59 protein-coding genes, 1 tRNA gene and 2 pseudogenes are annotated in these 55,699 nt (G+C 45.1%); 34 read left to right on the top strand and 28 right to left on the bottom strand.

The features are described 5' to 3' along the window. Positions 1-48 precede the first annotated feature (48 nt). The gene (locus QUB13_RS15990; protein ID WP_194071087.1) at positions 49-453 is read right to left on the bottom strand and encodes an STAS domain-containing protein; all 405 of its coding nucleotides are present in this window, start codon (positions 451-453) and stop codon (positions 49-51) included. A 210-nt stretch (positions 454-663) separates the two neighbouring features. On the opposite strand from QUB13_RS15990, the gene QUB13_RS15985 reads away from it, so the two are divergent. The 3 genes from QUB13_RS15985 to guaA all read left to right on the top strand — a co-directional run bounded on the left by QUB13_RS15985 (position 664) and on the right by guaA (position 4,198). Beyond that, positions 664-867 (top strand): hypothetical protein, encoded by a 204-nt coding sequence (locus QUB13_RS15985; protein ID WP_333382379.1) that lies wholly within the window; start codon positions 664-666, stop codon positions 865-867. A gap of 95 nt (positions 868-962) precedes the next feature. Next, the gene (cbiD, locus tag QUB13_RS15980; protein WP_373535967.1) at positions 963-2,249 is read left to right on the top strand and encodes a cobalt-precorrin-5B (C(1))-methyltransferase CbiD; all 1,287 of its coding nucleotides are present in this window, start codon (positions 963-965) and stop codon (positions 2,247-2,249) included. A gap of 335 nt (positions 2,250-2,584) precedes the next feature. Continuing rightward, the gene (gene guaA / locus QUB13_RS15975; RefSeq protein ID WP_333197560.1) at positions 2,585-4,198 is read left to right on the top strand and encodes a glutamine-hydrolyzing GMP synthase; all 1,614 of its coding nucleotides are present in this window, start codon (positions 2,585-2,587) and stop codon (positions 4,196-4,198) included. Positions 4,199-4,294: 96 nt separating this feature from the next. Here the strand turns inward: guaA and QUB13_RS15970 are convergent, their stop codons facing one another. Both QUB13_RS15970 and QUB13_RS15965 read right to left on the bottom strand, forming a co-directional pair. Then, entirely contained in the window at positions 4,295-4,828 is a 534-nt protein-coding gene (locus tag QUB13_RS15970; RefSeq protein ID WP_333382377.1) for a DUF2726 domain-containing protein, read from the bottom strand. A 21-nt stretch (positions 4,829-4,849) separates the two neighbouring features. After that, positions 4,850-5,122: a hypothetical protein gene (locus QUB13_RS15965; RefSeq protein WP_333382375.1), complete on the bottom strand. Its 273-nt coding sequence runs from the start codon at positions 5,120-5,122 to the stop codon at positions 4,850-4,852. A 361-nt stretch (positions 5,123-5,483) separates the two neighbouring features. Here QUB13_RS15965 and QUB13_RS15960 point away from each other — a divergent pair, with 361 nt between their 5' ends. The 3 genes from QUB13_RS15960 (at position 5,484) to QUB13_RS15950 (ending at position 9,775) form a co-directional block, all read left to right on the top strand. After that, complete coding sequence (locus QUB13_RS15960) at positions 5,484-9,359, top strand: NACHT domain-containing protein (RefSeq protein WP_333382373.1); 3,876 nt, start codon at positions 5,484-5,486, stop codon at positions 9,357-9,359. Further along, positions 9,329-9,469 (top strand): hypothetical protein, encoded by a 141-nt coding sequence (locus tag QUB13_RS15955; RefSeq protein ID WP_333382371.1) that lies wholly within the window; start codon positions 9,329-9,331, stop codon positions 9,467-9,469. The genes QUB13_RS15960 and QUB13_RS15955 overlap by 31 nt, the downstream gene beginning before the upstream one ends. A 108-nt stretch (positions 9,470-9,577) precedes the next feature. Beyond that, positions 9,578-9,775: a hypothetical protein gene (locus tag QUB13_RS15950; RefSeq protein ID WP_333382369.1), complete on the top strand. Its 198-nt coding sequence runs from the start codon at positions 9,578-9,580 to the stop codon at positions 9,773-9,775. 119 nt (positions 9,776-9,894) lie between these two features. Here QUB13_RS15950 and QUB13_RS15945 read toward each other — a convergent pair whose 3' ends face one another. After that, entirely contained in the window at positions 9,895-10,848 is a 954-nt protein-coding gene (locus tag QUB13_RS15945; protein ID WP_333382367.1) for a cation diffusion facilitator family transporter, read from the bottom strand. Between the two features lie 241 nt (positions 10,849-11,089). Here QUB13_RS15945 and QUB13_RS15940 point away from each other — a divergent pair, with 241 nt between their 5' ends. Continuing rightward, positions 11,090-11,437 (top strand): hypothetical protein, encoded by a 348-nt coding sequence (locus QUB13_RS15940; RefSeq protein WP_193974387.1) that lies wholly within the window; start codon positions 11,090-11,092, stop codon positions 11,435-11,437. Positions 11,438-11,522: 85 nt separating this feature from the next. Here QUB13_RS15940 and QUB13_RS15935 read toward each other — a convergent pair whose 3' ends face one another. The 4 genes from QUB13_RS15935 to mtnA form a co-directional block, all read right to left on the bottom strand. Beyond that, positions 11,523-11,669: a hypothetical protein gene (locus QUB13_RS15935; RefSeq protein ID WP_333118681.1), complete on the bottom strand. Its 147-nt coding sequence runs from the start codon at positions 11,667-11,669 to the stop codon at positions 11,523-11,525. 162 nt (positions 11,670-11,831) lie between these two features. Further along, complete coding sequence (locus QUB13_RS15930; protein WP_333382364.1) at positions 11,832-12,674, bottom strand: sulfurtransferase; 843 nt, start codon at positions 12,672-12,674, stop codon at positions 11,832-11,834. A 14-nt stretch (positions 12,675-12,688) separates the two neighbouring features. Further along, positions 12,689-13,336 carry a type IV pilin-like G/H family protein gene (locus QUB13_RS15925; RefSeq protein ID WP_333382362.1) on the bottom strand — a complete coding sequence of 216 codons (648 nt, stop codon included), beginning with the start codon at positions 13,334-13,336 and terminating at the stop codon, positions 12,689-12,691. A gap of 4 nt (positions 13,337-13,340) precedes the next feature. After that, entirely contained in the window at positions 13,341-14,402 is a 1,062-nt protein-coding gene (gene mtnA, locus QUB13_RS15920) for an S-methyl-5-thioribose-1-phosphate isomerase (protein ID WP_333382360.1), read from the bottom strand. Between the two features lie 38 nt (positions 14,403-14,440). On the opposite strand from mtnA, the gene QUB13_RS15915 reads away from it, so the two are divergent. Next, positions 14,441-14,584 carry a hypothetical protein gene (locus tag QUB13_RS15915; RefSeq protein ID WP_333382358.1) on the top strand — a complete coding sequence of 48 codons (144 nt, stop codon included), beginning with the start codon at positions 14,441-14,443 and terminating at the stop codon, positions 14,582-14,584. 346 nt (positions 14,585-14,930) lie between these two features. Beyond that, the gene (locus tag QUB13_RS15910; RefSeq protein WP_333382356.1) at positions 14,931-19,787 is read left to right on the top strand and encodes a DUF4347 domain-containing protein; all 4,857 of its coding nucleotides are present in this window, start codon (positions 14,931-14,933) and stop codon (positions 19,785-19,787) included. Positions 19,788-19,926: 139 nt separating this feature from the next. On the opposite strand, the gene QUB13_RS15905 is transcribed toward QUB13_RS15910, so the two are convergent. From QUB13_RS15905 to QUB13_RS15880, 6 genes are all read right to left on the bottom strand, one after another. After that, positions 19,927-20,514 carry a TIGR04376 family protein gene (locus QUB13_RS15905; protein WP_333382354.1) on the bottom strand — a complete coding sequence of 196 codons (588 nt, stop codon included), beginning with the start codon at positions 20,512-20,514 and terminating at the stop codon, positions 19,927-19,929. A gap of 430 nt (positions 20,515-20,944) precedes the next feature. Continuing rightward, complete coding sequence (locus tag QUB13_RS15900) at positions 20,945-22,174, bottom strand: hypothetical protein (protein WP_333087259.1); 1,230 nt, start codon at positions 22,172-22,174, stop codon at positions 20,945-20,947. A 446-nt stretch (positions 22,175-22,620) separates the two neighbouring features. After that, positions 22,621-23,178 carry a hypothetical protein gene (locus tag QUB13_RS15895; protein ID WP_333382352.1) on the bottom strand — a complete coding sequence of 186 codons (558 nt, stop codon included), beginning with the start codon at positions 23,176-23,178 and terminating at the stop codon, positions 22,621-22,623. Continuing rightward, positions 23,165-24,283 carry an AAA family ATPase gene (locus QUB13_RS15890; protein ID WP_333382350.1) on the bottom strand — a complete coding sequence of 373 codons (1,119 nt, stop codon included), beginning with the start codon at positions 24,281-24,283 and terminating at the stop codon, positions 23,165-23,167. Before QUB13_RS15890 ends, QUB13_RS15895 begins: the two co-directional genes overlap by 14 nt. Positions 24,284-24,360: 77 nt before the next feature. Further along, positions 24,361-26,283, bottom strand: coding sequence for an ABC-F family ATP-binding cassette domain-containing protein (locus QUB13_RS15885; protein WP_333382347.1), 1,923 nt, complete (start codon positions 26,281-26,283; stop codon positions 24,361-24,363). A 145-nt stretch (positions 26,284-26,428) separates the two neighbouring features. After that, positions 26,429-26,578 (bottom strand): hypothetical protein, encoded by a 150-nt coding sequence (locus QUB13_RS15880; protein ID WP_194009615.1) that lies wholly within the window; start codon positions 26,576-26,578, stop codon positions 26,429-26,431. Between the two features lie 4 nt (positions 26,579-26,582). On the opposite strand from QUB13_RS15880, the gene QUB13_RS15875 reads away from it, so the two are divergent. The 9 genes and pseudogenes from QUB13_RS15875 to QUB13_RS30475 all read left to right on the top strand — a co-directional run. After that, positions 26,583-27,290 carry a hypothetical protein gene (locus QUB13_RS15875; RefSeq protein WP_333382345.1) on the top strand — a complete coding sequence of 236 codons (708 nt, stop codon included), beginning with the start codon at positions 26,583-26,585 and terminating at the stop codon, positions 27,288-27,290. A 124-nt stretch (positions 27,291-27,414) separates the two neighbouring features. Then, positions 27,415-27,669 carry a hypothetical protein gene (locus QUB13_RS15870; protein ID WP_333382344.1) on the top strand — a complete coding sequence of 85 codons (255 nt, stop codon included), beginning with the start codon at positions 27,415-27,417 and terminating at the stop codon, positions 27,667-27,669. A 63-nt stretch (positions 27,670-27,732) separates the two neighbouring features. Continuing rightward, entirely contained in the window at positions 27,733-28,290 is a 558-nt protein-coding gene (locus QUB13_RS15865; protein WP_333382342.1) for a DUF262 domain-containing protein, read from the top strand. A gap of 60 nt (positions 28,291-28,350) precedes the next feature. Then, on the top strand, positions 28,351-29,055 hold the full coding sequence (locus QUB13_RS15860) for an MAE_28990/MAE_18760 family HEPN-like nuclease (RefSeq protein WP_333382340.1): 705 nt from the start codon (positions 28,351-28,353) through the stop codon (positions 29,053-29,055). 106 nt (positions 29,056-29,161) lie between these two features. Beyond that, entirely contained in the window at positions 29,162-29,416 is a 255-nt protein-coding gene (locus QUB13_RS15855) for a hypothetical protein (protein WP_333382338.1), read from the top strand. Next, positions 29,409-29,765: a type II toxin-antitoxin system RelE family toxin gene (locus QUB13_RS15850; RefSeq protein WP_333382336.1), complete on the top strand. Its 357-nt coding sequence runs from the start codon at positions 29,409-29,411 to the stop codon at positions 29,763-29,765. Before QUB13_RS15855 ends, QUB13_RS15850 begins: the two co-directional genes overlap by 8 nt. A 26-nt stretch (positions 29,766-29,791) precedes the next feature. After that, positions 29,792-29,926 (top strand): hypothetical protein, encoded by a 135-nt coding sequence (locus tag QUB13_RS15845; RefSeq protein WP_333382334.1) that lies wholly within the window; start codon positions 29,792-29,794, stop codon positions 29,924-29,926. A gap of 71 nt (positions 29,927-29,997) precedes the next feature. Then, on the top strand, positions 29,998-30,687 hold the full coding sequence (locus QUB13_RS15840; protein WP_333382332.1) for a TMEM175 family protein: 690 nt from the start codon (positions 29,998-30,000) through the stop codon (positions 30,685-30,687). A 78-nt stretch (positions 30,688-30,765) separates the two neighbouring features. Beyond that, positions 30,766-30,933, top strand: a pseudogene (locus QUB13_RS30475) (nucleotidyltransferase family protein); the annotation flags it as partial. Between the two features lie 24 nt (positions 30,934-30,957). Here QUB13_RS30475 and QUB13_RS15835 read toward each other — a convergent pair. Further along, the gene (locus QUB13_RS15835) at positions 30,958-31,149 is read right to left on the bottom strand and encodes a hypothetical protein (protein WP_333382330.1); all 192 of its coding nucleotides are present in this window, start codon (positions 31,147-31,149) and stop codon (positions 30,958-30,960) included. On the opposite strand from QUB13_RS15835, the gene QUB13_RS15830 reads away from it, so the two are divergent. The 9 genes from QUB13_RS15830 to QUB13_RS15790 all read left to right on the top strand — a co-directional run bounded on the left by QUB13_RS15830 (position 31,057) and on the right by QUB13_RS15790 (position 37,612). Further along, positions 31,057-31,647: a Uma2 family endonuclease gene (locus tag QUB13_RS15830; RefSeq protein WP_333382441.1), complete on the top strand. Its 591-nt coding sequence runs from the start codon at positions 31,057-31,059 to the stop codon at positions 31,645-31,647. The two genes, QUB13_RS15835 and QUB13_RS15830, sit on opposite strands and share 93 nt — an antisense overlap. A gap of 186 nt (positions 31,648-31,833) precedes the next feature. Next, a complete protein-coding gene (locus QUB13_RS15825; RefSeq protein ID WP_333382328.1) occupies positions 31,834-32,169 on the top strand; it encodes an NADH-quinone oxidoreductase subunit K in 336 nt (111 codons plus the stop codon). 9 nt (positions 32,170-32,178) lie between these two features. Beyond that, the gene (locus QUB13_RS15820; protein WP_333382326.1) at positions 32,179-33,606 is read left to right on the top strand and encodes a cation:proton antiporter; all 1,428 of its coding nucleotides are present in this window, start codon (positions 32,179-32,181) and stop codon (positions 33,604-33,606) included. Further along, positions 33,603-33,989 (top strand): Na+/H+ antiporter subunit E, encoded by a 387-nt coding sequence (locus QUB13_RS15815; RefSeq protein WP_333382324.1) that lies wholly within the window; start codon positions 33,603-33,605, stop codon positions 33,987-33,989. The genes QUB13_RS15820 and QUB13_RS15815 overlap by 4 nt, the downstream gene beginning before the upstream one ends. Next, positions 33,986-34,237, top strand: coding sequence for a hypothetical protein (locus tag QUB13_RS15810; protein WP_333382322.1), 252 nt, complete (start codon positions 33,986-33,988; stop codon positions 34,235-34,237). Before QUB13_RS15815 ends, QUB13_RS15810 begins: the two co-directional genes overlap by 4 nt. Beyond that, complete coding sequence (locus QUB13_RS15805) at positions 34,234-34,536, top strand: monovalent cation/H(+) antiporter subunit G (RefSeq protein WP_333382320.1); 303 nt, start codon at positions 34,234-34,236, stop codon at positions 34,534-34,536. The genes QUB13_RS15810 and QUB13_RS15805 overlap by 4 nt, the downstream gene beginning before the upstream one ends. Then, positions 34,533-35,147, top strand: a complete 615-nt coding sequence (locus tag QUB13_RS15800; RefSeq protein ID WP_333382318.1) for a DUF4040 domain-containing protein — start codon at positions 34,533-34,535, stop codon at positions 35,145-35,147. The genes QUB13_RS15805 and QUB13_RS15800 overlap by 4 nt, the downstream gene beginning before the upstream one ends. Further along, positions 35,144-35,806, top strand: a complete 663-nt coding sequence (locus QUB13_RS15795; RefSeq protein WP_333382316.1) for a Na(+)/H(+) antiporter subunit B — start codon at positions 35,144-35,146, stop codon at positions 35,804-35,806. Before QUB13_RS15800 ends, QUB13_RS15795 begins: the two co-directional genes overlap by 4 nt. 351 nt (positions 35,807-36,157) lie before the next feature. After that, positions 36,158-37,612: a cation:proton antiporter gene (locus tag QUB13_RS15790; protein WP_333382314.1), complete on the top strand. Its 1,455-nt coding sequence runs from the start codon at positions 36,158-36,160 to the stop codon at positions 37,610-37,612. A gap of 344 nt (positions 37,613-37,956) precedes the next feature. On the opposite strand, the gene QUB13_RS15785 is transcribed toward QUB13_RS15790, so the two are convergent. Beyond that, a complete protein-coding gene (locus tag QUB13_RS15785) occupies positions 37,957-38,727 on the bottom strand; it encodes a TerC family protein (protein ID WP_333382312.1) in 771 nt (256 codons plus the stop codon). A gap of 83 nt (positions 38,728-38,810) precedes the next feature. Continuing rightward, on the bottom strand, positions 38,811-39,038 hold the full coding sequence (locus QUB13_RS15780) for a hypothetical protein (protein ID WP_333087237.1): 228 nt from the start codon (positions 39,036-39,038) through the stop codon (positions 38,811-38,813). Positions 39,039-39,175: 137 nt separating this feature from the next. On the opposite strand from QUB13_RS15780, the gene psaM reads away from it, so the two are divergent. Further along, complete coding sequence (psaM, locus tag QUB13_RS15775; protein ID WP_015174804.1) at positions 39,176-39,271, top strand: photosystem I reaction center subunit XII; 96 nt, start codon at positions 39,176-39,178, stop codon at positions 39,269-39,271. Positions 39,272-39,549: 278 nt separating this feature from the next. Further along, complete coding sequence (locus tag QUB13_RS15770) at positions 39,550-39,966, top strand: hypothetical protein (protein WP_333382310.1); 417 nt, start codon at positions 39,550-39,552, stop codon at positions 39,964-39,966. 198 nt (positions 39,967-40,164) lie between these two features. Here QUB13_RS15770 and ctpA read toward each other — a convergent pair whose 3' ends face one another. Beyond that, positions 40,165-41,415 (bottom strand): carboxyl-terminal processing protease CtpA, encoded by a 1,251-nt coding sequence (ctpA, locus tag QUB13_RS15765; RefSeq protein ID WP_333382308.1) that lies wholly within the window; start codon positions 41,413-41,415, stop codon positions 40,165-40,167. Positions 41,416-42,018: 603 nt separating this feature from the next. On the opposite strand from ctpA, the gene petB reads away from it, so the two are divergent. Further along, positions 42,019-42,687 carry a cytochrome b6 gene (gene petB, locus QUB13_RS15760; protein WP_194013049.1) on the top strand — a complete coding sequence of 223 codons (669 nt, stop codon included), beginning with the start codon at positions 42,019-42,021 and terminating at the stop codon, positions 42,685-42,687. A 171-nt stretch (positions 42,688-42,858) separates the two neighbouring features. Beyond that, positions 42,859-43,341: a cytochrome b6-f complex subunit IV gene (petD, locus tag QUB13_RS15755; protein ID WP_194071084.1), complete on the top strand. Its 483-nt coding sequence runs from the start codon at positions 42,859-42,861 to the stop codon at positions 43,339-43,341. A 713-nt stretch (positions 43,342-44,054) separates the two neighbouring features. Here petD and QUB13_RS15750 read toward each other — a convergent pair. From QUB13_RS15750 to QUB13_RS15735, 4 genes are all read right to left on the bottom strand, one after another. Beyond that, a tRNA-Pro gene (locus QUB13_RS15750) sits at positions 44,055-44,128 on the bottom strand. Between the two features lie 37 nt (positions 44,129-44,165). Then, entirely contained in the window at positions 44,166-44,534 is a 369-nt protein-coding gene (locus QUB13_RS15745; RefSeq protein ID WP_333118150.1) for a DUF1818 family protein, read from the bottom strand. Positions 44,535-44,665: 131 nt separating this feature from the next. After that, on the bottom strand, positions 44,666-45,313 hold the full coding sequence (locus QUB13_RS15740; protein WP_333382306.1) for a hypothetical protein: 648 nt from the start codon (positions 45,311-45,313) through the stop codon (positions 44,666-44,668). A gap of 293 nt (positions 45,314-45,606) precedes the next feature. Continuing rightward, on the bottom strand, positions 45,607-45,837 hold the full coding sequence (locus QUB13_RS15735; protein ID WP_333087232.1) for a DNA-directed RNA polymerase subunit omega: 231 nt from the start codon (positions 45,835-45,837) through the stop codon (positions 45,607-45,609). A gap of 205 nt (positions 45,838-46,042) precedes the next feature. On the opposite strand from QUB13_RS15735, the pseudogene QUB13_RS30470 reads away from it, so the two are divergent. From QUB13_RS30470 to QUB13_RS15715, 3 genes and pseudogenes are all read left to right on the top strand, one after another. Beyond that, positions 46,043-47,172: pseudogene (locus QUB13_RS30470) on the top strand (RNA-guided endonuclease InsQ/TnpB family protein). 76 nt (positions 47,173-47,248) lie between these two features. Further along, positions 47,249-47,941 carry a GDSL-type esterase/lipase family protein gene (locus QUB13_RS15720; RefSeq protein ID WP_333382303.1) on the top strand — a complete coding sequence of 231 codons (693 nt, stop codon included), beginning with the start codon at positions 47,249-47,251 and terminating at the stop codon, positions 47,939-47,941. 419 nt (positions 47,942-48,360) lie between these two features. Beyond that, positions 48,361-49,611 (top strand): S-layer homology domain-containing protein, encoded by a 1,251-nt coding sequence (locus QUB13_RS15715; protein WP_333382301.1) that lies wholly within the window; start codon positions 48,361-48,363, stop codon positions 49,609-49,611. A 214-nt stretch (positions 49,612-49,825) separates the two neighbouring features. Here QUB13_RS15715 and QUB13_RS15710 read toward each other — a convergent pair whose 3' ends face one another. From QUB13_RS15710 to QUB13_RS15685, 6 genes are all read right to left on the bottom strand, one after another. Further along, positions 49,826-50,335: a pentapeptide repeat-containing protein gene (locus QUB13_RS15710; protein ID WP_333382299.1), complete on the bottom strand. Its 510-nt coding sequence runs from the start codon at positions 50,333-50,335 to the stop codon at positions 49,826-49,828. Between the two features lie 192 nt (positions 50,336-50,527). Then, entirely contained in the window at positions 50,528-51,877 is a 1,350-nt protein-coding gene (locus QUB13_RS15705; protein ID WP_333382297.1) for an LCP family protein, read from the bottom strand. Between the two features lie 14 nt (positions 51,878-51,891). Continuing rightward, positions 51,892-52,239 (bottom strand): DUF6717 family protein, encoded by a 348-nt coding sequence (locus QUB13_RS15700; protein ID WP_333382295.1) that lies wholly within the window; start codon positions 52,237-52,239, stop codon positions 51,892-51,894. A gap of 136 nt (positions 52,240-52,375) precedes the next feature. Beyond that, positions 52,376-53,596: an aminotransferase class V-fold PLP-dependent enzyme gene (locus tag QUB13_RS15695; RefSeq protein WP_333382292.1), complete on the bottom strand. Its 1,221-nt coding sequence runs from the start codon at positions 53,594-53,596 to the stop codon at positions 52,376-52,378. A gap of 234 nt (positions 53,597-53,830) precedes the next feature. Continuing rightward, the gene (locus tag QUB13_RS15690; protein WP_333382290.1) at positions 53,831-54,436 is read right to left on the bottom strand and encodes a molybdenum cofactor guanylyltransferase; all 606 of its coding nucleotides are present in this window, start codon (positions 54,434-54,436) and stop codon (positions 53,831-53,833) included. A gap of 95 nt (positions 54,437-54,531) precedes the next feature. Further along, on the bottom strand, positions 54,532-55,596 hold the full coding sequence (locus QUB13_RS15685) for an anthranilate phosphoribosyltransferase family protein (protein WP_333382288.1): 1,065 nt from the start codon (positions 55,594-55,596) through the stop codon (positions 54,532-54,534). Positions 55,597-55,699 lie beyond the last annotated feature (103 nt).

The raw sequence follows: 55,699 nt of genomic DNA, 5'->3' as shown, positions 1-55,699 counted from the left end.
ATTTAAAAACCTAGGTTTTAGGGCTTAACAAGGAAGCTATCGCAGCATTTAGCCCGCCAAAAATTGCTCGAATTCCCGATCGAATAAATCGCCCCAAGGGCCAAAACAAATTTCGCGCGAACTCATCCACTCGGCTCTCAAATCTCTAGAGCTAGCTAAATCCATAGCATGAAAGACGATCGACTTGCCGAGTATAGCAGCTAACTCCAATCCTCGGGCGAGGGCGGCAATTCCCTCTGGCGCGACAGCATCCACTTGCTGCAGATCCACGACAACTCTCAGGGTGGCCGTTTCCAAAGCTTGCTCCAAATTAATTTGGAAATCTAGGACAGAGATGCCGCCGAGACAGCCCTTGAGTTGCAAAATAATGGTGTTGCATGGGGTGGTTCGGTGAGCTAGTTGAGAGGTTGAATCCGAAACAAATGGAGGCGTGAGGTTAGTAGCGGTCTTCATATTTCTTCCCCCTGCGAGACCGCAACCATAACTCTACTCAATACGGGGTAAATCGGGGGAAAAAGGATGCAAGGTGTGTGGAAGATAGCTATAACCATCTGGTTTTAAAAATTTGTTTACAGTATTTGTACTTAATTCCTGGAATTTGTTTGTTACTCTTGGACGCGCTGGCGATTTGGCCCGCGAGGGATAGCTTCGCCGCGGCTGCGGGTGTTTTGTGAACATCTGCGGGCCAGTAAGGCTTCGGAGTCGGTGGTGGGCGATTCTGGAAGGGGGATAGTTATCCTACTCTTCACCGAACCCTTGCGGGGAACGGGAAGGCGAGAGCGAACGATCGCCCGTTCTTCTCAAAAAGTCTTGCTGGCTTCAAGGCAACTGGTAGGACACAATTATTACTTGACAAAAATTACCTGAACTGCATCTCGTAGTAAACTCTAAAAATAAGCTTAAATGTTTGAGGGCGATCGCTGCTAGTAGGTGATGTCGATCGCCGGCAAATTTACGGATCTATGCACTCCATCGTGACACAAACTCAACCTTTATCCGGGTATACACTGCCAGTATTCGCCTGTGCAGCAGCACTGGCAGCTTTGCGGTGCTTACGTGGAGGTATTCAGTATGTAGATACTGTATCAGTAGATTTACTGGAACCGCAAGTAACTGCAGAAATTCCGATCGAACAAGCATCTGTACTCAAAACTGATACTGCTCTAGGCGTGACTCGCTCCGAGCCGGGAGACAACCTAGATTTGACTCGCAATACCCCCGTTTGGGCAATGGTGGAATTGCACAGAGGGGAGGGGGAGAGGGAGAGAGGGAGAGGGGGAGAGGGGGAGAATGGGGGAGAGAGGGGGAGAGAGGGAGAGGGGGAGAATGGGGGAGAGAGGGGGAGAGAGGGAGAGGGGGAGAATGGGGGAGAGAGGAGGAGAGAGGGAGAGGGGGAGAATGGAGGAGAGGGAGAGCAGATTGTGATTGTTGGGGGTGAGGGAATTGGACATCACAAAGCAGGTGGAGGAGCGGCAATCTATGATTATGCGATGCGGCTGCTGCGATCGAATCTGAGCAGAGAACTCGCACGGGGAGAAAAAATTACTGTCACCCTGATTTTGCCTTCAGGGCGCAAACTGGCGGCCCGTACTTCTAACGCAGCTTTCGGTGTCGTAGAAGGACTTTCGCTGCTGGGTACAACGGGCATTTCTCAACCGCTGAGCGCCCCCGGACAGTTGGAAGTTTATCGCGAACAACTGCAACAAAAAGCCGAACTGTTTGACACTTTAGTTTTCTGCATTGGCGAAAATGGCTTGGATTTGGCGCGACAACTGGGGATCGATCCGCAGCGGCTGGTGAAAACTGCTAACTGGCTGGGCCCGCTGCTGGTAGAGGCAGGATTTCAGGGCGTGCGATCGATTTTGCTGTTTGGCTATCACGGTAAATTGATGAAATTGGCGGCGGGGATTTTTCACACTCACCACCACCTCGCCGATGGGCGCAGGGAAATTCTCACAGCTTACTGTGCTAAAGCTGGAATGCCCGCCGATGCCTGTTCCGCGATTTTTTCAGCAGCGACGGCCGAAGAGGCTCTCGGGCAACTGCGGGCTTTGGATGGGGCAACTGGTAGCAATTGGGTCGATCGAATTTACGGTGAGATTAGCCGAGAAATAGACTTGCGATCGGCGGATTGCATTTTTACTCACACTAACCAGCGTATTCCCGTGGGATCGGTGATGTTTGGGCGCGATCGCAAAATTATTGTTAAAAGTGACATAGGAGATACATTTTTGACACAAATTTGTTAATGTAGTGTGAATATCCCGTAATTCTTTGTAAAAGATAGCTCAGGGATAATATTTAACAAGTAATAATTCTCAGTCCCTAGACCTTGATTATACTGGGTTGCGTCCTGAATAAATTTCTGATGCAATAGTTTAATTAATTAGGGTAAGGCTCGAAGTAAATATATGCTTGTCGCAGACCCTATTAATTGACTGACATCGCTGACAGCAATCTAGTATAAATCTTATTTATTCCTAGCGACTAAGGGTAGCTCGCTTCCATCAATTTTGGACTCAAGCAGCGACCAATACCTCCGCTACATTCTGCCCAACTAGCAATTAGCAATTACGCAATCACCGTGACTACTCAAATAGAAACTGACTCTGACCTCACAAACTCTTCTCTGGGGCAAATAGACCGCCAAATGATCGTGATTCTCGACTTCGGTTCGCAATATTCCGAACTGATTGCTCGCCGCATTCGCGAAACTCAAGTATATTCAGAAGTTATTTCTTACCGCACTACTGCAGAACAGTTAAAAGCGATCGCACCTAAAGGAATTATTCTGTCAGGAGGGCCGAGTTCTGTATACGATGAAAGAGCTCCTCAATGCGATCCGGAAATTTGGAATTTGGGAATCCCAGTGCTGGGTGTTTGCTACGGGATGCAGTTGATGGTAAAGCAACTCGGCGGGACAGTTGAGCGGGCTAAGTTGGCGGAATACGGCAAAGCATCGCTATTTATTGACGATCCTACGGATTTGCTGACAAATGTCGAGGAGGGCAGCACGATGTGGATGAGCCACGGAGACTCCTGTAGCGAGTTGCCGTCGGGTTTTGAGATCCTCGCTCACACGGACAATACTCCGTCTGCTGCTGTGGCTAACCACGAGAAAAGTTTGTACGGCGTTCAGTTTCACCCAGAAGTGGTTCACTCGATCGGCGGACAAGCTTTGATTCGCAATTTTGTTTACCATATTTGCGAGTGCGAACCGACTTGGACGACGGCTACTTTTGTTGAGGAAACTATTCGCGAAATTCGTGCCAGGGTGGGAGATCAACGAGTTTTGTTGGCTCTATCCGGTGGGGTTGATTCTTCGACTTTGGCTTTCTTGCTGCACCAGGCGATCGGCGACCAACTTACTTGTATGTTTATCGACCAAGGGTTTATGCGGAAGCAGGAACCGGAACGGTTGGTGAAATTATTTCAAGAGCAATTCCACATTCCGGTGCAGTACGTTCAAGCTCGCAGTCGCTTTTTGGCTAAGCTTGAAGGTGTTACCGATCCTGAAGTAAAACGCAAGCGGATCGGTCACGAATTTATCAGTGTATTTGAAGAAGAATCGAAGCGTCTGGGCCCTTTTGATTACCTAGCCCAAGGTACTCTTTACCCGGATGTGATTGAATCTGCTGACACGAATGTAGACCCGAAAAGCGGCGAACGAGTTGCTGTTAAAATTAAAAGTCACCACAATGTGGGCGGGTTGCCTAAAGATTTGTGCTTTAAGTTGATCGAACCGCTACGAAAGTTGTTCAAGGATGAGGTGCGAAAAGTCGGCCGGTCGATCGGGCTACCGGAAGAAATCGTGAACCGACAACCTTTCCCGGGCCCGGGATTGGCGATTCGGATTATAGGAGAAGTTACCGCAGAGAGACTAAATATTTTGCGAGATGCTGACTTCATAGTTCGCCAAGAAATTAACCGCCACGGATTGTACGGCGAACTTTGGCAAGCTTTTGCAGTTTTGCTACCGATTCGCAGTGTTGGGGTGATGGGCGATCAGCGCACCTATGCTTACCCGATCGTTCTACGATTTATCACAAGTGAAGACGGGATGACGGCTGATTGGGCGCGGGTTCCTTACGATTTGTTGGAACTGATCTCGAATCGGATTGTGAATGAGGTTAAGGGGGTGAACCGGGTGGTTTACGATATTACTTCTAAGCCGCCTGGTACGATCGAGTGGGAGTAATACCATTGTCGATTATTGATTTTCGATTTTGATAGATGCCGTCTGTAAGTCCTGTGTTAATTACAGGACTTACACATAAAATTTATAGTCTAAGAGTCAACTGTCAACTGTCAACTGTGTTGAATAGTGTTGCAAAAATGCTTCCAGTTCTGTCCGTCCTTGTTGGGTAATTGAGTTGTAGAAGACTTCTTTTTGTCCATTGGGAGTGTAGAAACGATAGAAGCGTCGATCTCGATCGATTTGTCGCAGGTATACTAAGGGAACGCCAACAGATGCAAGGAGTCGGGCTTTTTTGCGATCGCGCTCCTGCACCTCTGGGCGATCGTGCCAATGAGATTGACATTCTATCACCAGTTGGGCTTTGCGACTAGCACAATAACCGCGTTCCATCAAGGCGATATCGACTCTGGAACTCACCCAAAATTTCCAAAGTTCAATGGGAAGACGGGTGAAAGTTTCTGGACGAGAACAGATGATTTCTAGGGGAACTTGGGGACAGTAACGGAAGCGATCGCCTAAAATCATCTCTAGAATATCGATAGCGATCGTTTCTAACTCGTTGATGATTTCTCCGCTTTGGAATTGGGGAAATGAAGACAAAGAATTGTCATAGTCAAGGGCGTATAGCATTAGTTTTATCTCCGATTAGGGTTAGTGGGAATTAAGGGGGTTGTAGACGACTGTCCAAGCGTTTGCACCCAGAGCGGTGGCAGTCCAAGCGCCCTTCTGGTAAGGTTTGCCTTCTTTCCGAGCGCGGTAGAGAGTTGTGGTGGATACCTCCAGCAGTTGTGCGGCTCTATGGGTTGTGCAGGATTGCTCTATTACAGTTGGTTGGGATTGGAGTTTTACCCTTCTCTTTTTGTTAAGGAAGTTGAGGGGAGTGGGTGGCTCGTCTGGGAAAAGGCTGAGTTGGAAGGCTGTCATAAGCTGAACCTTTGAGTGTTAATGATTCAAGCCTATTGGAGTCAACTGGATTTCTCCAGAGCAAAACGGTTCAGAAAAAAGTGAACTGATCTGAACTGGTCAAGAAACTTGATGCTGACTATGCTAGGGATAGTTTTGATTGAGATTTTGCGCCTGTGCTGTTGTCCCGGCGTGGACTCAAGTCCACGGCTCATAGCGAAAGTCCACTCAAGTGGACTGAAGAGCGCTTTTTAGGGTCAGCATTTAGTCCTCTTTTAGAGGACTTTCGCTATGAGCCAGGGGTTTAAACCCCTGGCGGGCTATGCAACTGATGCAAAATTCTCAATTTCATCCACTCTAGTTGTTAGGAAGGAGTCAAGCTATGGCATCTGGAAGGATTCGGATTGATGGCGCTGGTTTGGATCAAATTCGTCTACGGATGGCTGAATTGGAGAAGCCGCTAAATCCAGATAAACGAGGTTGGTCTGAAGAAGACCTTGCAGGACAAGCTCGTGTGGGTGACAGCACTGTTCAACGCTTTCTCAAGGGTAATCAATGCAATCGCAATCAAGTCATCTTAATTCTTCAAGCATTAGGATTTGAACCCATAAAATTTATTGCCGAACATGACTCCAACTTGCAGAATTGCGATCGAGATCCGCAGCCAAACATTACCATTGATTGGCAGCGAGTTTGCCAAGAAATGTTAAATGAACAGCAAGAGGAGCAACGCTTCAGACGGAGAGCGACAGAAATGGGATTTGAAATCAATGTTTTTGTACCGCTAGGTTTAATCGAACGGAAACAGCAGCAGCGTCGCAGTGGTAATGTGCCTATGGAACTGTTGCATCAATTAGAACCGGAAGTCGTTACCCGAATTTACGAACATGATGAATTCATGACTGACGTTATTGAACAAAACCCTACTGGAAAAAATAAACATATTGCTATTGTCGGCGAACCAGGAGCAGGAAAGACAACGCTGTTAGATAAAATCGCCACTCACATTCAGGAAAATAATCAAGATTTGCCGATTTGCATTGCGCTGGCAAGTTTGCAAGGAAAGACACTGAAAGACTATATCCTTCAGGAATGGTTGCCGGAAGCTATGGCTCTGGTTTATCCTGATATTGATGTAGAGAAGTCTCACAAAACATCTCTACAAAAACGCTTGCGTCACGGTGGGGTGTGGCTGTTACTCGATGGTGTTGATGAAATGGCTGTAGGGGCGAACAGTTGTTTGTCCTTAGAAGAAATCCGAAACCAGCTTACTGATTGGTTGGGTAATGTGCGAGTTGTTTTGACCTGTCGAACCAATGTTTGGGATGCCAGTCTCAAGAATCCCCTCACAGGTTTTGATACTTACAAAACTCAGGAGTTTAAACCAGAGCAAGTAGATAATTTTATTCAGCAGTGGTTTGCTGAAGCAAAAAATATTCAACGGGGACAGGAGTTACAGAAAAAGCTGCAAGAACCGCAAAAAGAACGCATCCGCCAACTCGTAAAAAATCCGCTTCGCTTATCTCTACTGTGTCAAATATTCAGCAAAAATAAGCAAGTCGAATTACCAGAAACTAAAGCAGAACTATATCAACACTTTGTCCGCTATTTCTATGAGTGGAAACCATCCCAAACGGTTATTGATTGGGCGACTCAACCAGGTTTGCGAGAAGAATTACATCAAGCCCTCGGTCGTTTGTCTATAGCAGGATTGGATAGCGATGCTAGATTTCGGTTGCCACTGAGTTTAATTCAGCAAGAAATGGGCGATAGGCTGTTTAAATTAGCCTGGGATCTCGGTTGGCTGAATTTGGTAGATCGAGAATCTGCAACAGATGAACCTGTTTACGCATTCTTTCATCCTACATTCCAGGAATATTTTGCATCTTTAGTAATGGATAATTATCAATCTTTCATGGAGCGCTATCGAATCTTTGAAACCCAATGGCTAGAAGTAGCTATATTATGGTTAGAAAGTTTTCAAATTTCAGCAGTGCTAAAGAAAGAATTGATCGACACAATAACGAATCTTAAGGAAGACAAATGGAAAAATCTGTATCGGCTTAAGCTTCTACCATTAAATATAGTTTACTCGTGTCAATCTGGCGACATACATTTTATTAGTGAATCGGTGGATTTGGTTTGCTTGGATGATAATCCACAAATACAACAATACAAATTAATGTTTCCTGGTTATGAGGAATTCATCATAGAATCGTTAAAATATTACGCTCCCAAAGAAGCCTGTGATATTATAAGTCAAGTCGTCATAAATAATACTGATTTAGAGCTATACGAACTATCTCTATATAGGCTTTTGGAAGTTTTATTTAAAATCAACCCGGAGCATGAATGCTTAAAAGTATTAATCCCTAAATTATTAAAAGATGATAATGAGGGACGTGCCATAGAAGTGGCAAAAATAGCTTTAAAAAATGATAATTTCAAGCAAATTGCCGTTGATTTTTTAGTTAATGCTTTATTGAACGAAGATGAGCAATACGAAAGACAAAATTTTGATGTCGTTAAGATTTTAATGGATTCTCAGATTTTGGACAAAGTGGTTATTGGTAAGTTAACATCATTTTTAAATAGTCAAGATTCTATGATTCAATCGCTAGCTATTTCAGATTTAGACGAACTAAGCCTAAATCATAACGCTTTAGTCAACAATCAAGAAGTATTGGATGCTTTGATTGATTTCATAAGTCAAAATCGAAACAATCCAATAAGTATTATTCCTGCTATTGATATAGTCAAGAGACTTGATATTGATATTTCCAAAGTCAACAGAGCAATCATTGATTTGTTATATGCCTCACAATATCCAGTGCTTATTATGTCTTTGTTTGACTATTTAGAAGCACAAGGTTTTATTGGAGAAATTATTAATAAATTAATCCAATTAATTGCAAATGAAGAAGACACATATGAATCTATAGCTTATGCTCAAATGTTAGTAATGAGAAGCTTGAGCTATCCAAAAATTTTCGAGAAGCCGTCAATCATTAAAAAATTGATTTGTTTGGTAGAAGTAAAAATCGACTTTTACTATGTTTTAATACAAATTTTTTCTCAAACTACAACAATGTATGAGCGTTTTAAAATAGTAGGCTACCAAAGTAGCAAAGACAAGACATTCATTGATTTTATAAGTTTATCGATAGAAAACTATCTGAATAAAAATATAACCGAGGAGTTAAATTCAACCACAAGTAACGATACAGAAAATGTGGAAAATTATTTCATGGAGAAGCAATATGTTGAATTTGTTTCACTAATTAGCGATCCCGAAAATTTAAACCTTACAAACTTGAGGCAAAATCATTTTACTGGAAAATTATATATAGGCGATGAAATTGCGATAGCCAAAATAAAACAAACTAATTTTGAAGTTATCGATAAAATAATTGAAATCCTCAAAATAAATAAAGACCACATATTACGCCATATTTGCATCGAGATATTAGTTAACATTGAAACATTGTCACAACAATCTATTGCTGATAAATTAGTAAACTTAACCGTCAATTTAAAAGACAGTCAAATTCAAGGTTTTCTTGCCGGAGAATTAAAACAAATTACTCACAAAGCACAACTGCAAAGGCTAGTTTTTGGTATAAAGGATTATGTAGAAGATGCAGTGGCTAAGTCGGACTATAATTTACATATAATTGCTTATTCAGTGCTGTGGCATTGTGCTAATCACTTGAGTTATACGGAATTTTCTGACGCTTGTTGTGTTCAACCATCCTTTACTGACTTAGAGGCATTTGAAAACATCTCTATTGCTAACTCTTCTACTCCTCAACTCCTCCTCAACAAAGTTGAGCAATCTTCAGTTCTTCAGTCTGCGGTTTCCCATAATGAAGAACTCAATCAAGCAGTACAACTGATTTGTATTGATGGTAGGGAATTTCACCCTCCAGATAATCCTGCCACTGATATCTATATCCAAATGGTAGAGCAAGGTTGTCCAAAACGACAAGAAGGAACACCCACAACTATGCCACTGCTCAAAGCCTATTGGCGACTGAATTTGAGGAACCTAGAAAAACGAGTTGCTTTGGTGTTCTACAACTCTAAAATCGATCGCGAATTCAGCGAACCTTTTTTAACTGCACTGAGTGCTTTTGGAGGCACGATCGCAATCATCACCGATCGACCATGCGACAATGTAAAACGCATTTCTCCTAACCATCCGAATCTCATCGATGCAGTTTTGAAATGGCTGCATCGATCGATTTTGGAGGCTTGAATTTTGATTTTGCCAGAAGGCGATCGCTTTTTCACCAACTCAGGCCCGATCGCACTCACACCCCCAAATCCAACTCGATCGAAACATTTCTTCATCTTTCTCTGAATTAAGAGAATCGTCCGCTAAAACAGAGTAGGAGAATTTCCGCTACGATCGAGAGTAGATAGGCTAGCACCAGATAAAATAAAGTAAAAATTCCATCCGCACTACCCGTTGAGATGGCTGCGAGCTCTCGGTTCAAAAGTGGAGATTTTGCTACCTTGGCATTTGCGGGGGGAAATAGCTACAGAAATTCAAAATACTTGGAATTTATACAAATAGAAAGACAGAAATCGACGACAGCCGATCGATCTATTGTGGAAAACTTGCCGATTCCTGTGGAAAACCCCCCTTTTCCTGTGGAAAACTGCTACTAAATTAAGTGCGATGGCTTTAATTCCCTTGATAGCATTTAAAAAATTGGAGGAATTACGATCGCCAAAACCCCTCCTTCATCCCTCGCACTTCTTCCTTCTATCCCTTAAATCCCTTACACTCATCTGTTACCGAAGTTCCTATTTACTTCTTCCTTCTGTTCGGAATCGTAGCTAATTCGATCGGACTCGTAAGCCGGAGGCTCGACGTGAATTAAGATGCGTACAGGGCTGAAACGTTCTTCCAAACGGGCTTCTACTTCTTCTGTAATCTGGTGAGCAGTTTCTACATCAGCCGCATTCACAATCATGTGCATATCAATAAACACTTGACGCCCGATCGCACCGCGAGAGGCGATCGAGTGACAGTTGACAACACCCGGTACATCCATTGCGATCGCGTGGATCGCTTCCGGGGCGATCGCCATTTCATCCACCAACCAAGGCAGATTTTCCCTTAAAACTTTCCAACCGCTGCTAAATACCAAAACAGCCACAGGAAAAGACAAAAACACGTCTAGGGATTGCAATTGAGGTATATTCCAAACCTGCCCTTGCCAAACACCAATCAACCCAGCAATTACCATAATTGTCACCCAAACATCGCTCATCGTGTGCTGAGCGTCAGCCACCAAAATCGCGCTACCGAGACGCTTCCCAATCCTGCGCTCGTAAAAAGTGACAAAAATATTAATCCCCAGTACAATCAGCAATATCCACAGTTCATTTGGGGATATTTTGACAACTGTGCCACCTTTGAGCAACCTTTCAACAGCGCCGCTGAGAATTTCAAAACAGGCAATTCCCAGAAAAACAGCTATTCCCAGAGCTCCGAGAGCGTCAAATTTCTGGTGTCCGTAGGGATGATCGCGATCGGGCTGCGGATTGGCATAATGATTAGTTACCAATCCTAAAATATTATTAGCGCTGTCCGTGACGCTGTGCAAAGCATCTGCCAGCAAACTGAGGGAACCAGTCAGCCATCCCACGGCTGCTTTAATTGCCATCACCAGCAAATTTAGCAATAAGGTAATTATTAAAACCTTGCGGATTTCGGAACGGTTATCGGCAACCATAAAATCTCCTCGATCGGCCATCAAGTGTTATTGCTTCTAGTTTAAAGCCGATCGAGCGATCGCAAATTAAAAGTATTGTAGAATCTAGGTTGCGGTTAGATTTACATTCATTAATTTTGCCCAGCTTCTTGAGACAAATTGTAATTAATAGCATTCTTGCAGTCCAATTTAGCTGGCAGGTACTTCTTTTGGGTTACTATATCTTTTATCATTAACAATTGTATGTTAAATTTCATTGCCCATGTCTCTTTCTCCCCTGACACTGAATTTAATTGAAGGTTCTGTTTCCTTTAGCTTTTCCCCGCAAGCCGCGCGGGATTTGCAAAGCGAGATTGCAGCTTTGATGGACAGCTTAAAAGCCGTAGCAGCCAAAACCGCTGGCGCTAAAGCTTCTCCCCAAAAACCGATGGAATATCGGTATGCGGGGGATGTATTTTTGGAGGTTTTTTGCAACCCGAATATCTGGCCAACTCCTTTTGCTGCGAAAGTGCTGATTACGGTTAGGGACGATCGCGTGCGCGTCACCACCGAAGCCGAACTCAGCCGCCTGCGCGACGATCTCGCTCAGTATATCGAACAAGTCGGTTGAGATGCTGCAACGTGAAACCCGCCGGTTTGTCAAGGTTAAATGCCCGATAAATTAGCCGGTTTTGTCACAGCGAAAATAGGGTAAGTCAGTTGTAGGGTGCAGGAGTTAGTTGAGAAACTCCAAGCTGACGCACCGGGATCATCTGGTGTTTTGCATTATATAGTGCGATCGTCCCCGCGAGCGTATTGTACAACTTGCGATCGCGATCGGGGGAGCATCTGTGTGCAAGCATTTATAGTGCGATCGTCCCCGCGAGCGGATTCTACTCGCTCGGAGGGACGATCGCACTATAATAAATAAAAAATGCTTGTTGTAAAACTGAGATGCTCCCTACCACTGAAATTCTAAAGTGCGTCAGCTATCGTTATTTCAACTATAAATTAAAAGCTCCAAACTAACGCGCCCTAGGTTTTTTTTCCAAAGGATAGCTATCCGCCGGCGCAGCCGACCATTCCCACATTGAACCTGCATAATTCTTAGCATTAAATCCCAAATTTGTCAAGACACAAGTTAACCATGCAGACCTAATTCCCCCAGTACAATAACTCACAATTTCAGTTGACTGCGAAACTCCTTTCTGCTGCAACATAGCGACAATTTCCTGGCGTTCCAGCAGTTTTCCCTGTTTGTCCATTAACTTTTTGTAGTAGAGATGCACCGCACCGGGAATGTGACCGCCCCTGGTTTCTCCGTAAGGCGTTTTACCTGCATATTCTCGCGGTTCCCTCGCATCAATCACTGCTAAATGATCGTTGCCTAAAATAGCTTTTAAATCATCCCGATTAATTTCCCAATTCGAGCGGCGAGATACAATAAAATCTCCTGGCTGCGATGGATGATTTGTGAGGTTTGTGCGATCGATTCCAGCTTTAACAAAAGCTCGATATCCTCCATCGACAAACACAGCTTTTTCGTGTCCCAAAGTTCGCAGCATCCAAACAATCCGCCCGTCTTCGCCCCAGCCTTTCGCGGAATCCGCAATGACAATGACTGGTTGGTCTTGACAAATTCCCAATGCTTGCAATTTTTCTGTTAAAACTGCATCATCTTCGAGAATTTTACCTTGCTGCGGAAAGTCGGAACAGGCAAATTGCTGCCAAGTTACGGGAATAGCTGGCGGCAGACGGCAAAACCACTTTAAAACAGGTTCGCGAGCATCAAGCAGAGTCGCTCCTCCTAACAGCAATTGCTTAGCAGTATCTGCGCTGAAAATCCAATTGCCTGCTAAATTATACATAAATTAAAGATAGTTTATTTAACAATCTTTGCTGTTTTAGCAGCGCAGTTTAAAACCCCATTGGTATTAGTGGGATTAGCTGGTTTAATCTTGCCAGGAGCTACATTTACACACAAAATTGTTTGCCTCTTATTGCCTACCAAAAAAACTCCTCCCACAAAACTTTTGAGATTAGCTTGATTCGACACTGCATAATTAAATACAGCTTTGTTCCCGGTATTAATTGAATATTTGTAGTTAGCTGTGTCATCTTTAATGCGACCTAGACCTAGATTGGCAACAGAACTTGTAAAACCCGTATTGTTTGCATAGTAGGCTTGCTGACCTTTATTCATCGCTGCCACATATTGTTTAGCTGCTGATTCCTGAGCTTTCAAGGTTGGCGACAATTGAGCCTGAGCGACTGTAGCAAAAACTACTGGCAAAGTTATAGCTGCGATCGCAACTTTCCTCTGCCGATTGCGACAGCTACGAATCCCGCTTGTAGCATTGCTGTAAATTTGAGTCGCACTAGGAAAACAGAACTGCTTTGTCCTAACAGTTGTTTGGCGTTCCTCTAAAAATTCTCCCTCAATCTTTCCCTGAAATTTATCGGCAAACCTACTTGACAAAAGCGGGATTATTTGCAACAACTTTGCGTGAATAGAGCGGGTGAGTAACATACAATTAAACTAATTGTTTTGCTTGAAACTGTTTCAATTTTCCAGGAGCAACCGTGCCGTGTTCCGTGATAATTCCTGAAATTAATTCGGCCGGAGTCACGTCAAAAGCGGGATTGTAAAATTCTACACCCTCTGGACAAATTCGCGTAGTTCCCACTTGATACATTTCCACAGCATCGCGTTCTTCAATGGGGATTTGGCTGCCGTCTGAAAGTTCAAAATCAATTGTTGATAAAGGTGCGGCGACAAAGAAGGGGACGTTGTGAGCTTTGGCAACAATTGCTAAACTGTAAGTACCAATTTTATTGGCTGCGTCGCCGTTAGCAGCGATTCTGTCTGCACCGACAACTACTGCGTGAATCATGCCGAGTTTCATGCAGTGGGCGGCCATATTGTCGGCTATTAATGTGACGGGAATTCCTTCTTGCACGCATTCCCAAGTTGTGAGTTTGGCACCTTGGAGACGGGGGCGAGTTTCGTCTGCAAATACTCTGCCAAGTCTGCCTTCTCGCCAAGCAGAACGAAATACACCTAATGCTGTTCCGTAGCCTGCTGTAGCTAAGGCACCGGCGTTGCAGTGAGTTAGTAAGTTCAATTTTTCGGGTGTTGCTGGCAGAACTTCTAAGCCTTTGTCGCCGATATCTTTGCAAGTTTGCAAGTCTTCGGCTTGAATGGTTTTGGCCATTTCTAACAAAGTTTTTTGGATTTGTTCGACGGAACCGCTAGTTTTTTCGGCTGTTTTGAGCATTCGGGATATTGCCCAAAACAAATTAACGGCTGTGGGACGAGTCGATCGCAATAATTCACCAACTTGTTCTAGTTTAGCGAGAAATTCGGTGCGATCGCCCGTTTCAATTTCCCTCGCGCCCAAATACATCCCGTAGGCTGCCGCTACCCCGATCGCCGGAGCACCTCGAACTATCATAGTTTTAATCGCCTCAGCCATATCTTGAGAGCGGCTAATTTCGACTACACCGTATTCTTTCGGGAGTCGGTTTTGGTCAATTAGCAGAACTCTGTCTTCTTTCCAAGTGACGGGGGAAACAGGGGAGTTTTGAGGGGTCATCTATTTCAATGATGTGAGGGACAAGTTTCTATGATGCCATGAAGGCGACTATTCCTCTATGTTATGAGGGACACGCTAAATTTGCCAAAATCCCAGCCCTGCGGTTTGAGATTCGATACGGGAGATTTGAGATTGAAGAATGGCTGGATACCTACCACTCTCTGGGTTGGGAATTTGCGTAGAGTTGAATTCTTTTTCACAAAAGTGTACTTAGTAAAAAACCGTACATTAAGTTGTGTAAATTATACTTGCGTTTTTTGAAAAATTTCCGTAATCGGGAACAAGCTAGCTGTACCTGGGGTCTGGTTTTTTTAAGTTGATAATGAAAAAGTGCGATCGACCAACTTTCGATCTCCAAAAAATTTACAAAAATCACAAAAACAGATAATTGTCAAGTTTTGCCTGTACAACTTTTATTGAGTTGAAGGCTGGTTTTGTGGTAGCGGTATTTGTGGTGGGAAGTTGGGGCGAGGCTCGCACGGAAGCAACAATTTGAAAACCTAGTTAGGTGCATGGGGAAAGGTAATTATGAAAAACCAACAAATAGTATTTGTAGATTCTGCCGTTGAAGATTGGCAGAGTCTGGCGGTAGGTGTGAAACCGGGGATAGAGGTAATTTTAGTCGATCGCACGCGGGACGGCATCGAACAAATTGCTGAAGCACTGCACAACCGCCAAGGTATAGAAAGCGTTCACATTATTTCTCACGGGGAATCGGGAAGTTTGCAGCTAGGGCAAACTATCCTGAATTCCGACAATTTAGAAACATATCGCGACTGTTTGAAACAGTGGTTTTCGTCATCTGTCAACTCAATTAAAAATCGATTTGAAATTCTGCTATACGGATGTAACGTAGCAGCGGGTGAAAAAGGAGCAGCTTTTGTACAACAACTGAGCAAGTTAACAAAAGCTAATATTGCTGCTTCGGCCGATGCTACCGGGAGCGCGCAAAAAGGTGGAAACTGGTTGCTTGAATACGCTACAGGAGCAATTAAGACGGGATTGGCGATCGAGCCAGAGGTAATGGCAAATTACGCCCACACCTTGGCGATATTCACTGTTAGGAATACCAACGATGCAGGGCCGGATTCGCTGCGACAAGCGATTACTGATGCGAATGCCACTGCCGCACCGCCGCCGCACAATATTAACTTTGCCATTCCCGGTGCAGGCGTTCTTCAGACGATCGCGCCCCTATCTATCCTGCCCAATATTAATGTTCCCACAATCATCGACGGCACTACCCAAACGGGGTTCGCCGGCACCCCGCTCATCGAAATCAATGGAGCTGGTGCAGGTGGTGTCAGCGGTTTTCGGGTCTTGGCCGGTGGCGGTGGCAGCACCTTGCGGGGATTGATAATTAACCGCTTCGGCAACACCGGCATCTCCCTCGAAAGCAACGGCAACACTGTAGCCGGTAACTACATCGGCGTCGATGCCACAGGTACCGCTGCCTCGCCCAACGCCTTATTTGGTGTCGCCGTTCAGAATGGTGGCAGCAATAATATTATCGGGGGGATTGCTGCGGGCGATCGCAACGTCATTTCTGGGAATACAGCCGATGGGGTCATCATCGTTGGCGGTACGGGGGGCAACCAAGTGCTGGGCAACTACGTCGGCACCAACGCCGCAGGCACCGCCGCTTTGCCCAACGCCAGCGGAGTTACCATCGTCGGCGTACCGAACAACACTATTAACGGGAATGTCATTTCCGGCAACACCAATAGTGGTACGGTCATTCTCAATCCCGGTGCCACGAACAACATTCTGACAGGCAACTTCATCGGCACTAATTTTGACGGCACCGCCCCTGTCCCGAACACTGCTTTCGGCGTAGCCATTCAGGGAGGCGCAACCAACAATACTGTTGGCGGGACAACCGCTGCCGCCCGCAACATTATTTCCGGCAACGGTAACGGTGTCGCCCTTGTTGATGCCGCCACTACCGACAACTCGTTTTTCGGTAACTTCATCGGCGTCGGGGCCGACGGTACCTCCCCCCTGCCGAATGTCACTGGGATATTAATTAACCTAGCAAACAATAATGCGATCGGCGGTACAGCACCAGACCAAGGAAATACGATCGCCAGCAACCTCGGTTCGGCAGTAAACATCCTCGCCGGCACCGGCAACAGCATCCAAAACAACTCCATCTTCGCCAACGCCGGCGTTGGCATCGACCTCGGCAACAACGGCCCCACCCCCAACGATGCGGGCGACGCCGACATCGGTGCCAACAACCTCCAAAACACCCCCGTACTCACTACCGCTACCGCCAGCGCAGGCAGCGCCACCGTCGCGGGAACCTTCAACAGCACGCCCAGTACCAATTTCACCCTGCAATTTTTCGCCAACAACCCCCCCGGCAACCAAGGTCAAACCTTCATCACTTCTGTCCCGATAACGACAGACGCGGCCGGCAACGCTGCTTTCAATCAAACTTTCGCAGCAGCAGTCACCCCAGGCCAATTAATCACCGCCACAGCAACAGACGCCGCCGGCAACACCTCGGAATTTTCCGCACAGTTTCCCGTTATCGTACCGCTGGGCAGCATCACCGGTATCAAATTTAACGACATTGACGGCAACCTCACTCAAGACCCCGGAGAACCTGGTGTTGCCGGAGTTACTGTTTTCCTCGACACGAACAATGACGGCATTCTCACCACGGGTGAAACTCAAGTTACTACCGGGGCTAACGGCAGCTTCACTTTCCCAAACTTGCCCGCAGGCACTTACAACGTCCGGGAAGTTGTACCGACTGGAAGTCAACAAACTACTCCCAACCCGCCCCCAGTTACTTTGGCAGCAGGACAAACTACTCCTGCTACAGTTAATTTCGGCAACCAAGCAATACCTACTCCGACTCCCCTGGGCAGCATCACCGGCATCAAATTCAACGACATCGACGGCGACACCATTCAAGGAGGCGGAGAACCTGGTGTCCCCGGAGTGACGATTTTCCTCGACACTAACAATGACGGCATTCTGGATGCAGGCGAAACTCCAGTTACTACCGGTGCTGACGGCAGCTTCACTTTCCCGAATTTGCCCGCAGGCACTTACAACGTCCGGGAAGTTGTACCGCCTGGAAGCCAACCGACTACTCCCAACCCGGTTGCGGTGACGCTGGCTGCCGGACAAACTACTCCCGCTGCGGTGAATTTCGGGAATCAAACGATACCTGCTGTACTAGGCAGCATCACCGGTATCAAATTTAACGACACCGACGGCAACGGCACGCAAACAGCCGGAGAACTCGGCGTTCCCGGAGTGAGGATTTTCCTCGACACTAACAATGACGGCATTCTCGATGCCGGTGAAACTCCAGTTACTACCGGTGCCGATGGCAGCTTCACTTTCCCGAATTTGCCCGCAGGCACTTACAACGTTCGGGAAGTTGTACCGGCTGGAAGTCAAACGACTACTGACAATCCGGTTACAGTGACGCTGCCAGCAGGTCAAACTACTCCTGCTACAGTGAATTTTGGCAACCAAGCGATACCTACTCCGACTCCGACTCCGACTCCGACTCCAACTCCGACTCCAACTCCGACTCCAACTCCAACTCCGCCTCCAACTCCGTCTCCAACTCCGATTTTGACTCCGACTCCCGTGCAGCAAGGCAGCATCAGCGGTATTAAATTCAACGATGCCAACGGCAACGGTACTCAGGATGCGGGGGAAACCGGTCTAGAAGGATGGCAAATTTTCCTTGATGCTGACGGGAACAACTCTTTAGATGCGGGCGAAACAGTTGTTACTACTGATACTTCTGGTAATTACAGCTTCACCAACCTCAACTCCAACACTCCTTACAACGTGCGGGAAGTGCAGCGGACTGGTTGGACGCAAACTACTGTTAATCCGGCGACGGTTAATCTGGGTAGCGGTGAAAGTCGCAGTGGAATTAACTTCGGCAATTTCCAAAATATTAGCATCTCCGGCAGCAAGTTTAATGACCTCAACAACAATGGGGTTTTGGATGCTCAAGAACCGTTATTGCCTAACTGGCAAGTCTTCCTTGACGTTAACGGCGACGATTCTTTAAATGGTGGAGAAGTTAACACTGCGACTGATAGTTTGGGCGGTTACAATTTTACTAACTTAGGCCCGGGAACTTATCGAGTTCGGGAAGTCAATCAACCGGGTTGGACGCAAACTACTGCCAATCCTGCTGATATTATTGCTGTCAGCGGTACGAATGTTAGCAATATTAACTTTGGCAACTTTTTCACCCAACCACCAACACCGCCTCCGCAAGCCGGACAAGATGCTGACTGTATTTGTGCGGAAATTGTTTTACCAAATATTGCCAGCGTGCGCGGCCCGAATTCTGTTAGCAATAGCTTCGACGGTACCAACGGCAGCGATACTATTCTCGGCAGCAGTAACGGTGATGAAATCAACGGTTTTGACGGATCTGATTTGTTGGCTGGATTGCGGGGAAATGACAATATTTATGGGGGGCTTAACAGCGATTTCCCTGTCGGCCCAAATATAGACAGCGACTTGCTGTTTGGCAACGAGGATAATGATTACATCAACGGCGTTGCTGGAGATGATTTAATCTTTGCGGGCGAAAACGACGATGTTGTTTACGGTGGCAAAGATAATGACATCATTTTCGGAGACAAGGGGAGTGATACTTTAATTGGCGATGAGGGCGAGGATACTATCTACGGGGGAACTCTTAACCCTTTGGACGGGGATTTGACCGGCAACGATTTGCTGTTTGGTTTAGCGGGCGATGATTTTCTCAGCGGGGAAGAAAATCAAGATACGATCGCAGGTGGTGACGGTAATGATACCGTGCGGGCAGGTAAGGGCGATGACGTAGTTCTGGGCGAATCGGGTAACAACCTGCTGTTTGGCGATGAAGGCAACGATACTATCTGCTGCGGCGACGGGGAAGATACTGTGTACGGAGATATTGGCAGCCCTCTTCCCATTGGTTCTGCTGGCGGACAAGACCAAATCTGCGGCGGTTTGGGTAACGATTTGCTGTTTGGCAATGAAGGTCAGGATACCGTCAATGGCGATGCTGGGAATGATACTCTTTACGGCGGCAAGGATGAGGATAGTTTGCTTGGCGGTGCTGGGGATGATTTCTTGTTTGGAGATGAGGGGAATGATACTCTGATTGGAGGTACTGGGAACGATCGATTTATGTTGGGTATTGACCTCGGCAGCGAGACTATTTTAGACTTTCAATACGGCCTCGATTCGATCGGCTTAATGGGTGGTCTGAATTTCTCGCAGTTGAGCATTTTTGCAGAGAATAGTTCTACTCTGATCCGAGTTACCGGTTCGGGTCAACTCTTAGCGACTCTGAGCAATGTGCCCGCAAGCCTGATTACTGCTACGGATTTTACTCTCCTGTAGCGCGATGCAAACCGATTAATTAGCATCACATATTGTAGGGACAATCGATGAATTGTCCCCACAATATATGATGATTCGATTAACAAACAGCCAACAGCCCACACTCAACAGTCATGTATGAGTGCAACCGGAATTGATATTACTTCCCTATATTGCGCTTCATGCGATCGAGTTCTTCCTGAGCTTCCCAGTGTTGAAACTTGTCTTCGAGAGGGTCTGCAGCATTAAAACTGTTATAATTATAACTCTGATTCCAACCCTTGGTATCCCAATTCTGCTCTGCTTTAGTAGTAGTTTGAGCGGCCGCGGCCACAGCCGCTTCCGCTGCTTTTGAGCGAACTTCTTTTCGCCGCAATTGAATTTGGCGGTACAGTTCTTTTGCTCTTTCAATTCGTTCTTTGCAGCCCTGCATTTGTCCCCAGCGCTGATTTCCCTGACGCAGCAAAGCCGCTTGTCGCTCTTGGGCTGCTTGAGCTAAATCAAGCCTTTGAGCTGCTTTAGCTTTGTTTGCTCGATCGTTCCAGCGTTGAATTTCTTGGGCGGCGGAGAGAATTTCTGCTTGCAGTGTTTTTTCTTGTTTCTGGATTTCGAGAATCAGCCGCAGAGTATCTTCTTCTTGTTCCTTGAGTTGTTCTTCTATTGCTTGCAATTCCAGATGGGGATTGCTGCGTAAAAATTCTTCTAATTTGGTCTCTAGAAAGCGGCTGAAATCGTCAAATAAGCCCATTTTTTTTATAATTCCTCAGTTATTGGTTATTGGTTATTGGTTATTCGTTATTCGTTATTGGTTATTCGTTATTGGTTATTGGTTATTGGTTATTGGTTATTCGTTATTGGTTATTCGTTATTGGTTATTCGTTATTGGTTATTAGTCATTAGTCATCAATCATTCGTTGTGGCTTATTATAGCTTTTCTTAAAAAGATGAGGTGCACTCCTATTCCCTGAATATCGGGACTTTAAAGCCTTATTACATACCTCACTTTTTTGAGAAAGCCTATATATAACTGTTTTCAACCTTTGTGAAGTACAGCCTCATAATTGCCAATTACCAATTACCGATTACCCAATTACCCATCACCAACCCGTAACAGATGACTAATGACTAATGACTAATGACCGATGACTGATGACTGATGACTGATGACTAATGACCTATTAGAACTTTTGACCGACAAAAACCGATCGCACATCTCCGCCCTTGCGAATCACTGCTTCTTGATTTTTGATTTCTGCCAGAGTCCAACCGCTAGCGCCGATGCTTTCGCCCACATAAATTCTGCGGGCTACGCCGTCTACTTCAAACAAAGCAGCAGATCGATCGCCCAACTCCAAAATTCCCACCAGCGTGTGCGCGGAAGTCGAGGCGCTGCTGACTGCTGGTGCCGATTCCCTCGCTGCTGGTGCCGGCGCAGATTGGCCTGCTGCTGGTGCCGGTTCGGTTTCGCGAGCCAAAATCTTCGGCTGGGGAGCCTCCGACTGGGCGGGGGCAGCGGCGACGGGACTTCGATTCCCGGCTGCTGCGATCGCCCTACCCGAGACTGAAGCAGCCGACGAGGGAGAACCTGCGACGGTTTGAGGAGCCTGAGTCACCGTCACCTGAGCTGGAGGAGCCGGAGCCACCGTCACCTGAGCGGGGGGAGGGATGACTACGACTTGGGGCGCGGGTGCTCCCGGCTGCGCGGCGACTTGTTCTAGGGCATCAGCGATGCGGTTGACTGCTGTGGAAAGACCTGCGGTTGGTGGCGGCGCGCCGGAAATTGCAATGCTCGGCAGCGTCCCTGGTGTGGCGGCTCCAGGAAGTCCGGCAAGTTGCGATTTGGACTGGGGTGCTTTGTTTTGTTCGATCGATACTAGCGAGCGCTGCGCGTATTCTACAAATTGCGTGTCTGGTGTTGTTTTCCCGCTTGCAGTTGGCGTTTCTGGTGCGGGGGCGACGGCGGCGGGCAAGCGTACCAGTCCAGACCTGCTGGCGAGCCACAATCCCATGACTAATAGCAGCGATCCAAATGCTGCTCCCAGCAGAATTTTGTCGAATGATTGTTTAGACTGCTGTTTTTTGGTTGTTTCTAGAGCGACTTGGCGGGCGAGCGCTTCTACGTCTTTTTCGCTAGCTTGCGGAGACTGGGGTGTCAACTGCGACAAAACTATTTGAGGTACCGAGATCGATTTGAGCGCCACGAATTCTGGTCGTGTCGGCTCGGCTGGCAGTCCACCGCTGCCGTCGCAGGCTCGATCGACTCCTTCAAACAGTTCGTCCATCAACCGATCGGCGTAGGACTCAACTGCCACTGCTTCGGCTGGAACTTTTTCGACTGTCGCCACTACGGCGATCGGATCTGACGTTGATTCCAAAGGCATCTGTTTGGCGATTACTTTTTGAGACATAGTTTTCTGTTTGCTCCCGCTCGACAACCCTGAGATTGTCTGGTTCAGACTTCTACAAGATACTTGTGATGTTGACCAATTCTTTGCTCAGAACAGGTCAATTGTAGCTTAACCTCACCATATTTTAGTGGTCAATCAATTTACTTTGCCCGATCGACTTGATGTTTTGCGTATTTTGGTTTTTTTTCGCCCCTGTTTTCTGCTGTCAGTCTTACTCGCTTACCCTGACTTTTAATGCACGTTCTACTGCTTTTGTCAACCCCACCCTCCGGGCATTCACAGTTTTTGACACAAAGCTTTACTTGAGGATCTCACAAAAAAAGCGGGTTTTTGCCGCTGTTTCCGCTTGCATTGCAGCGTTGAAAAGGATTTCAGACTTTTACCAGTTTTAAATTTGTTGGTCTGTTTGGTTAAAAATAATCACAAATTCCAAATTTTTTCATAACTCATGGCTCCACAAGTGGTAACAACCGCTGTAATTCCTCACAAGCTGCCTGAAGCGATCGTGGCGCATCTTCTGGTAAGCTCTGAGAATAACATCGATCGGCTAAATCCTCAACAGCGGTTTTGCAAACAGCCTCATTATTCTCAAATTTTGCATAAACAGTCTCCTCATTCACGGTTTCTCCCTGCAAATAGTGTATCCAAGTCTCAATATTGCGCTTAGCAACAAAAATCGCGATCGCTTCATTCGATCGCCTATTTTCCAGATCATTTTCATCAAGGACACTAGCTAACTGATTGAGTCTTGCTTCGAGCGTACCCGTATCTGCATCAATTAACACGACTAATCCAATCGACACCCGGTTTTTCTTCTGTCGATAAGCTTTCACTTCCACCGGATACTGACTGCGTACATATTGTTCTCCTGATTGGCTACCTTTCGGACAAATTTTAGCCCGAAATAGACCTGTAAAACCTCGTTTTTTTAGAAAATAACGCGCAAAAACCTCCTGCTGTCTGTCCTCGCAGAGAATGACAATCTGAACTTTACGCTGACTCATTCAACCATCCCCGTGCAATTAGTTCAGAAACTGGCAATCCAGAATTTTCAGCTACTTCACTGCTAATTCGTTTGACTCGAACAGCAGCATTGCTTTGACGCTCAAACCAATAGCCAATCGGTGAAGCCAAAAGGTAGTTAATTAACTCAGGATGGTGAGAAATTAGTAATGCTTGAAGTTTTCCTTCGCTACAAAGGTCATAAATCTCAATCAGCCAGGGTTGAATTTCTGGCAATGCTAAAAAATTTTCCGGTTCATCAATCCACAAGGTATAATCTTCAGATTTGCTGCCGTAAATCAGCGCGTATAAAGCCACTAATGTTTTTTGTCCGTCCGACAATTCTCTGAGACGATATTCAATTGGCTTGCTGTTATCTGTTTCTCGGGAAAACCGCAGCTTTAACACCAAATTATCTTCGCTTACTCGCTCAAACTTAAAACTTTTGAATCCATCCAAAACATCTCTTAAAATATTTCCAATCTCAGCAACTTTACCTTGGTCTTCAGATAAGTAGCGATACCAAGAAACAAAATTTTCCATCTTAGGAGTCAAACGCCTTTGTTCTTGGCTACTTTCATCAACCATCAAGCTGGGTACAACTTGCACGATGATAAATCGCGCCATCCGTTCTCTAAACCAAGTTAACTTCGTGTTGTCGTTTCTTGGCATTAATGAAGGCAGAATAGATTGCGACCAGTCAAACTGGTATTTCGGGCCCGGTGAATAATCATCTCGATAGAGTTGAACTTCGCCGAATTCAAATTGTAGTAAAGGCTGGTTATCAAAGAGCAGACTCTCGTACCTAACACGACATTTATCTCGATAGTCATCGATTTGTAATTGATATATGTAGCAGCCGCCATTACCGATAATTTCTAGCTCGAAACGCTGAATTTGTGAGATTTGCCAGCGGGTGCAGTCCGCTGGTTTGAAAATTCCTTCTACCTTACTGTCGCCGCTAACCAATGCTTGGATTTTCTGCAACACCTCAAAAACTGTTGATTTACCCGAGCCGTTAGCACCGAGAAATAGATTAATTGCATCAAAATGCAGTTCAAAGTTTACCAAACAGCGAAAATTGTTAATATATATTCGTTTCAGCATGGGCTTTTTTCACTTATAATTCCTCTAGCTCCTGTCATTGTTAACAGGAGCTGAACACAACACTCAGACAACTAAAATTAACTCACCAGTTCAGCCAATTCCAACCAGCGCTCCGTCGCCCGATCGATCTCTTGAGTCAATTTCGCCAAACGATCGGATAATTTCTTCACCTCAGCAAACCCGCTCGGAGCATTGTTAGACAAAATCTTCTCAATCTCTGCTTTCTCAGCTTCCAACTGCGGAATTTTAGTCTCTAACTGCTCGTATTCCCGCTTATCATTAAACGAAACTTTGGTAGATTTTGAAGTGACAGCTTTGGGTTTTGAGTTGTTAGATGCTGCGGTGCGTGCAAGTTTTTCTTTTTCTTTTTGTTCTTGCACTTCCTTGGCTTCTTCGGCTTTTTTATAGTCCAAATACACCGAGTAATTGCCGGGATACAAACGCAAATTGCCTCCTGGTTCCAAGGCGAAAACCATGTCAATTGTGCGATCGAGAAAATAGCGATCGTGCGAAACTACAATCACGCAGCCGTTAAAATCTTCGAGATAATCCTCCAAAACCGCCAAAGTCTGCACGTCCAGGTCGTTTGTCGGTTCGTCCAAAATCAGCACGTTTGGCGCACTCATCAGCACTTTCAACAGAAATAACCGGCGCTTTTCCCCGCCGGAAAGTTTGTTAATCGGTGCATACTGTTGGTTCGGCGGAAACAGAAACTTTTCCAACATTTGAGAAGCGGTAATGATTTCTCCATCGGCCGTTTCTACCAATTCCGCCACACTTTTCAAGTATTCAATAACTCGCTGGTCTTCATTCGGCGTCAAATCCTCTGAATGTTGGTCGAAATAACCGATATGAATGGTTGTGCCAATTTCGACAGTACCCGAATCCGGCTGAATGCGTCCGGTGATGATATCCATCAGCGTCGATTTTCCCGCACCGTTGCAGCCAATAATTCCAATCCGGTCTTCGGGAGTGAAATTGTAGGTAAAATCTTTAATTAAAGTGCGATCGTCGTAAGCTTTACTGATATTCAGTAACTCAATCACCTTCTTACCAATCCGGCGGCCCGCTGTCGCAATTTCGACTTTGCCGTTGGCTGTTTTGAATTCCTCTGCTCTCATGTCTTTAATGCGATCTATCCGGGCTTTTTGCTTGGTACTGCGCGCCTTCGGCCCTTTTTTGAGCCATTCTAACTCGCGCCGCAATACTCCCGAGAATTTGCGCTGAGTGCTGGCGGCGGATTCTTCAGCTAGGGCTTTTTTCTCCAAGTAATAAGCGTAATTTCCAGCATAATTGTAAAGGTCGCCGCGATCGATCTCCAGGATGCGATTGGTAACGCGATCGAGAAAATAGCGATCGTGCGTAATCAGCAGCAGTGCACCGCGATAGCCGTTCAAATAGTTCTGCAACCACTCGACAGACAGCGCATCCAAGTGGTTTGTCGGTTCATCCATCAGCAACACATCGGGTTCGGAAAGTAAAGCCGTTGCTAAAGCAATTCGCTTGCGGTAGCCGCCGGACAAATCAGAAATTTTCGCATCAAAATCCTCAATTCCCAGCTTAGTCAAAATCAATTTCGCCTTGGTTTCCAAATCCCACGCATCCACCTGATCAATGCGTTCGGACACCGCAGACAAACGCGCCATCAACTTGTCTGTATCGCCTTTTCCGTGGGACAATTGATCGGAAATTTCCTCGTATTCCTGCACTAAAGCCATTTGTTCGCCGCTGTCGGCAAATACTTGCTCTAAAACCGTATGATTTTCGTCTAAATCGGGCTGTTGCGGGAGATAGACAATTGTAGACCCTGGATTGACCCAGCGATCGCCAGAGTCGATCGACTCCATACCGGCAATCATTTTCAGCAGGGTGGATTTCCCGGAACCGTTGGTGCCGATGAGTCCGACTTTATCGCCTTCATCGAGGCTGAAACTGGCATCTGTCAAGAGTTCCTTGATGCCGAAGTCTTTTTTGATCGATCGCAGAGTAAAAATAGTCATGAGTATATAAGATCGTTTACCTAACTTAGTTTAGCGCTGATGGGGATTTAAGCTTACTTGTGGTAATATCGACTTCAACTTGAAGCAAGGGTTGAGCTAGAACAAATATTTCAGGCTCTTCAAGCAAAACTCTCTCAATAAACTATCAGGGAATAATAGGGCGCTGTACCGGATCGTAATTCCGCTGGGCCCATTGCAGTCGCTCAACGCGATCGCACGCACACCCATTTTTCCAATTCTCATCCCATCTTCGCCGCGCCTGTCTTTCGATCGATCGGAGAGTAAAAATAGTCATGGTTATGGATTTAGATGAAAGAAAGTTTGCCGTCAGGCAGTTTTACGAGCAGTTTTGGAAAGCGAACCCTGAAGTGACTTTATACGAGACAGTAGTTTGTAATAAATGCCCTGACGTTTGCCCGATTTATCAAAAAATTGCCAGTCTTAAATTGTTGGCAAAGTTTGTTAGTTCAGGTTTTGATTGTGTAGAAATCCAAAGAGCGCAGCAGAATATTCCTCAAGCTGTTTCTGATGCTTTCGAGCGTCACTTCTGGTATTCCCAGTGGACGCTTAGTGAATTATGTCTGGTAAAGATTCCGATCGCTGGACAAGACACAATTTTTTTGTTCGTTGCAGGCTTGTGTGATGATGGTTGGGAAAACAATACTAGCTTTATCGAAATTTTTTCCGAGCGAGGTGAGTTTATCGGCGCAACAGATTTGTTCTCCGATCGAGCAGTGAAATGGAGAGAAAAACAATTCACCAATCAGGACTATCAATACATTACAGGTGAGCCTCCGCCTCCTTGGTCTAGAGATATTTCTAACGATATATCATACGACGAACCTTTATCGCCTGAAGCAATCCTCGCAGAAAATTTGTCCTGCCTGTCATTAGAGATAGTTTACTATGATGAACCTTTCTGGTCAGAAGAAATGCTATGGCAATCTGCTGTAAAAATTGAGTATGAAGGGGCCGTTGTTCGTTATGTTCTTTATGAAACAAATTAATATAATACTGAGGTAATATTGTAATACACAAAGATTTAATTGATTGAAATAGCGACCGCCCGTGGGATTTAAAAACAAAAATCCTCTGCGGTAAAATTAGAAATAAAGCACGGATAATTCCCAGATGAACGATCGCTCCTCAGCAGATTTGATATTTGTCACAGAGTTACACCGCCAGCTTAATGACTTACTCAAGCAACTATCACCAGAACGATTACAAGTGCTTGCTGATTTTGCGGGTTACTTAGCAAATGCTGAAAGCGAAGCTGCAACTCAAGAACTTTTGGAAATTTCTGGATTGCTAGAGCGAGTTAAGCAAAATCAAGCAACCCCTAAAACTGATTGCACAAACTGGAAAAGTCTTCGCAATGTACTATAATATAGATACCAACAAAAGTTGGAGTATCTTTTTATGTCCTTGTTATTATAGACGCAGGTTCTTATGTCTCAAGCAATTAGGCAAGACATCATCAATATCGCCGAAGAGCAGATTGACGAAATAAAGCAAAAGATTGACTACTATACCACAGAATACACCATCGAATTCATAGTCGATAAATACCTGGAACAAGATGATGGAGGACTCAGTGAGATTTATATCCCTGAATTTCACAGAAACTTGAGATGGGATATTAATCATCAATCTCGATTCATTGAATCCATTATTCTTGGTGTGCCTATTGCTGCCATGATTGTCGTAGAAATCTATGAAACTGGAAGACTAGAAATTGTGGATGGCTCTCAGAGGGTGAGGACTCTTGCAGCTTTTATGACAAATCAGTTGCAATTGAGTAATCTCCAAACATTAGATTCTCTAAATGGTTCCTATTTTAATGATCTCGCACCCTCACGCCAAAGAAAGTTTAAATATACTACGCTTAGAATGATAATTCTGTCAGACAAGGCTGATGAGAAAGTAAGGAGTGAAATTTTCTATCGCATCAACACCAGTAATCTCGATCTAACTCCTAATTCTAATAGTCTGCCACCAAACTCATAAGCCTGAGAATATGAAACCAAGAATTGACTATGCTAAGGATAAGCTTTTAAGTCAAAGCCTATGAAAGAGTTCATTAAAGACTTTAACAGGCGAGTGGCAGAAATCCAGAAATATTTTGAATTAGTAGATAAAATCGAACAACTTGGTGCATTGTCTGCTAAATCAATCATCTTCCCATCAGGTGAATATATTGTTGATAGCGACATCAAAAAAATCTTGCAGTCTCATTGTTACTTGCTATTATACAATCTTGTCGAATCTTCTATCAGAAATGGTATAACTGCCATTCATGATGTTATTTTAGTCGAGCAATTAACTTATAAAGATTTAAGTCCGAAAATAAAGAGATTGTGGTTGCTGAACGATAAAAGTAAAAGTTTCAGAGACTCATATATCAAAAAGGATAACGTAGCTGACAATCTTCAGGAATTAATTAAATCGGTTTTGGATGATGAGATGGTTTTGTTAGATCCATCTAATATTCCCATATCGGGAAATTTGGATGCTAAAACTATCAAAGAACTCATAGATATGTATGGCTTCTTTGGAAATTTAGGAGTTGGGAGTAGAGAAATAGATGACATTCTGAATTTTGTGGTTAAGATTCGATGTGATTTGGCACATGGAAATGTTTCGTTTTGTGATGCTTCGAGTCAAATACTTTGGAGCAAGTTAGTTGATGACAAAGATAAATTGGTAAAATATCTAACTCATCTGCTGAATAATATTGATGATTACATTGAGAAGAAGAAATACAGAATCTAGCAGTCGATTTTGATGAGTAAACTTTGGCTAGTTTGCGATCGCCAGTGGGATTGACAAACAAAAATCCTCTGCGGTAAAATGAGGAAAAAGCACGGATAATTCCCAAATGAACGATCGCTCCTCAGCAGATTTGATATCTGTGACAGAGTTACACCGCCAGCTTAATGACCTACTCCAGCAACTATCACCAGAACGATTACAAGTGCTTGCTGATTTTGCGGGTTACTTAGCAAATACTGAAAGCGAAGCTGCAACTCAAGAACTTTTGGCAATTTCTGGATTGCTAGAGCGAGTTAAGCAAAATCAAGCAACCCCTAAAACTGATTACACAACCTGGAGAAGTCTTCGCTCCGATGTATGAAGTTGTTCTCCATCCTGATGCTCAAAAGGTTTATGTCAATGCTGACAAAGCCCTAGCGAAGAAAATTGCCCGATGTTTGGAGCAGTTAGAACAAACTCCTCAGTTGCACCCTAATATTAAAGCCCTCAAAGGAGATTTTGCAGGGTACTATCGCTACGGAATTGGGGACTGCAGAGTCATTTACTCGATCGACGATGAAGTGGTGCAGGTATTTGTTATGGCGCGATCGCCCATCGCAGTGAGGCGTATGAACCGTGAGGGCGAGTTAGTAAGCCCAGCAACAAAAGTGATTAATTTAATCACTAAAAGGGCGATCGATCGCAGTTCCAACTGGATTCGCCGCCTTTGAAATTCTCTCTACTGCTCAAACTATTTATGTCAAATAACCGCGATCGCGCTTCCATAATCGATCGCTCTTTTTCTTTCAACGACTGCTTCTCCCGTTCTACTCGTTGCTCGATCGGGTATTTACAAGAAGTCGTGCCGATCGACTGCTTAAACCACAGATGAGCGAAAAGTCCGTTAAGGTTATCTGTTTTCAGCCGAGATTAGGCAAGCAAAATGGTGGGCTTTGTGGGTAAGTGCAAGCGATCGCCGATCGAGGTATCACACATCACTGCAACCGACCTTATGCTAAATTATTGTTGGAAGTACAAGCGATCGCCAGCGCCAGCAGAAAAGGAGGATATACAAAAATGGGTAAAGGCAGGTTAGAAGCGTTCAGCGACGGTGTAATCGCCATCCTCATCACCATTATGGTGCTGGAATTGAAAGTGCCCCATCAAGCTGATTTAGCTGCGCTGCGTCCGCTAGTTCCAGTATTTCTGAGCTATGTACTCAGTTTTATTTATCTGGGTATCTACTGGAACAACCACCATCACTTGTTACAGGCGGCTCGGCACGTCAATGGTAATGTTTTGTGGGCTAATCTGCATCTGCTGTTCTGGTTGTCACTGATTCCCTTTGTCACTGCCTGGACAGGCGAGAACCACTTCGCCGCCTGGCCAGTTGCGCTTTATGGCACTGTGCTGTTGTTGGCTGCGATCGCTTATTTCATTCTTACTCGTGTCCTTATTTCTCACCACGGTAAAGATTCTACTCTGGCAATTGCACTTGGGCGAGACTTTAAGGGTAAGGTATCAGTAGTGATTTATGCAGCAGCAATCCTGCTTTCCTTTGTGAACTCGTTGTTTGCTTTCATGCTGTATGTTTTAGTTGCGATCGTGTGGCTGATCCCCGATCGGCGTATTGAGAAGATACTGACTTCGTGAAGAATATTAGGGGGAGTTTAACGCTCATTCTCCGTCTTACCAATTACCAATTACTAATTACCAAATGATGACTTTCATGCAGAAAGCGACATCGATATCCTAGTTGCTTTTGCCCCCACAGCCAACTGGAGTCTACTCGATCGCGCCCAAATGCAGGAAGAACTAGAAGCACTGCTAAGCAGACCAGTTGATTTAATCAGTAAACAGGCGATCGAGCGCAGTTCCAACTGGATTCGTCGCCTTTGAAATTCTCTCTACCGCTCAAACTATCTATGTCAAATAGTCGCGAGCGTCAGCGCCCGAACAACTGGCTGTACCATTAAATCCATTGTCAGCAGTTTCAGAAACCCAACTCGCTACAATTACACTATTGATTTTCTCTCCCACATCATAATTGCGATTCCGTCTGGATTTAGCCCCCAAGATTACCTTTCCCTCGAACGCGATAATATCATCGGACATGAATATCGGCACGGTTTAGTCTACGCAATGGCCCGAAGTAGCGATAATCATAGCCGTCTCAGTATTAATTTTTTAACCGCAATTAATCTTCACCTGCGTGATGGCGACTGTCAGTTTTTTTCCAGTGATGTCAAGGTGAATTATGCCGATGCGTTTTTCTACTATCCAGATGCCTTTGTCACCTGCGATCCGCGCGATCGCAACGATCGTTATGTGAAGCGCTATCCTAAATTAACTGCCGAAGTGCTATCCCCTTCCACTAAAAACTTCGATTGTAGCGATAAGTTTGCAGACTATCAACAGCTTGAATCCTTGGAAGAATATGTTTTAATATCCCAGGATGAGATGCGGGTAGAATGTCGCCGTCAGGTGCAAGATGAGAACGGGGAACGTTGGGAAACGCTAGTTTATGGTGCGGGAGATAGAGTGATCTTTCAGAGTATACAGCTTGATGTGTCGATCGAGGAGCTATATCGCGGTGTGAGTTTGGAGCGGTAGTTGATAGCAATACGCAAAGAACACCCGCTGTCTGGCGACAACATAAAAAATTGCGATCGCCCTTTCGCTGTATCACCAGCGCGATCGCCCTGATTGTAATCGATACTCCAATTTAACACGCTTTTCCCATTTAGTAGACATAAATAATGTATGATGATCGCCAAACCTTAAGCCACAAAAACTTCTGTGTTAGAAGCCTTCGTATTTGCCACCATACTGTGCGGATTTTTTGGTATCATTCTTAAAAAAAACCTGGTAATGAAGATCGTCTCTATGGACGTAATGAGCACCGGTGTAATTGCCTATTATGTGGTGATTGCATCCCTCAATGGCTTGTTCACCCCAATTATGGGAGAAGTCAAAAATAGAGCTTACGCCGATCCAGTCCCCCAGGGGATCATCTTAACGGCGATCGTCATCGGTTTTTCAATTCAAGCCCTGATGCTCGTTGGTGTGATGAAGTTAGCACGAGATAATCCCACATTGGAAACCAACGAGATTGAAAAAAATAACACGCCCTAAAACCCATTAATGAATATCCTGACGATCGCTTGGCTGACACTACCATTTTTTATTGGGTTCGTGATTGCTCTCATCCCAAAGCTTGACAAATATCTCGCCTTGGGTATCACCTTTGTTTCGGCTGGCTACGCGCTGCTGCTATTTCTGGAAAAGTCACCCTTAACGCTAAAATTACTAGATAATTTCGGTGTCGAATTAGTCGCAGATAATTTAAGCGCCTACTTTATCTTAACAAATGCGATCGTAACTGCTGCGGTAATTTTCTACTGTTGGGACAGCGATAAAACAGCTTTCTTTTACTCTCAAATGGTTATTCTGCATGGGAGTATAAATTCTCCGTTTGTCTGTGCAGATTTTGTCAGTTTATATGTCGCCCTAGAAGTCAGCGGGATTGCTGCTTTTCTGTTAATTGCCTATCCTCGCACCGATCGCTCTTTATGGGTAGCTTTGCGCTATCTATTTATCAGCAACACCGCCATGCTATTTTATCTGGTGGGCGCGGTGCTAGTATATCAAACCCATAATTCCTTTCTGTTTGAGGGTTTAAAAGGTGCGCCGCCAGAAGCGTTAGCCCTCATATTTCTAGGATTGTTGATTAAAGGGGGGATTTTTGTATCGGGATTGTGGCTGCCGCTAACTCACTCAGAATCAGAAACCCCAGTCTCAGCATTACTATCAGGAATTGTCATCAAAGCCAGTATTTTACCTCTCTTGCGCTGTGCTTTAATTTCCGACGAGCTTGGTAATATTGTCAGGATTTTTGGCGTAGGAACAGCCTTGATGGGGGTACTTTATGCCATCTTTGAAAAAGATACAAAACGGATGTTAGCCTTCAGCACAATTTCCCAGTTAGGCTTTATTCTCGCAGCACCGGCTGTAGGGGGATTTTATGCGCTGGCTCACGGTTTAGTGAAATCAAATTTATTTTTAATTGCAGGCTCATTACCAAGTAGAAACTTCAAAGAACTGCAATCTAAGCCGATAGATCCAAACCTTTGGATTGCCCTAATTATCGCCAGTCTCTCGATTTCTGGCTTTCCTTTGTTGGCAGGATTTGGGTCTAAAGTGTTGACATTAAAAAGTGTAGCACCTTGGCAGGCGATCGCCATGAATATCGCCGCCGCAGGCACAGCCATAGCCTTCGCCAAATTCATCTTTCTGCCCCGTGGAGAAAAACAAGAAATCAAAATCGGTTTGTGGCTAGCGATCGCACTTTTAACAAGCGGGCTAATTATCGCAAATGTGGTGTACTTAGAAGCTTATACGGTTGAGAGCATCATCAAAGCCATTGGCACGATCGCGATTGGGTGGCTGATTTATGTTTTAGTTATTAAACGGTTGGCGATCGCACTGCCGCGTGTAGTTGAGGAATTCGATCATCTGATCGGTGTGATGAGTCTAAGTTTGATCGTACTCTTTTGGATGGCATTAGCATGATTGGATCTTTGATATTACGATTGACGATTTGGTTTTTGCTGACTTCCGATCTGAGCGTAGCAAATATCATCATTGGTGTGCTGATTGCCTTTCTCCTCCCCCGTGGCTATACATCCCCGGAAAGGTTTAAGGATTGGCTAAAAATAATTAAAAAAATTCTGATTGCGATTCCAGTAGCATACATTGAAGCCTTTGAAATTATTGTAAATCCCCACAACGGAGAAGACATGATTCTGGAACGGGTAAAACTCAAAAGGTCGCCGATCATGATATTTTTGGATGTATTTGTGATTACCTTTACACCCAAAACAATTGTTGTGAGACACAACCACGCAGGTTCCTACGAAGTCCACAGGGTTCTGCCGACGAGGGAAAATCCATGAACTTGTTACTAATTGCTATGATTGCAGCTATGCTCATCCCCATGTACGAGGCATGGAAGGATGATAATATTTGGCAGAAAATGCTGGCTTTGGCCAGTATTTCCACAAAGGCAGGAATTATGACTTTGTTCATATCTGTCTTGCGCGACGATTGGATGATTGGTGTTGTGGGGGCGATTATCCTCACTGTAGGAAATGCGGGATTAATGCTGCTGGCACATATCATAAAACGGCTGGACGACCTATGATCGATATTTTGAGTTATGTCTTGATGGTTGTAGGAGTATTCTTCTGGTTCTGGGGAACTTCTCACTTACTGGGCAAGCGATCGGTATTATTTAAGTTACACAGTCTTTCAGTTTCCGATACCTTGGGATCGATGGCGATCCTCGTGGCGCTGCTGCTACAAATACCAAGTGAATGGCCACTGCTAATTTTGGCGATTATTTCCTTAGCAATTTGGAATACAATGCTGGGGTATGTTTTTGCACACTGTTCGAGTGACGGGGAAGAAAATCAGACGGAGTTTCCACCGGAGATATTATGAATGATGATAGCTACATTTATATTTTAACTGCACTGTTGCCCTTGGCTGCTTGTATGGTAGTAGTTCAGGTGAATCCCTACCACGCCCTAGTCATTCGGGGCATATTAGGTGCGATCGCAGCGTTGATCTATTCAGTGTTTGGGGCTGCGGATGTGGCTTTGACAGAAGCATTGATGGGTACGATGCTGGCAATAACGCTTTATGCGGTGGCGGTGCGATCGTCCTTGGTGATGCGTTTGGGCGTGTTGGAAGAGGAGAAAGTCGAGTCTCAGGGCGATGTTTTAAAAGTAATGTTGACGGTAGAGAGTCCCCGCGATTTTAACTCCTTGATGAAGGATTTTCGCAGAATTTTTAGCAAGTATTATCTCCGCATTGAGGTAGTACCTTTTACAAGTTTGGAGGCTTTACACCGCGCCCTGATGGAGAAAGAAATTCATGCAACTTGTGTGCCTGTGCTAGATAGTGATGCCGCGGGTGGGGCAGAAACAAAACATTATCTAACTGTCACGAGAATCCAGCGGCTGTATGACATCATGCAGCCTGAAATTTCATCAATAAACACGAGTCTAGATTATAAACTTGCTTCAGGTTCAGGGGAGGATTCTCAATGAAATGGGTTTACATTGCGGCGGGGATATTGCTTTACATCAAAATGCTATTTTTTGCCAATCCAACGTCAGGTGTATCGGGATTGGCAATAGTAGAATTGATTGTCAAGGATAGTGGGATTCCGAATGCAGTCTCGGCGATTATTTTCAGAAATCGGCTGTATGACACGATTTTTGAAGTGGTGGTATTTACGATCGCCATTATGGGAGCTAAATTTCTGTTGGCGACAGAAAGACCGTCCTGCACAATTTATCAGTTTACGGATCAACCATCTATTATTTTATCTCGTTTAGGAGCGACTATTTCGGCTTTGGTGAGTATTGAATTGTCACTGCGGGGGCATTTGACTCCGGGGGGCGGTTTTGCAGCGGGTGTAGCGGGCGGAACTGCGATCGGCTTAGTAGCAATTACTTCATCATCCGAGTGGATGCAGCGGATTTATGAAAAATGGCACGCGGCGAGATGGGAGAAGATTTCGGTGCTAGTTTTTATTCTTTTGTCTGCGATAACTTTATGTGGGATAGAGTTGCCGCATGGAGAGTTTGGAGCATTAATTAGTGGTGGGTTGCTTCCTTTGTTGAATATTTTGGTGGCGCTGAAAGTTGCCTTGGGTTCGTGGGCGGTGGTGTTAGTTTTTATTCATTATCGCGGCTTGTTGTGATTGTAGCATTCATAATTGCTTGGCAGGAGCGATTAAAATGCTGGCTACTTGAAAAATATAAATCTCTATTAAACTTCTCCTCAAAAGCCTGTAAAGAGCAGGCAGGATGCCTGCTTTACAACAATTATTGGAGTTGTCTGTTGTCAACTGTGTAAAACCATTCTCATCAAAAGGCGATCGACTAAAATCCTGTCCGGTGGATTAGTCGCAATAAATAAAGTCCGCACTATGAACCTGGTTAATCGATCGGATATGATATAACTCGCCGGCAAACATATTTCCATCCCCGATCGACTTTTTGATTCAGTTTTTGATGCGATTGAAAAAAATAACACGCCCTAAAACCCCTTAATGAATATCCTGACGATCGCTTGGCTGACACTACCATTTTTTATTGGGTTCGTGATTGCTCTCATCCCCAAGCTTGACAAATATCTTGCCTTGGGTATCACCTTTGTTTCGGCTGGCTACGCGCTGCTGCTATTTCTCGAACAGTCACCCGTTAAACTAAAGTTACTAGATAATTTCGGTGTCGAATTAGTCGCAGATAATTTAAGCGCCTACTTTATCTTAACAAATGCGATCGTAACTGCTGCGGTGATTTTCTACTGTTGGGACAGCGGTAAAACAGCTTTCTTTTACTCTCAGATGGTTATTCTGCATGGCAGTATAAATGCTCCGTTTGTCTGTGCAGATTTTGTCAGTTTATATGTCGCCCTAGAAGTCAGCGGGATTGCGGCTTTTCTTTTAATTGCCTATCCTCGCACCGATCGCTCTTTATGGGTAGCCTTGCGCTATCTATTTATCACTAACACCGCCATGCTATTTTATCTGGTGGGCGCGGTGCTAGTCTATCAAACCCATAATTCCTTTGGTTTTGAGGGTTTAAAAGGTGCGCCGCCAGAAGCTTTAGCCCTGATATTTCTAGGATTGTTGATTAAAGGGGGGATTTTTGTATCGGGATTGTGGCTGCCGCTAACTCACTCAGAATCAGAAACCTCAGTCTCAGCATTACTATCAGGAATTGTCATCAAAGCCAGTATTTTACCTCTCTTGCGCTGTGCTTTGGTTTCGGATGAAATTGATACTATCGTCAGGATTTTTGGCGTAGGAACAGCCTTGATGGGGGTATTTTATGCCGTATTTGAAAAAGATACAAAACGGATGCTGGCTTTTCATACAATTTCCCAGTTAGGCTTTATTCTCGCAGCACCTGCAGTAGGGGGATTTTATGCAATGTCTCACGGTTTGGTTAAATCAAGTCTATTTTTAATGTCAGGTTCTTTACCAAGTCGGAACCTTAAGGAATTGCAATATAAACCCATAGATTCTAACCTTTGGATTGCCCTAATTATCGCCAGTCTCTCGATTTCTGGCTTTCCGTTGTTGGCAGGATTTGGGGCTAAAGCATTGACAATCAAAAATCTAGCAGCTTGGCAGGTAATCCCGATGAAGATTGCCGCAGTTGGTACAGCTATATCCTTCGCCAAATTTATCTTTATCCCGCGTGGAGAAAAACAGAAAGTCCAGCCTGGATTGTGGCCGGCGATAGCACTTTTAATTAGCGGGCTAATTATCGCAAATGTGGTGTATTTAGATGCTTATACGATTGAGACAATCATCAAAGCACTGCTGACGATCGCGATTGGTTGGCTGATTTATGTTTTATTTATTAAACGGTTAGCGATCGCTCTGCCGCGTGTAGCTGAGGAGTTCGATCATCTGGTGGGTGTGATGAGTCTGACTTTGCTGGTACTCTTTTGGATGGTGCTAGCGTGCATTATCGGGCGCGAAGCTACCTTCTAGGGGAATAATGGTCGATCGCACGCAGGTAATACAGCAGATTCCATGTTGGTGCAGCAAGCTATTGCGACATTTAAATTATCTGACAAAAAACGATCGAACAATGAGCGGGCCGTTGCTCCGACTGCGCGCAGCACGTATAATTTAAATGCGTTACAGTCGATCCCAGAAACGGGGTTTACCGATCGCCCATCCGTTGACAAGCCCAACACTCTAAAAAACCCGGTTTCTATATCTATAGCGGTTTTCAAGCGTTGTGAAGTACGAAAAAGCGATCGGGTGATCCATACCCGATCGAACAAGAGCAACTCACATTAAGGAGAAATGCTATAGAATATGCTGTCTAGTTAAACTTCGGACTTCTCTGCTGGCGATTCCGGCAATACGACTTCTGAATCCGGCTGACTTAGAGCTATTGTCTGAGATTCTGCAATCTCCAACGCTTCGGGAGTGCGTTTAGAAAATCCCCAAATAAACATCAAGGCGATAGAGGAAATTAGCAGCCACTGCGGAGGTACTAAACTGTCGTCAATTACTCTCACCAACAATCGCATTCCCACAAAGCCAACTGTAATGTAGCCAGCATCTTCTAGGTGTACGAACTCATCGAGCCAGCGGATGAATAATTCCGCCATAAATCGCAGGGCGATAATTCCAATTGTGGCTCCAGCAACCACCAGCCAGATTTTGTCAGAAATTGCGATCGCAGTAGTAACGCTATCCAAAGAAAATGCTAAATCTGTCATAGCAATCACTGGAATTGCTTGCACCAGAGACCCAAATCTGGGCCCGTGATGTTCTCCATCGGCATCAGGATTCGATGAGAAGTGCTGGAAAACTAGCCACAGCAGGTACAGCGCCCCCAGCAGTTCAAATTGCCAGAACTTGATCACCCAAGTCGCTGTTAGAATTAGTGCTACTCGCAGTACAAAAGCAATTATTAAACCGTAATTGAGAGCCTGTTGCTGTTGTTTTGGATCTTCCAAACCTTTAGAAATAGATGCCAAGGCGATCGCGTTGTCAGCGGAAAGTACAGCCTCCAAAGCCACCAAAACTAACAATAAGAAAAAGGTATCAACTCCCAAATTGGGCGAACCTTCAAGAAATTGATCTATCATTAACTATTTTCTGCACCTAAGATTTGCAAGCTAAGAGCGCAGCACAAATCACCGGCTCTATTTAAAATTAGTGTCACCTTCACTTATCTTAACCTATGACGGTAAATTTGTCGCGGGCGATCGCGCTTAAGCAAGTTCGGCAACGGATTCTCTAAGGGATTTAACGGATTTAACCTATCGATGTTGAGCCTAAAAGTCAAGCCTGAAGATTTTTCCGACTCCCATCTCCCCATCTCCCCATCTCCCCATCTCCCCATCTCCCCCTCCCCATCTCCCCATCTCCCCATCTCTCCATCTCCCCATCTCCCCATCTGCCCACTCTCGGACACTCGGACACTCATCCCCAAACGCACCAAATATATTTCAAGTTGTAACAAACGATTCCCAAAAGTGCCAATTTGTCTCAAATTGGTGAAAGCTCGTGCCCGCGAAAAGGAGTTTTCCGAATATGTCTTTAACAGATACCCAAGTCTACGTAGCGCTCGTAATTGCTTTGATTCCTGGAATCTTGGCTTTCCGGCTGTCAACTGAACTGTACAAGTAGTTTCTAGACACCAGTCGCGAATCGTAAAATGCCTGTCCGAGTAGTTAAATCTTCAAATTACAGACAATTGCTGCCACCGTGGAGTAGATTGTTTGTGGTCAGCAAGAGGAAACTGCAAGGGCAGGCATTTTTATTGTGCAATTCTGTCCTCAAGCGTTACCCAGTCTCAAAAATTTTGGCTGCCGGCACCGTCACGAACAGGGGCGGGTGTGCGTTAAGCTCGGAATTTGCACGGTTTGTGCTCTAAAACTTCAGTCTCAGGTATTTGAAAAAAAATTATGCAAGCAATTCAACCCACCGTTACCCCACTGCGTCCTGTAAAAACTCCCCCTCGGGTTACTCCTCGTCGCAACAGCAAGCGCCAGCGTTCCTACCCTCATCAAACGCTCGCCGCCGAAAGTGGAGTTAAGTTAGCAGTCAACATTGTACTTTCAGTCTGTGCGACTTCTGCTGTGATTCAGCTTTTACCTCACTTCCGGGCAGTGCAAGAAAAGTTGCACGAAATTCAAGCTGAAGTCAATCTTACCCAAGGGCGAGTAGATAAGTCGCGATCGGACTTTAACCGCTCTTTTGACCCTAGTCTTGCTAAAACTGTGATGCAAGAGCAAAGCAATCGAATGGATCCCCAGCAGCGTCAGGTGATTTTGCAAGAGTCCCCGACACCAGAAGTCGAAGACTCCACCCCCCAACCTTAAGGGAGTTGGGGGTCGGCAGTTGGCAGTCGGCAGTTGGCGGTCGGCAACTAGCAACTGACTAATGACTACTGACTACTGACTACTGACTACCGACTACTGACTACTGACTACCGACTACTGACTACTGACTACTGACTACTGACTACTGACTACTGACTACCGACTACTGACTACTGACTACCGACTACTGACTAATGACTACTGACTACTGACTAATGACTTGGCAATCACGGTTTTTGCCTTCAATAGTTGCAGTGCAGCTTGATATTGCAAGTCTGCTTCGGTGCCGATTCGATCGCGCGCAATCGGCTGTAGCGGCACTACGCGATCGGGCGAAATCCCCAATTTGTTAATATCCGTGTGGTTCGGCGTCTCGTACCTAGCGACAGTCACCGCCAACCCGGAACCGTCAGACAAATCAAACAAAGACTGAATCAGCCCTTTGCCAAAAGTCTTTTCTCCGACCAATTGAGCTCTGCCGTTATCTTGCAGCGCACCAGCCAAAATTTCGCTAGCGCTGGCCGTTCCTTTGTTGACCAGAACAATTAGCGGATCTGCCGTCAAAGCCCCTCCATAGGCTTCAAAACTGCCGAGAATGCCTTGTCTGTTTACGGTGTAGACGATCGTCCCGGAATCGAGCCACAGACGCGCAATTTCAATTCCTGCTTGCAACAGTCCGCCCGGATTGTTACGCAAATCGAGAATGTAGGCGGCGGCTCCTTGTTTTTCCAAACTGTCGATCGCGCCGGCGACTTCCTCAGTAGCATTAGCGCTGAATTGACTCAAGCGAATGTAGCCCAGCGGTAAATTGTCTGGGCCAGACTGCAATTCGGCGTAAACCGGGTGGAGTTCAATCCGATCGCGCACCAACTCAATATCTTCAGGAACGTCTCTTCCTTCGCGCCCCAAGGTCAAGGTAACGGCAGTACCGGCGCGGCCGCGCATTCGAGTTGCTGCCTCGTCTAGGCTCAATTCTGACGTGGCAGTGCCATCAATTTTCAAGATGCGATCGAGCGGTTGAATGCCGGCTCGATCCGCCGGCGAACCAGCCAAAGGAGCCAGCACTGTCAGGGTATTTGTCTGGGAGTCGATCGCAATTTGCAGCCCCACACCAGTCAATTCTCCCGAAGTGTTGACCTGCAAACTGCGGTACTGTTCGGGTTTCAGCAGTCGAGTAAAAGGATCGTCGAGATTCGCCAGCATCCCTTGAATCGCCGTGTAAGTCTGCTCTCTGTCGTTGAGCGGCTGCTTGACAGCTTGTTGGCGGATCGACCACCAGTTTTTAGAGTTAAAGCTGTCGTCCACGTAAGAGCGGTTGACAATTCGCCAAGCTTCGCTCAAAAGCTGCTGTTCTGAAGTTAGGGCCGCCGCAGGCTGTGTCCACGCGCCCAGAACCAGGGCGACTTGGAAAAAGAGTAAAATTGCAGTCTGAAAAACTCGTCTGTGCATGATTTTTGTGTAAAAGATAGGCAAGTATGGCATCTCTTGCATTTTTAATTTGTAGGCTTTTAACCTTTTGCGCGGTCAACTCTCCCCCAGACATTCAGGACTCGTCAAATCCGCGTCAAATGTACGCTGCGAACAAAAAAGTATTTAAATTTAACATTTAATTGTAAAAATTAGTGAAGTTTTATCAGGAAAATTAAAACTCACGAGCCAGAGAGTCGCTGACCGACCCGGACTGCGGTCTTGGGCCCTGTTATTGGCTATCTGCCTAGTAGGGGCGGATGTTGAGCTTGCAGAAAATGCTATTTGAGGCGAAGAAAAAAGCGATCGCTGCGTGAATTCTGCACAGCAATTATGTTACATTTTTTATCATAGTCTGGAATTCGATCGGGCAACGCCAGCGAGCAGGAACAAGCGACCGCTGAATTGCCCAGCGCTCGCGGGCGATCGCACAATGCAGAGTTCCTTTCGCAAGCTCCAAATTTTAAAATAGCCTCAGCCATTTGCTAATAAAAGCAAGCTGCTCGGGGCGGGGCGACAAAAAACATTGTGGCTGCTGCCCGCTTACCTCAACCACAGCAATATTCTTTTAGGAATTCTGGCTCCATGTTTTCTAAACAAATCACCGACTCAAAAACCTACCAGTGGTTTGAGGAACGCCTGGAAATTCAGGCGCTCGCCGACGACATCACCACTAAGTACGTACCCCCCCACGTCAATATCTTCTACTGCTTGGGCGGAATTACCTTAGTTTGCTTTTTGATCCAATTTGCCACCGGCTTCGCCATGACTTTCTATTACCGTCCAACGGTAGCAGAAGCTTTTTCTTCAGTGCAATACCTGATGAATGAGGTCAACTTCGGCTGGCTGATCCGCTCCATCCACCGCTGGTCTGCCAGCATGATGGTACTGATGATGATTCTGCACACTTTCCGGGTTTACCTGACCGGCGGCTTCAAAAAGCCCCGCGAATTAACCTGGGTGACAGGAGTAATCTTGGCAGTCCTCACCGTTTCTTTCGGTGTGACAGGCTACTCGCTGCCTTGGGATCAAGTCGGTTACTGGGCCGTTAAAATCGTTTCCGGTGTCCCCGAAGCCATCCCGGTTGTCGGTTCTTTGCTGGTAGAACTTCTACGCGGCGGTGTCAGCGTCGGTCAAGGCACTTTGACTCGCTACTACAGCTTGCACACTTTCGTGCTGCCTTGGCTGATTGTAGTCTTCATGCTGGCTCACTTCTTGATGATTCGCAAGCAAGGCATTTCGGGCCCGTTGTAAGTTTTGAGTTGTAGGGGCGATATTTTTTTGCCCCCTGCGGAATTTTGGGTTGAAAATTCAGAATTCATCACTCATGATATTTATTGACAGCCCGATCGCGCCGCTGATTCAGACTAACGAATACAGCAAGATGCCAAGCCCGGGTAAAAATAAAAGGAGAACACTCTTACTATGTCTATTCTCAAAAAACCAGATTTGAGCGATCCGGCGCTACGCGCTAAGCTCGCTAAGGGCATGGGTCACAACTATTACGGCGAACCAGCTTGGCCCAATGACTTGCTCTACGTTTTCCCTATAGTCATCATGGGAACAATTTCCCTATGCGTAGGTTTGGCCGTACTAGACCCGGCTATGATTGGCGAACCGGCCAATCCTTTTGCTACTCCGCTAGAAATTCTACCGGAATGGTATTTGTGGCCGGTGTTCCAACTTTTGCGCGTTTTGCCTAACAAATTGTTGGGTATTGCTTGCATGGCCGCTGTTCCCCTCGGCTTGATTTTGATTCCGTTCATCGAAAGCGTTAACAAATTCCAAAATCCGTTCCGCCGCCCTGTGGCTACTGCAGTCTTCCTGTTTGGAACTGCGGTAACTCTGTGGTTGGGTATTGGTGCTATTTTCCCGATCGACCAATCTTTCACCTTGGGTCTGTTCTAAGATTCACGGTTGCTTAAATTTGACGCCCGTGGGTTTCCTGTAAAGTGCTTTTGTACTGTTAGGAAAATTTAGCGGGCGTCATTTTATTTTCGATTTTCGATTTTAGATGGGGGCTTTTTAGCTCTAAAATTTAATAATTCTCAGTAATTAATTCTCTAATTTTATTCAACCGCATCAGTATACAGAATCATCAAATATACAGCGTATTCTTGGTTTATGAAGTACACACTCCTAACCGGGTTTCTTTACAGTTCTCGCATCATTACTGATTCTGTTCTGTGAAACCCGGTTTCTCGCTCTCTACATCTACATGGAATATGCTGTATCTAATACCAAATCCGGGTAACAAAGAATTTCAAAGGTGGTAAGCTGTTGTGCATCCCAATTGTGTATGGTAATTGAGGGGGAGAGGGGGAGAGGGGGACAAGATTTTTGATGGAGCGTCGAAATATACAATTTAAATGCACAACAGCTTACAAGCCCCCGGATCGATCCGTGGAATGAATCCTTGCATCTAAAATCTAAAATCTAAAATCTAAAATCTAAAATCTAAAATCTAAAATCTAAAATCTAAAATCTAAAATCTAAAATCTAAAATCGAATGACCCGCCGGATCGATCGCCACACCAACCTGAATAGAGGTATCGCGCGTGGGATTCCGTCTGTTTAGCTAAAAACAACAAAACCTCCTCAAAGAGAAGGTTTCATTACAATCGGAGCGGCGGGATTTGAACCCACGACCCCTACTACCCCAAAGTAGTGCGCTACCAAGCTGCGCTACGCCCCGACAGCTTTAACACCATAGCATGAAATCTCAGAAAAAGTCAAAAAACTTTTAAAACTTTTGCAGCCTGCACCAAACCCGGCACCGCAGCCGCCAGCCAAAAACCCTCGCACCTGCGGCCAGCATTCAAAATCAACTGCACGCTGTAAGCTTCGGGATAGCCTTCTACCTCCAGCCACAACAAATCTGTTTCGGCTTCTATGGCGATTTTTTCCTCATCCATTAACTCAGAGGCCATTTGACTCATGGTGTCGGCTAACTGTCCCAACAATCGGCAAAAATCGTTTAACTCAGCCTCCGTGAGTTCGATCGCCCAACCCTCCCCAGCCACCAAACCCTGAAACTCCTCCGCCTCGGGGTTCCATCCCAAACGCCAGCCGCTACCAGTCTTAATTACACGTTCCACCATTGAAGGATTTTAGATTTTGGATTTTAGACATTGTTCGGCGGTTGAAACCGCTACTAGACAAACTTGCATCCGCCTCCGCAGACTAAGAAATAAAAGCGATGTTTAAGCTAGATTCGATCGGCAATAAAATACTAAGGTGTAAGCAATTTCGCATCTCCCGGCTGCGGCTGCGTGATTTCCGGCGAAGTCGATCGCCTTTGTGGTGTTTCGCGCGCCGCCGGTGTCCGCGATCCTGAACTCTGCGTAAAAACATCAACCAAAGCTTGAACCAAAGCATCCCGCTGAGTTCGATTTAAACTTTGAATAGCAGCGCGATCGCCTTCCATCGGATTTTTTCGCAAAACATCCTTTCCCGGATACACGTCTTCCACCAAATAATCGGGAGTCGCCCCCAGATAGTCAGCTAAACTCAACTTCCAATCTAAGCGGTAATTCGGCGGTCTTCCTTTAACAAAGACGTGATATCGAATCAAGCGGCCGACTAAAGTATTGTTTGGATCTACTTTTCCAGTTTCCTGAGAAATGTAGTTATTCTCGATCGGCAAATCTGGCAATTTTTCATACACAAACTTCCACGCATCTTGCGCCCTCACCTGCAGCGGCCCCGATTGTTGAGCAACCCGCACCGCCGGCGCAGACTCAGAACTCTGCCGCAGCATAGGTTCCAAAGCAGACATACTCAGTTCGCCCGATTCCAATACCCAACTCAAAAGCGTGAAAATCGCCACAATCAAAGTAACAAACAGAAAACTCAAGCCCAGCTTTAATTTCTTCTTCACGGTTTTGACAATTTCAAAAATAGAATAATTTCCTCAACTTACCTGCCAACATATCTCCTAGTTTCTAATTTTATGATTTCCGAAAATCAACCCCGTTGGGAGAATCCCGATTTGAAAAAAATAGTTTCTTCGGAGTGCGATCGTCCCCCTCGCTCGTGTATATATTTCTAGAACCCTTGCGTACCTAAAATAAACGGATTTTTTACCCTAGCGGGCCAATCTAGAAAGTTTTGAGTTTTGAGCGAACAAAAATTGCTGGCAATTCATCACTCAAAACTCAAAACTTGCCAAGTCTAAATATCTCCGATAATTTCCGGCTGAGTCATTTCATCCGACATCTCAAATATCGCCCGCATTACAGGTTTCATCATTTGAGTGTCGTCATTGTCAAAATCTTCATAGCGGCGGCGTTTGGCGCGGTTCGCCACCTGCACCGTAATCCGATAGCGGTTGGATGCAGCACCGATCAACTCTTCTGCCCGACGGGTTAGCTGAGTTGAATCGAAGGTTGGACGCTTACTCATCGAAATTACCTAGTTTATCTAATGTTACATTCTAGTTTAGCAAAAAATTGGGTTTAAAGCCCTGTCCTTGTAAGACGGATTTTATTCCGTGTAAAGATCTGCGAAGTATCGACAAAATACAAATATGAGGTGATATCATCATTTTATGATTGTACTAGAGTTTAAGTTAAAAGGCAAAGCGGAGCAATATCGGATCATTGACGACATGATCGGAACAGCTCAATTTGTCCGAAACAAAACTCTTAGATATTGGACAGACAATCAAGGAGTTAAGCTAGTTGACCTATACAAACAATGCGCCATCATAGCGAAAGAGTTTGAATGGGCAGGTCAACTAAACTCAATGGCGCGTCAAGCTTCCGCTGAACGCGCCATTTTTGCTATTCAACGTTTTTTTGCTAATTGCAAAGCCAAGAAACCAGGAAAAAAGGGCTACCCGCAGTTCAAGAAGCATACTCGGTCGGTAGAATACAAGACATCAGGATGGCTACTTTCTGCCGACAAAAGATGGCTAACATTTAAAGACGGTTTTGCAGCGGGAAAATTCAAGTTAATCGGCAATCGGGATTTGCATTTCTCGGTGCCCGACGAGATTAAGCGAATCAGAGTTGTACGTCGTGCTGACGGCTACTACGCGCAATTTTGTGTCAATGTGGAGCGAAAAGAGACAACTGTCCCAACAGGTAAAGTTATTGGAATAGATGTGGGATTGAACCACTTTTATACTGATAGTGACGGGGAGACAGTCGCCAATCCTCGATATTTTCGCCAAAGTGAAAAAGCTTTAAAAAGATTACAGAAGCAAATTTCTATAAAAAAGAAAGGTTCTAAAAATCGCAAGAAAGCGATTAACAAGTTAGGAAGAAAGCACCTGAAAGTCACTAGCGTAAAGACTTCACCATTAAGACGGCGTTGTACGCGGTAAAATCTAGTGATTTTGTGGTCTATGAAGACCTTCAGGTTAAGAACATGGTAAAAAAGTATAAGCTTGCTAAATCAATTAGTGATGCAGCATGGTCACAGTTTGCTCAATGGTTAGAATATTTTGGTAAAGTGTATGGCAAGACAGTAACTGCTGTTGCTCCTCAGTACACTTCTCCAATGTGTTCAAATTGTGGCAATCTCGTTAAGAAAGCGCTGTCAACTCGCACCCATATTTGTGGTTGCGGTACGGTTTTAGATCGCGATCATAATGCTGCAAGAAACATCTTGACCAAAGGATTGAGGTCGGCAGGAATCATTTTAAATACGGCGGGGCACGCCGAAATTAACGCTTGGGGACAGACAGATCTCTACTCGTTGGTGGTAGAATCAACGAGCAAATCGACTGATTGAGCCAAGAATCCTCGCGCCTGACGGCCGAGGAGTGTCAATATGTCAAGATTCATAAATTACTAACTGAGTATCGCTTATGCAGGCAGCAACAGGCTATTCCTTTGGTCACTTGCATCGGGTAAATTCTCGTCCCCTCAAATTGGTTGCTTTCGGCGACAGTTTAATCTACGGTTTTGGCGACGGCGTGGGCGGTGGTTGGGTAGAAAGATTGCGGCGCCAGTGGATGTTACCGGAGAGTGCAGGACACGTTTTATACAATTTGGGGGTTCGGGGCGATCGCACCTATCAAGTCGCCCAGCGGCTCGAAAACGAGTTTCGCCACCGAGGCGAGCTCAGAAACCGCGTGCCCGATGCGATTATTCTTTCCGTAGGCCTCAACGATACGGCGAGAGTGCAGTCGCCTACCGGGCGCAGTTATACGGAATTTGAACATTTTAAAACTGTTTTGGATAATTTGTTAAATTTGTCCCAACAACTTTGTCCGGTGATATTTGTGGGGATGGTGCCGGTGGATGAAAGCAAAATGCCTTTTCAAGATTGTTTGTACTACAATCATTCAGACCAGTATCGCTATAAAGAAGCAACGAAATTAGCTTGTCAGTTGCGGGGAATTCCCTATTTAGATGTTTTTGATAAATGGATCGATCGCGGTAATATTTGGTGGCGTTCTTGTCTGACTGCAGACGGTCTCCATCCCAATGCAGCGGGCTATCAATCTTTATTTGAAGATGTGACAAGTTGGGAACCGCTACTCGCGATCGGTCATTAGTCATTGGTCATTGGTCTAGTCTAGGACGCACTACTAATGCAGAAACCGGGTTTTTGGCTAACTGCTGGCTGCAACGAAGTAGATGCCTGAAAAACCCGGTTTCTTGCCACTGGCTGTTTCTCAGACTAATCTGCCTTTCCTTCAACTCATACCAGATCCGGTCAAATAACCGTTATAAGTTTAAGGTAGATAAGGGAGATAGGGAACATAAGGCTTTTAAGGAGTTTAAGCATTTGAAAATCTACACATCGGCCTCAAAATATTTATTTTAAAAGACCCTATCTTCCCCTCACCACAAATAAAAGCATTCCATAATGATTACATAGCCGAGGAAAAGAGTAAGTTAGGCGAGAATCAATCAGCCTAAAATAAGCTTACTTATCCTTAATAAAAAACTTGTGTAAACTGGAGAATCAAAAATGTCTGTATTTCACCGCATTAAATTCGGCACATCTGTTTTATTAACATTGGGAACCGTTGCTGGAACTGCAGCGCCACTGCTAGCACCCGCGCCTGCTTTTGCTCAGACAGCTTTTTCGGATGTTAGTAATAACTATTGGGCAAAAGACTTTATCCAAGATTTGTCAGAAAGGGGCATTATCAAAGGTTTTCCCGATCGCACTTTCCGCCCGGATGCACCCGTAACGCGGGCTGAATTTGCGGCAATGATCCGTTCTGTCAACAAGGCAAAAACCCGCGCTGCTGTAGGTTTTACCGATGTTCCGTCGAATTTTTGGGCCAAGGGGGCGATCGCCGAAGCATACGAAATGGGATGGATGTCTGGCTATCCCGGTAATGTTTTCAGGCCAATGCAGCAAATTCCTCGCGTGCAAGTTGTAGTCGCTTTAAATAACGGACTTGGCTATGAACCTACTTGCAATTTTCAAGATGTTCTCAGCTATTATAATGATGCGGCTCAGATCCAAAGTTATGCTGTAAAAAGCGTTGCTGCTGCTACTGAAAAAGAGTTGGTTGTCAGCTATCCCAATCCTAAATCTCTCAAGCCAAACCAGTCAGCAACACGGGCTGAAGTAGCTGCTTTTATCTATCAAGCGTTAGTCAGTACCAATCAAGCAAGAGCAATTAATTCTCCTTACATTGCTAAGGCTGATATTGGCCAGAGTGTTGCTGTGAAAATTCCTAGCGGGGTGACTATTCCCATCGAGTATTCCAAAGGCAAGATTTTGCTAGGCCCCAATGACAAGTCTCCGATTACGCTGACTGTGGCTTCGGATATCGCAGGGAATAATGGCAAAGTTTTGATACCCGAAGGGTCTAAAATTAGTGGCGAATTGCGATCGACTACTGCAGGCGTTCAGTTTGTGGCCCAAGAGTTAAGTATCATCAACGGTAACAGAGTACCTTTGAATGCTACTTCGCAAGTGATTACTCGCAAAGAAACTGTGACTAAGGGCGTGAATGTTGGGAATTTGATTAAGAATACGGCGTTGGGTGCAGCAGCAGCGGCGGCGATTGCGGGAGTTACGGGCGATCGGGCGATCGCAACTGAAGAGGTGCTAGGCGGTGCGGGAATCGGGACTTTAATCGGGGTATTTTTGGGTAAAGATAAAGTCGATTTGTATGCTGTTAATCCCGACACTGATTTAGATTTGCTGTTGAATTCAGACTTGGTAGTTACTGCTGCGAATACAGGCATTTGTAGCAATTGATAGAAGCAACAGTTAGCCCCGACGAGGTATTCAGAAACCGGGTTTCTTTGTAGATTTCTCATCACTCAATCAAAAAACTCGTATAAACCCGGTTTCTCGCCCCAACGCGATATTCAGAAACCGGGTTTCTTTCTAGATTTCTCGTCACTCAACCAAAAAACTCGTATAAACCCGGTTTCTCGCCCCAACGCATAATTCCTGCAATCGTAACTTTCTACGGACATCCCAAACTTTCTCGCGTAGAAACTCCTGTCACAGGATTGACACCATCTGCAGTTTCGCACAGGATATTCACTTGATAAGCATCGATAATCGCGTCAGTAAAATCAGCGCCGGAAATTGCAGCATCAAAAAACCGAGTTCGTGTCATAATTGCTTCGGTGAAATTAACATTAGTCAAATTAGCGCCGTCAAATGTAACTCTATCTGCTAAAGAACCGGAGAGATTCGCGCCTGACAAGTTGGCATTTAGTAAAACTCCTTTAGTCAAAATCGCATTGCTTAAATCAGCGCCTTGAAAATTGGTTCTCCGCATTTCAGAAGCGACGAATGTTCCGCCCGCTAAGTCAGAATTGGAAAAATCGCGATCGGACAAATCAATATTTGTGTAATTAATATTAAGTTTCGGCAGCGCCAATGCAGGAGTAGCACTCAGCAGCACCCATCCAAAAGCCAACACTAAACTTAAAATCAGGCTCAGGAAAATTCGGGATACACTTTTCATAATGATTGGAATTGGGAATTTTTGACTGTTAACTGTTGACTGTTAACTGTTAACTGTTGACTGTTGACTGTTAACTGTTGACTGTTGGTTCTAATGACTACTGACTACTGACTAATGACTACTGACTACTGCCAACTGCCAACTAACTACCGCCAACTGCCAACTGCTAACTGCCAACTGACTACTGACTAATTAAAATCGCTTTACCCAATCTTCGCCGACGCGAAGTGTCAAATCAGAATCTATTTCACCAGTAGAAGATGCTTCTATTTTACCGTCGCCTAGCACTTTTTGCAGTTGATTTGCTGCGGCTAAATCTCCTTTCTGGACAATAATTTGACTTTGACGCTGCTTGTCGGGCCAATCTTTGACTACAGATACATTAGAAAAACCATTTTTTCGGAGAAATTCAGCGACGCTTTTGGCGGCTGTCGGTTTGCTAGAAGCGTTTTGGACGGAGATTTTAAGGTTAGTGGGGGAAACTGACTCGCTGGAATTGGGAAATTGCCCTTGGGCAAAATCTGGCACTACTTGCTGGAAATATTGTGTCATAATGCGATCGCGCCCAGCAGCATCTAAAATCCAATAACTCCTCAAATCCCCTTGTTTTGAGCTAGAACGTCCGGGTAACATCACCATCTTAAAATTATCTCGCTCCAATTGCAAACCAAAATTTGTCAGCGTCAAAATTTCCTCAAAATTTAGATTTGTATCCACATATTTTTGCATCAATCGTACAATTTCCGGCAAACGCACCAATACAGAAGGACTTTTGAGGCTGTTGAGAATAGCTTGAATTAAAGATTGTTGTCGCTGAATGCGGCCGATATCTCCTAAACCGTCGTTGCGAAATCGAGCAAATTGTTCTGCTTGTTCTCCGTTGAGAATTTGCCATCCCTGTGCTAAGTTTATTTTTAACTTTTGGGTCGTATCTGTATAGGACATCGCCCGAGGTACAAATACCTCAACTCCTCCTAACAAATCGACTAATTCCCGAAACGCACCGTTGCTGACTCGCACGTATCTTTCTATTGTCACATTGTTCAAGATAGTGCTAACCAATCGCGTCGCCAAAGCCGCTCCTCCTCTAGCATTAGCTTCGTTAATTTTGCTAAAACGAATTCCGGGAATTTGGACTTTAGTATCTCGCGGAACTGAAACCAAACTAATAGATTTATCTCTAGGGTCGAGGTGAAATACGAGTATTGTATCGCTTCGACCTTCAAAAATTTTAGGTGAATTTGCAGCGGTTTCTGGTACACGGTCAATTCCCATAATCAAGATATTAACAGGCCGCGACAGGCGGTATCCAGAAGAGTTGGATGATTTGTAATTAAAGCCCGCAGCATCTAGGACTCTACTAATAAATTGCGGTTCCACGGGGGCGAAAAGGGCGGTCATTGCTCCGATTCCTGCGGAGATGGCTGCCGTGAAAATCAGCAAAAGTGTCCAAAATACATACAGGACTATTTTAGGCTTTTTTCGAGTTTCGCGATCGACTGGTTTAACAAAATTTCGTTTAAATATTGACAAGTTTTTCATTGACTTGCTGTTAATTATTGTAGTTTTTCAGCTTGACAGTAAAGCTTGGGCGGTGCTTCTATAAAGTATTTGAACAAAGCCGGACAAAGCCAGCCTTCAAGATTTTTTGCTTCCCAGCAATACCAGTTACCGCCGTATTCTGTTTTAAACCACACCATTTCTGCTTGATATCCGGGAAATGGATTAGCAGAGAATAAAAGTCGGAAACCTCCATCGGCATTGGGAATCTCTGCGACGAGTGCTTCAATCATCTGGGGTACGCCCTGAACAAACGGTTCTCGAACAAGTCCGACTCGCTCGTCGTCAAAAACCCAGGTGTACTGTTCGCGATAGGGGTAAATTACCATCATCGCATTTGACATTGAATTCTCCTTTTTTCATTTCGTTTGTTTGGGCTGGGGAAATGCAAGTTTTACTATATTATATTCCAATACGCTTGGCTTAACAGTTTGTATCGCCAGGATATCCCATTCTCATCCCTTTTAAAAAGCGATTAAATTATCTGGTTTCATCAGTGTCTGTACGCTTGAAATCTGCGGTTAACCCATCACTTGTCAACTCAACCAGCGCCTTAGCCAAATACTCATACTGCGCCAAAGTATTGTAAAACTGAGCAGAAATCCTTACCAACCGCTTGCTAGAATCGGGCCAAGGAATCACGGGAACTTCAATTTTAAAAATCTGCCACAGCGCCTCTTGCAAAGGTGGAATTCCTCCTTTTGCAACCGCATCAGATTTTTCATCAGCCAGCGGTACAACTGCCATTGAACCTACCATTTCATCGGGACAAGGTAGTTGCAAATCTAATTTATCTGCCAATATTTTTCTTCCGCCTAACGCTAAAGTATGATTTTTTGCCATCAATTCTGGCCAGCCACCCTTCAACAAAGAACCCATAAAATCAATAGCTACGGGTACGCACAAATAGGGACTCGGATCGACTGTTCCCATCCAGTCAAATTCTAATTGAAAGCGCGATTTGTCAGTGCGCGGCGAGTTAGCGCCGTGACTGATAGTAGTTGGTCGAATGGTATTTTGCTTGTCGCGCCGCACGTACAAAAAGGCAGCACCTTTCGGCGCGCACAGCCATTTGTGGCAATTTCCCGTGTAGTAAGTTGCGCCAATTTCTGCTAAATTGAGTGCTACCATTCCCGGCGCGTGTGCTCCGTCTACCAATACATCTACGCCGCGATTTTCTAACTCGCCGACTAACTGTTTGATGGGAAATATTAAGCCAGTTTGGCTGACTATGTGGTCTAATAAGGCAATTTTTGTTTTAGCAGAAATGCACTTAATTATTGCTTCAATAATTTGTTGGGGCGATTCAATGGGAAATGGAATTTCTGCTACTATTACTTTAGCACCTGTGCGCTCTGCTATAAAATCAAGTGTGTTGCGGCAGGCGTTGTATTCCTGATTTGTGGTTAGCAATTCGTCGCCCGGAGCAAAAGTGAGCGATCGCAAAACTGCATTTATTCCCGTTGTAGCATTCGGCACAAAGGCTAAATCTTCTTCACCCGCGCCGATAAATGCGGCTAACTGATTTCTGGCATTATCTAACAGCGGTTCAAATTCTCGCATTAAAAAGCGCAAAGGTTCTCTTTCGAGTTGTTCTCTGAAACTAATTTGCGCTTCGAGTACGGGAATCGGACAAGCCCCAAAGGAGCCGTGATTGAGAAATGTTATATTGCGATCGAGTAACCAATATTCGTTAATCATTTAATTAGTCAATAGTCAGTTGGCAGTTGGCAGTTGGTAGTTGGCAGTTGGCAGTTGGCAGTAGTTAGTTGGCAGTTGGTAGTTGGCAGTTGGCAGTAGTCAGTTGGTAGTTGGCAGTAGTTAGTTGGCAGTAGTTAGTTGGCAGTAGTCAGTAGTCATTAGTCAGTAGTCAGTAGTCATTAGAACCAACAGTCAACAGTCAACAGCCAACAGCCAACAGCTAACAGCCAACAGTCAACCGTTACCTATTTTATCTTTTAATTGCTCAAACTCTTCTAATGTGTTGCAATTCGATAACATTATTGCTTCTCGTTCCCCTACAGGTAGAGGGATTGCTTGGATTTGATTTAACCATTTTTGAAAGGAACGTCCCCCTTTTTCAATAAAACTTTGCAAACTGGCGAGAGATTGTTGGCGGTAGAATCCGCACAAAGGTTCCCAGCGCGACTTTTGATAAGGGACAATTGCTAGGGTTGATTGGGGAATAGCTGTTAGCTGACTCGCCCAATTTTGAATAATTTGGGGTTCTAATAAGGGCAAATCGCAAGCTAATAGTAAAATCCAGTCGGCGGGAATTTCTGTCAATCCCTGAGTCAATGCAACTAAGGGCCCGGAGCCCGGATTGTACTCTAGCAGAAATTGGGATTGTTCGGTTAAGGTCGATCGATAGCGATCGGGCCAAGCAGTCAAAACATACACTTGTGGCGTTACGGATGCTGCCACCTCCAGCGCCCGCTGCAACAGGCTTTTACCCTCAATTTCCAGCAAAGCTTTATCCGTCCCCATCCGCGAACTTTGACCGCCTGCGAGTACAATTACAGCAATTTGATGGTTAGTCATTAGTCATTAGTCAGTAGTCAGTAGTCAGTAGTCAACCGTTAACTGTCAACCGTTAACTGTCAACAGTCATTAGCACAAAACCTCATGATTCATTCTCAAATTAAAGCACAAATTGCTTTGCTCACTTCCTCAAGTTTTTGCACTACTTGACCGCTACTTAATAAAGTTTCTGCCTCAATCAAACCCGAGTTCATATCCAAACAAACCCCGCTGCGCCACAGATAAAAGCCGCCATTCCAGATAGCTGACTGCATCAATTCTGAGGGTTTGCCTAGCAACACTTCCTGGATTTGTTTGAGTAAGTCTTCCTCTGATTCAAAGGCGGGATTTGTGTTGCTGAAACCGTAATCTCCGTGGGCCAAAAGCACTCGCTCAAACTCAGTATCCGGCCTAGCAATGCCGATAATTGCAGTACGATCGCGCGGCAAGTCGCAGCTTCCCTCCAATCCTTTGACTGTGGTATAATTTTTGACTCCCCGCAATTCAAAGGCTTTTTGAAACATACCTTCTGTCGGCGGGTGCACGTAGCCAGAGATGACGTTAACGTCGCCGGCGCAGGGACACCACATCAACTCCATTGTCGAAAAAGGCGGCCTTTTGCCGATTTCGCGGCGGTAGGGCACTAAAGCGGTGGCTTGAGGAAAATGCTTGGGAAGGTAGACAAAACCTAAACCGGTACTGTCAAAAACTTGCTGGACTTTTTCTAAACTAAGTTTTGTCCAGTCTACTCCCAAACCGCGCCAAATTTCAATCAGGGGAATGCCTTCTTTGGTTGGCATGACATCGCCCCCGTGCATGACGCTTGGCACGCCAGAGGCGGCTAAAATTAGGGCGGTTATGGGGCTAATTGGAGCGGTGCGCGATCGCCCGTCGTAAGCTACACCAAACACGGCGACGCTAGAAACTGTAAACCCTTTTTCTCGGTTTGGGGGGGCAAGCATGGGCCCCAATTCTTCATAGGCATCTAGCATTCCGGCTAATTCTTCGCCGGTGGGCCGTTTGATGCGGTGGGAAATCATAAAAGCTCCGATTTGAGCTGGTGTTGCTTCTTGCAGCAGCATCATCCGCGTGGCTGCTGCTGCTTCCTGGCGAGTTAAGTTTTCTCCTGTGTGTATTCCGCTGCCAATTTTTCGCAGCAATTCTCTAAATTGGTCACTCATAATTATTGGTTATTGGTTATTGGTTGTTGGTTATTGGTTATTGGTTATTGGTTATTGGTTATTGGTTATTGGTTATTGGTTATTGGTTATTGGTTATTGGTTA

The sequence above is a fragment of the Microcoleus sp. B4-D4 genome (genome assembly GCF_036705185.1).
Taxonomy (GTDB): domain Bacteria; phylum Cyanobacteriota; class Cyanobacteriia; order Cyanobacteriales; family Microcoleaceae; genus Microcoleus.
This window is presented reverse-complemented; position numbering and strand designations above follow the sequence as displayed.

What these genes read in the sequence shown, in the direction of transcription:
- QUB13_RS15990 (WP_194071087.1), bottom strand. Translation starts at nt 453, where the DNA reads ATGAAGACCGCTACTAACCTCACGCCTCCATTTGTTTCGGATTCAACC.
- cbiD (WP_373535967.1), top strand. Translation starts at nt 963, where the DNA reads ATGCACTCCATCGTGACACAAACTCAACCTTTATCCGGGTATACACTG.
- QUB13_RS15970 (WP_333382377.1), bottom strand. Translation starts at nt 4,828, where the DNA reads ATGCTATACGCCCTTGACTATGACAATTCTTTGTCTTCATTTCCCCAA.
- QUB13_RS15965 (WP_333382375.1), bottom strand. Translation starts at nt 5,122, where the DNA reads ATGACAGCCTTCCAACTCAGCCTTTTCCCAGACGAGCCACCCACTCCC.
- QUB13_RS15960 (WP_333382373.1), top strand. Translation starts at nt 5,484, where the DNA reads ATGGCATCTGGAAGGATTCGGATTGATGGCGCTGGTTTGGATCAAATT.
- QUB13_RS15955 (WP_333382371.1), top strand. Translation starts at nt 9,329, where the DNA reads ATGGCTGCATCGATCGATTTTGGAGGCTTGAATTTTGATTTTGCCAGA.
- QUB13_RS15950 (WP_333382369.1), top strand. Translation starts at nt 9,578, where the DNA reads ATGGCTGCGAGCTCTCGGTTCAAAAGTGGAGATTTTGCTACCTTGGCA.
- QUB13_RS15945 (WP_333382367.1), bottom strand. Translation starts at nt 10,848, where the DNA reads ATGGTTGCCGATAACCGTTCCGAAATCCGCAAGGTTTTAATAATTACC.
- QUB13_RS15940 (WP_193974387.1), top strand. Translation starts at nt 11,090, where the DNA reads ATGTCTCTTTCTCCCCTGACACTGAATTTAATTGAAGGTTCTGTTTCC.
- QUB13_RS15935 (WP_333118681.1), bottom strand. Translation starts at nt 11,669, where the DNA reads ATGCTTGCACACAGATGCTCCCCCGATCGCGATCGCAAGTTGTACAAT.
- QUB13_RS15930 (WP_333382364.1), bottom strand. Translation starts at nt 12,674, where the DNA reads ATGTATAATTTAGCAGGCAATTGGATTTTCAGCGCAGATACTGCTAAG.
- QUB13_RS15925 (WP_333382362.1), bottom strand. Translation starts at nt 13,336, where the DNA reads ATGTTACTCACCCGCTCTATTCACGCAAAGTTGTTGCAAATAATCCCG.
- mtnA (WP_333382360.1), bottom strand. Translation starts at nt 14,402, where the DNA reads ATGACCCCTCAAAACTCCCCTGTTTCCCCCGTCACTTGGAAAGAAGAC.
- QUB13_RS15915 (WP_333382358.1), top strand. Translation starts at nt 14,441, where the DNA reads ATGAAGGCGACTATTCCTCTATGTTATGAGGGACACGCTAAATTTGCC.
- QUB13_RS15910 (WP_333382356.1), top strand. Translation starts at nt 14,931, where the DNA reads ATGAAAAACCAACAAATAGTATTTGTAGATTCTGCCGTTGAAGATTGG.
- QUB13_RS15905 (WP_333382354.1), bottom strand. Translation starts at nt 20,514, where the DNA reads ATGGGCTTATTTGACGATTTCAGCCGCTTTCTAGAGACCAAATTAGAA.
- QUB13_RS15900 (WP_333087259.1), bottom strand. Translation starts at nt 22,174, where the DNA reads ATGTCTCAAAAAGTAATCGCCAAACAGATGCCTTTGGAATCAACGTCA.
- QUB13_RS15895 (WP_333382352.1), bottom strand. Translation starts at nt 23,178, where the DNA reads ATGAGTCAGCGTAAAGTTCAGATTGTCATTCTCTGCGAGGACAGACAG.
- QUB13_RS15890 (WP_333382350.1), bottom strand. Translation starts at nt 24,283, where the DNA reads ATGCTGAAACGAATATATATTAACAATTTTCGCTGTTTGGTAAACTTT.
- QUB13_RS15885 (WP_333382347.1), bottom strand. Translation starts at nt 26,283, where the DNA reads ATGACTATTTTTACTCTGCGATCGATCAAAAAAGACTTCGGCATCAAG.
- QUB13_RS15880 (WP_194009615.1), bottom strand. Translation starts at nt 26,578, where the DNA reads ATGACTATTTTTACTCTCCGATCGATCGAAAGACAGGCGCGGCGAAGA.
- QUB13_RS15875 (WP_333382345.1), top strand. Translation starts at nt 26,583, where the DNA reads ATGGATTTAGATGAAAGAAAGTTTGCCGTCAGGCAGTTTTACGAGCAG.
- QUB13_RS15870 (WP_333382344.1), top strand. Translation starts at nt 27,415, where the DNA reads ATGAACGATCGCTCCTCAGCAGATTTGATATTTGTCACAGAGTTACAC.
- QUB13_RS15865 (WP_333382342.1), top strand. Translation starts at nt 27,733, where the DNA reads ATGTCTCAAGCAATTAGGCAAGACATCATCAATATCGCCGAAGAGCAG.
- QUB13_RS15860 (WP_333382340.1), top strand. Translation starts at nt 28,351, where the DNA reads ATGAAAGAGTTCATTAAAGACTTTAACAGGCGAGTGGCAGAAATCCAG.
- QUB13_RS15855 (WP_333382338.1), top strand. Translation starts at nt 29,162, where the DNA reads ATGAACGATCGCTCCTCAGCAGATTTGATATCTGTGACAGAGTTACAC.
- QUB13_RS15850 (WP_333382336.1), top strand. Translation starts at nt 29,409, where the DNA reads ATGTATGAAGTTGTTCTCCATCCTGATGCTCAAAAGGTTTATGTCAAT.
- QUB13_RS15845 (WP_333382334.1), top strand. Translation starts at nt 29,792, where the DNA reads ATGTCAAATAACCGCGATCGCGCTTCCATAATCGATCGCTCTTTTTCT.
- QUB13_RS15835 (WP_333382330.1), bottom strand. Translation starts at nt 31,149, where the DNA reads ATGTCCGATGATATTATCGCGTTCGAGGGAAAGGTAATCTTGGGGGCT.
- QUB13_RS15820 (WP_333382326.1), top strand. Translation starts at nt 32,179, where the DNA reads ATGAATATCCTGACGATCGCTTGGCTGACACTACCATTTTTTATTGGG.
- QUB13_RS15815 (WP_333382324.1), top strand. Translation starts at nt 33,603, where the DNA reads ATGATTGGATCTTTGATATTACGATTGACGATTTGGTTTTTGCTGACT.
- QUB13_RS15810 (WP_333382322.1), top strand. Translation starts at nt 33,986, where the DNA reads ATGAACTTGTTACTAATTGCTATGATTGCAGCTATGCTCATCCCCATG.
- QUB13_RS15805 (WP_333382320.1), top strand. Translation starts at nt 34,234, where the DNA reads ATGATCGATATTTTGAGTTATGTCTTGATGGTTGTAGGAGTATTCTTC.
- QUB13_RS15800 (WP_333382318.1), top strand. Translation starts at nt 34,533, where the DNA reads ATGAATGATGATAGCTACATTTATATTTTAACTGCACTGTTGCCCTTG.
- QUB13_RS15795 (WP_333382316.1), top strand. Translation starts at nt 35,144, where the DNA reads ATGAAATGGGTTTACATTGCGGCGGGGATATTGCTTTACATCAAAATG.
- QUB13_RS15790 (WP_333382314.1), top strand. Translation starts at nt 36,158, where the DNA reads ATGAATATCCTGACGATCGCTTGGCTGACACTACCATTTTTTATTGGG.
- QUB13_RS15785 (WP_333382312.1), bottom strand. Translation starts at nt 38,727, where the DNA reads ATGATAGATCAATTTCTTGAAGGTTCGCCCAATTTGGGAGTTGATACC.
- QUB13_RS15780 (WP_333087237.1), bottom strand. Translation starts at nt 39,038, where the DNA reads ATGGGGAGATGGGGAGATGGAGAGATGGGGAGATGGGGAGATGGGGAG.
- psaM (WP_015174804.1), top strand. Translation starts at nt 39,176, where the DNA reads ATGTCTTTAACAGATACCCAAGTCTACGTAGCGCTCGTAATTGCTTTG.
- QUB13_RS15770 (WP_333382310.1), top strand. Translation starts at nt 39,550, where the DNA reads ATGCAAGCAATTCAACCCACCGTTACCCCACTGCGTCCTGTAAAAACT.
- ctpA (WP_333382308.1), bottom strand. Translation starts at nt 41,415, where the DNA reads ATGCACAGACGAGTTTTTCAGACTGCAATTTTACTCTTTTTCCAAGTC.
- petB (WP_194013049.1), top strand. Translation starts at nt 42,019, where the DNA reads ATGTTTTCTAAACAAATCACCGACTCAAAAACCTACCAGTGGTTTGAG.
- petD (WP_194071084.1), top strand. Translation starts at nt 42,859, where the DNA reads ATGTCTATTCTCAAAAAACCAGATTTGAGCGATCCGGCGCTACGCGCT.
- QUB13_RS15745 (WP_333118150.1), bottom strand. Translation starts at nt 44,534, where the DNA reads ATGGTGGAACGTGTAATTAAGACTGGTAGCGGCTGGCGTTTGGGATGG.
- QUB13_RS15735 (WP_333087232.1), bottom strand. Translation starts at nt 45,837, where the DNA reads ATGAGTAAGCGTCCAACCTTCGATTCAACTCAGCTAACCCGTCGGGCA.
- QUB13_RS15720 (WP_333382303.1), top strand. Translation starts at nt 47,249, where the DNA reads ATGCAGGCAGCAACAGGCTATTCCTTTGGTCACTTGCATCGGGTAAAT.
- QUB13_RS15715 (WP_333382301.1), top strand. Translation starts at nt 48,361, where the DNA reads ATGTCTGTATTTCACCGCATTAAATTCGGCACATCTGTTTTATTAACA.
- QUB13_RS15710 (WP_333382299.1), bottom strand. Translation starts at nt 50,335, where the DNA reads ATGAAAAGTGTATCCCGAATTTTCCTGAGCCTGATTTTAAGTTTAGTG.
- QUB13_RS15705 (WP_333382297.1), bottom strand. Translation starts at nt 51,877, where the DNA reads ATGAAAAACTTGTCAATATTTAAACGAAATTTTGTTAAACCAGTCGAT.
- QUB13_RS15700 (WP_333382295.1), bottom strand. Translation starts at nt 52,239, where the DNA reads ATGTCAAATGCGATGATGGTAATTTACCCCTATCGCGAACAGTACACC.
- QUB13_RS15695 (WP_333382292.1), bottom strand. Translation starts at nt 53,596, where the DNA reads ATGATTAACGAATATTGGTTACTCGATCGCAATATAACATTTCTCAAT.
- QUB13_RS15690 (WP_333382290.1), bottom strand. Translation starts at nt 54,436, where the DNA reads ATGACTAACCATCAAATTGCTGTAATTGTACTCGCAGGCGGTCAAAGT.
- QUB13_RS15685 (WP_333382288.1), bottom strand. Translation starts at nt 55,596, where the DNA reads ATGAGTGACCAATTTAGAGAATTGCTGCGAAAAATTGGCAGCGGAATA.